Source organism: Aeromonas sp. S16(2024) (assembly GCF_041403065.1).
GTDB lineage: Bacteria > Pseudomonadota > Gammaproteobacteria > Enterobacterales > Aeromonadaceae > Aeromonas.
The window spans coordinates 1-48,086 of record NZ_JBGLQX010000029.1 but is presented as its reverse complement, the minus strand read 5'-3'; the positions used below and the strand labels follow the sequence as shown (position 1 = coordinate 48,086).

Here is a 48,086-nt window from a genome sequence, read left to right as displayed (position 1 = left end):
GCCTGTGGACTGGTCGTCAGACGCACCAGCACATCCTGACGCCCCAGCTTGCGCACCACCTCGTATTGCGTGCCCTTTTTGAGTGGCAGCAGCCAGTGCCGCTCGTTGCCGATGGTTTGCCATGCATGGAGCAGGCCAAGCGAGTAGAACCCCTTGTCGAACAGGGTCAACGAGTGGTCTGGCGTGCGCGCGATAAGCTGCTCGGCCAGCACCATCTCGTTGACGGCGCAGCTTTCCATGACCGCTTGAACAAGCAGGTGGCTGGTGAGTTCCATCTGGCAGAGCATACGTACCTGCGGATAGGCAGTCTCCCCATGCTGGGTGCCGGGTTTGGCAAACGCAGCGGCATTGTCCGGAGTATCGGGGGTTCGCCACATTACGCCATCGACGGCGAGCAGTTGCAGCCCGGCCCAGCCGGGGTGATTGGCCTGCTGGTGCCAGCGCGAGGCGGTCTCGTGAAACACCCGCTCGATGCTGTTGTCCCCCAGTTTTTGGCGGGCTTGCAGGAAGGCGCTGGGGGCGACAAAGGGGCGGTCACCGGGCAACAGGATATCGAGCTGATTGACCAGCTGGGTCATGGGGACATGGCGGAAGATGGCCATGCCGATGATGGCCCAGACCAGGCGCTCCATGGGCATGCGGCGACGGCGCAGGGTCACGACATCCTCTTCGGCGAGCAGAGTCGTGATGAGCTCGGGGGAAATGAGGTTGGAGAGTGACTCAAACTGAGCGGTATTGCTGGCGTGGAGGAAGTCGAGAGCCTGGTCGATACGCATAAAAAATCCGAAACCAATCAACAGGTTTCGGATTTTTACACATCAGGAGGATCGGTCAATGGATCCTTAACTGATCGGCATTACCGATGACAGGGGCCTTTTGTCATGGTTACTCATCACCCTCAGGGCAATACCACCCGGCTCTCGCCGCCGCCGAGGGCCTCGACCCGGATCTGCACGCCAATCCGCTCCACCAGGGTCTGCACATGGGAGATGACGCCAATCTGGCGGCCCGCCGCCTGCAGGGAGTCCAGGCTGGAGAGCGCCAGATCCAGGCTGTCCGGATCCAGGGTGCCGAATCCCTCATCAATGAAGAGTGATTCGACCTGGGTCTGGCGCGACGACAGGCTGGAGAGGGCCAGCGCCAGCGCCAACGACACCAGGAAACTCTCGCCGCCGGAGAGAGAGTCCACAGACCGCACCTCGTCCCCCATGTCCAGATCCACCACTTGCAGCGCCAGATCCGTGCCGGGCACCCGCTCCAGCCGATAGCGCGGCGACAGTTCGCCAAGCTGGGCGTTGGCCTCCAGCAATAGACGTTCGAGTGTGAGGCTCTGGGCGAAGGTGCGCAGCTTGGCGCCGCTGGCGGAGCCGATTAGATCGGACAGTTGCAGCCAGTGATCCGCCACCGCCTGCTGGGCGGCCAGCGCCTCCTGCAGGTTCCCCGCCTTCAGTGCCGCCGCCTCGGCCTGAGCCAGGGTGCTCTTGCACTGGAACAACTGCTCTTCCAGCTCGCCGCAGCGGGCCTCGCAGGCCCCCAGACGCTCGGCAAGGGCCTCGCCCGTGAGGGCGGCCAGCTCCCCATGATGCTCCCGATAGCGCGCCAGCTTGGCCTCCTCCTGAGCCAGCGCCCGCTGACGCTCGGTCAGCCGGGTGCGGGCCTCGGCCAGGGCATCGTCCAGACGCTGCAAGGCGGTGCGGCGAGCCCTGAGCTCCTCCGGCATGATGGCCAGCAGTCGACGCAGATCATATTCAGCGATGCCGAGGGTGCCGGCATGGGCCGCCCAGCGCCCCAGCACCTCGCGGCGACGACGGCTGCTCACCTGCCTGTCCTGCTCGAGATGGGTCAACCTGGCCTTGAGCTCGGTCTGCTTCTCCCGGGCGACCCGCAGCGCGGTCACCGCCTCCTCGAGCTGACTGGCCGCCAGTTGCAGCCGCTGCTGCCACTCCTGCTCGACCAGGGCGATGGCACGGCCTCCGAGGCAGGCCTCCCGGCTGGCGAGCAGCCCCTGACGCTGCTGCTCATGCTCCTTGTAGTCGCGCTCCAGCTTGTGCAGCAGCTCGTTCTGGCTCTGCACCCGCGCCTCCTGGGCGCTCAGGGCAGGGGTCAGAGTGGCCAGCTCGCCCCCTAGCTGCTCCCATTCGCTCTGTCCGCGCAGATACTCCTCGCAGGTCTGCTGCCACTCCTGCCATTGCCGGCTGCCAAGCCACTGGCGCCAGGGCTCGGCCCCCATCTGTTCATCGAGACGGGCCTCCCCCAGTGCAAGGCGTTGGCGCAGTGACACCTCCTGCTCGGCCAGCGCCTTCAGCTCGGCCTCCCACTCAATCTTCTGCCGCTCGGCGTCCTGCCACTGCTGCTCAAACTGCTGATGGCGGGCGGTCAGCTCGGTCAGCTGGCTGCGCAGCCCCAGCAGCCTCTGCTGCCCCTGCTGGGCCTGCTGCAGTCGTCGCTGCCCTGCCACGAGATCCGACTCCAGAGCCTCTCCCTGTGCCAGCAGGCGAGCCAGCAGCTCGGTCCACTGCGCCGGGCTTTGCCGCAAGGGCAGCCCCTGCCCCAGCAGGGCATCCCCTCCCAGTTGCAGCCAGCGCTGGACCATCTGCTCGGAGCGCGCCTCCAGCTCGGGTTGATGCTGCTGACGGGCGACCAGCTGGCGAGCCAGCTCGACCCGCTCGCTCTCCCCCTGAATATGCTGATGGTTGAGCTGCTCCCACTCCAGATCCAGCTGACTGACACGCTCGGACAGTTGCGCCAGTATGCCGGCCACCTGGGGCTGGCTCCGGGTGTAGGGATGCTCCTCGGCGCCGCAGAGCGGGCAGGGCGTGCCATCGCTCAACACGTGGCGATACTGCTCGAAGCTGGCCACGGCGCGGGCCTGCTCCAGGGCATGGCGCGCCTCGCCGCGCTGGGTGGCGAGCCGCGCCAGCGCCGGAGCCAGCTCCTCATGCTGGGCTCTCAGCCGGGCAAGATGCTGCTCCAGCAGCGCCATCTCCTGTAGCAACCGCTCCTGCTGCTCGCTGTGGTTGCGGCCCGCCTGGGCCAGCTCCAGCAGTTGGCGAACCCGGGCCAGTTGCTCGGTCTGGGCCTGACGCAGCTCCTGCGCCCTGGCGACCTCGGCGTCCCACTCCTGCGCCTGCAGCTCATCGTGCTGCTGTTGCAATCGGGTACGCTCCTGCTGCCAGTAGTCGCGCTCCTGCTGCCCCAGCGCCAGCCGGCTGGCGAGATCCCGCAGGGCATGGCCCTTGTGCTCGCGACTCTGCAGCACCCGCTGCAGCAACTCTCTGTCCGCCGCCCAGTCCTGAATGGCCGCCAGCAAGGGCTGCCACTGGCGTGCCAGCGGGGCCAGGGCCTTGCGCTCATCGAGCCAGAGACCCCACTGCTGACGACGCACCGTCAGGGCCTCGACCCGGCTCGCCTGCTGCTGCCACTCCTGCTGCAGCGCCAGTTGCAGGGCGCGTGCCTGGGTCCCCTGCTGCCGGGTCTCCTGCAACTGCTGGCTCTTCTCCTTGAGCCGGGTATCGAGCTCCTGCGCCCGCTTGAGCTCGGGTTGCAGGGCGCCCCACTCCCGCTCGGCGGTAATCTTGTCGGCCAGCAGTTGCTGCTCGCGCAGCGCGGCCTGCTGCAACACGGGTTCAACCTGCTCCAGCTGGGACGCAAGCTGGCCTATCTGCTGCTCCTGTTGCTGCACCTCCAGGGTGAGGCGGGCCAGTTCGTCGTGATCGGCGCGTGCCACCTGGACCTGCTCGGCGCGGGCAAACTCTTCCCGCCCGGGCGCCGCCTCGCCGTGGGCCGCCTCGGCGGCGGCCAGCGCCTCCTGCCCCTCCCGGCAGGCCTGCAACTGGGCGGCAATCCGTCCGTTGAGATCCCGCAAATCCTGCAACAGCTGACGCTGCTGCTGCTCGTGCTTGAGGCTGGTGGAGAGACCCAGCTGCCGGGCGACCCAGTGCTCGCGTGTCTCGTCATCCATCAGGGCCACGTCGCCGAGCCGCTGCTGTATGGTCGCCAGCGCCTGCTGCTCGGCCCGCGCCCGCTCATGGGTCTGGATGGAGATGGCAGAGTAGAGCTCGGTGCCCGTCATCCGCTCGAGCAGGGCGGAGCGCTCATCGGCGCTCGACTTGAGGAAGGCGGCGAACTCCCCTTGGGGCAAGATGACGGCGCGGCGGAACTGCTCCCAGGAGAGGCCCACCAGCTCGTCGATGCGATCCTGCAGCTCCCGCTTGCTACCACAGAAGACCTGCCCCGACTCGACGTCGGTCAGGCTGCGCTCCTGAGCCTGGAAGCGCCCCTCCGAGCGATTGCGGGCACGGCGCACCGCCCAGCGCGCCAGCCAGATGCGGCCGTCGCAGCCGCGGAACTTCACCTCGGCACAGCCACTGGCGTGGCCACGGCTCAAGATGCCGCGCACGTCGTTGGCCTTGAGCTTCTCCTCGTCATCCGCCCTGCCCACTTCGGCCACGTGCTTGCGATTGGCGATAAAGCGCGGCATCTCGTCGTACAGCGCCAGGCAGATGGCGTCGAGCAAGGTGCTCTTGCCCGCTCCTGTATTGCCGGTGATGGCAAACAGCCCGGCGGCGCCCAGCGCCCCCTTGGCAAAGTCGATGGTGAAAGCCCCGGTCAGGCTGGCCAGGTTTTCCCCTGCCAGAGACAAGATTTTCATGAATGGCACTCCTTCATCCGCATCTCTTTATGCTCGGGGCGGCTTGCTCGGGCCTGGCCCTCACTGGGGAGCAACAAGATTTTCATGAGTTGGACTCCTTCACCTGCTCCAGGATCTCTTCAAACGAGGCGACCAACTCGGCCGCCGGCTCCCCGTCAAACTGCCGCTGATAGCAGAGGCGAAACACCTCCGTGGGAGCGAGTTCATCCAGCCTGCGTCGTTCGCGTCCATCGGCCAGCCCTTCCCCCGAGCCCTGATACTGGGTGCTGATGCGGGCGAGGCGCACCGGCTTGCCCGCCATGGCAGCCAGAATGCGCTCACGGATGCGCGCCTCGGGTTTGGGCAGCAGCAGCCGCACCTCGAGGAAGGGCTGCGCCTCCTGGGGACAGTCAGGCAGGGAGAGCGCCTCTATGGCTTTCAGCGCCTCCTCGAGTGTGCTCTGGGGCAGGCGGATCATCTCCACCGCACGGGGCACAGGGATCCGCTCCAGCCCCGCCAGCTTGCCCCCCTCAAACCTGACCTCCAGCACCTGGTGGTTGTAGTTGGCCTCGGCGAGGGAGAGCGGCAGCGGCGAGCCGCTGTAGTGCACCCCCTCGGCCGGGCTCTGGGCCAGATGGAGGTGGCCAAGTGCCGTGTAGTCGGCAGCCGCGAAGATGTCGGCGGGCAGGGCGTGCTGATTGCCGCCGAGCACCCGCCGCTCTGAGAGCTCGGAGAGCTGACCCGCGGCCAGGTAGGCGTGGCCCATGGCGATCAGGGCCTGACCGGGCTCGCAGCGCGCGCGGCCTTGCGCCAGCACTTCCTGGTAGATCTGGCGAACCCCTTCGATCAGCCGATCCTGCCCCTCTTCGAGCGGCTCCACCCGCAGGTCGCTGCTGCGAAGAAAAGGCACGGCGGCGCACCAGGCGGCAACCTTGCCCTCCCTGTCTTGCAGCGGCACCAGCAGGCGATCGGTTTCGAGCTTGCCCTCCCCGTCCCGGCTGATGCTGCCCACCAGATGCAGGTCGAAGGCCCGCAGCAGCTCGTGGGGAGCGTCCAGCTTGGAGGGAGAGTCGTGGTTGCCACCGATCAGCACCATGTTGAGGCGGGGCATCTCGGCGCGCAGCCTGGCCAGGAAGCGATAGAGCTGTTGCCAGGCGCTGGCGGGAGGATTGGCGGTATCGAACAGATCCCCAGCTACCAGCAGGGCGTCGATCTGCCGCGTCTTGATGGTGTCGGTCAGCCAGTCGAGAAAGGCATCGTGTTCGAAGCGGCGCTCATGGCCATGGAGTTGATGGCCAAGGTGCCAGTCGGCTGTGTGCAGGATCTTCATGAAAAACGGCTCGAAAGATAAGAGGGGAGGTGCCAGTGGTACCCGATGAGGACAAGATGAGGATACGCCCCTCTTTTTTCAAGCAAAACAGGCCGCTGACGTCAGATTCAGACGGGCTGGCAATGCATCTCATACTGGGGATGGCCGGTCAGGGGATCCGAGACCTCACCCCCTATCCTGAACCCGTGGCGGCGATAGAAGCGCACCGCCGGCTCGTTTTCCACGAAGACCCGGGTATGGAGCGCCCCCCCTTGCTGCTTGGCCTCCTGCAGCAGGGCATGGCCGACCCCGCGCCCCTGGCGGTCGGGTCGCACGAAGAGAGCCGCCAGGTAATCATCCACCAGGGCCATGAAACCGAGCAGCTCTCCACGCTCTTCAAACACCCAGATGCGGGCGTGATCGAGGTAGCGGGTACGCAGCTCCTCCTGAGCCTGCCACCAGCAGGAAGCGTCAACGAAATCATGGGCCTGCAAGGATGCCAGCAGCCAGATCTCGACGATCTCTTCCATGTCTTCCGGCCGGCTCGCTCTCAACATATTCGCATCCTTGTTAACAATTTGAACACTCGCAGTCTAGGAGAGTTCGATGACAAGACGGGCGGTCAAGATGAGGCCATGTGAAGTCGATCGCCCTTTATTTAGCGAGAATGATTGGCTGATCACAAAGCGCCTCTCTAGTACAATGCCCGCCGGACAATCTATGAGACCGAGGACGCCATGTGGTTTAAAAACCTGCAGATTTATCGCTTTACCCGCCCCTTTGACCTGACCGTGGATCAGCTGGAAACCCAGCTCGAGGCCTGTGCCTTCACCCCGTGCGGCAGTCAGGACATCTCCCGGTTCGGGTGGGTCAAGCCCCTCGGTAAATTTGGCTCAACCCTGACTCACAGCACCTCTGGCCATATCCTGCTCTGCGCCCGCAAGGAAGAGAAAATGCTGCCGGGCACAGTGGTCAAGGAGATGCTGGCGGAGAAGGTGGAAGCGATCGAATTCGAGCAGGGCCGCGCCCTCAAGAAGAAGGAGAAGGAGGCGCTGAAGGAGGAGATCATGCATACCCTGCTGCCCCGCGCCTTCAGTCGCACCAGCCAGACCTTCGCCTGGATAAGTCCCGCCGACAACCTGATGGTGGTGGACGCCGGCTCCGCCAAGAAGGCGGACGATCTGCTGGCGCTGCTGCGCAAGAGCATAGGCACCCTGCCCGTGGTGCCGGTGGCCCTCAAGAACCCGCCCGAGATCACCATGACCGAGTGGCTCAGCGAGGGCAATCTGCCCGCCAGCTTCACCCTGGAAGACGAGGCCGAGCTGCGCAGTGCCATGGAGCACGGCGGCATCATCCGCTGCAAGCAGCAGGATCTGATGAGCGACGAGATCAAGAATCACCTGGCCAACGACAAGCTGGTGACCAAGCTGGCCCTGAACTGGGGCGAGACCCTGAGCTTCGTGCTGGGGGACGATCTCTCCATCAAGCGCCTCAAGTTCAGCGAAGAGCTGCGCGAGCAGAACGACGACGTGACCAGCGAGGATCCCGCCGCCCGCCTGGATGCAGACTTCGCCCTGGTGACCGCCGAGCTGGCCCAGTTCATCCCGGCGCTGTTTGCCGCCCTGGGTGGCGAAGAGCAGTCCCTCTGAGTTGTCCCTGCCTGTAAAAAAACCGCCTCGGCGGTTTTTTTTGATCCCGGGCGGCCCGCCGACGCGGCAGAAGCACCCGCCTCAGAACGCGCCGCGCTCCTGCAACAGCCGGTGCAGTCGCTCGGCCAGGGCGCCATATCCCTGCGCGTTCAAATGCACGGCGTCGGACTTGAGCCCGGGGGTGCGCAGCAGCTCGCCAAGGCTGTCGTTGTCCAGCACCAGCCGATACTGCTCTGCCAGCTCCCCGTAGAGGGGCGCACCATCGGCAAACAGGGACTTGCGGGGCACGGCCACCAGCAGCACCTGGGCACCGCTGCCCTGCACCGCCTCAATCATGGCGGCGAGATTGGCCTTGAGCGCCACCTCACCACTGCCGCGCAGCATGTCATTGCCTCCCTCCAGCAGTATGACCAGAGCGGGCCTGTGCTCGGCCAGCAACCCGGGCAGGCGGGCCCGCCCGGCCCGGCTCAACTCCCCAGACACCCCGCCATTGATGACGGGGTGGCCGCTCAGGCTCGCCAGTACGCTGGGGTAGCTCTGGGCCGGGTTGGCACCGCGCCCCTCGGTCAGGCTGTCTCCAAACGCCAATATGGTCTCCCCCGCCGCCAGGGGTCTGAACCCCGGCTCCCCGCAGGCGGCCAGCAGCAGGCAGAACAGCCCCGTCACGCAACGCCTCACCAGTCCCTCTCTGTGCATCCTGGCTCCTCCTTGATATTTTTGTAACCATATGAGTATAAAGACAATCTTTCAATCGGGCTCCAACTGTGCCACATTTCGATGGTTGTACAAGAAACCGACAAGGAGCCTGTCATGTCCCTCAACCCCCTCGCCCTGCTGGTCGCCTTCGGCCTGCTCACCGGCTGCGCCCCCCAGAGTGCCTTTCATTATGTCCCTCCTCCCCAGACCCTGACAGCCCCCGAGGCGGCCAGCGGCTGGACCGACAAGGCGGGCTGGCAGGGGCGCGACTTCATGGTGGCCGCGGCCAACCCGCTGGCGGTGGATGCGGGCTACCAGATCGTCAAGGCGGGTGGCAGCGCCGTCGATGCGGCCATCGCCGTCCAGCTGGTATTGACCCTGGTGGAGCCGCAATCTTCCGGGATCGGCGGTGGCTCCCTCATGCTGGTGTGGGATGGCAAGCAGGTGGCGGCCGTGGATGGCCGGGAGACGGCACCGGCAGCGGCCACGGATCAGCTGTTCATGAAGGATGGCAAACCCATGGCGTTCTACGACGGCGTGGTGGGCGGCCGCTCGGTCGGCGCCCCCGGCACGGTGCGCGCCCTGGCGCTGGCTCACGAGCGCTATGGCAAGCTGCCCTGGGCCAGCCTGTTCGAGCCCGCCATCACCCTGGCAGAGCAGGGCTTTGTGATAAGCCCACGCCTGGCCACCCTGCTCGCCAAGGATCCCTATCTGGCCAAGGACCCGGATGCCCGCGCCTACTTCTACCAGGCGGACGGCAGCCCCAGGGCGGCGGGCACCCGCCTCACCAACCCGGCACTGGCCGGGGTACTCAGGACGCTGGCACGGGACGGTGCCGATGCCTTCTATCGAGGGCCCATCGCCGAGGCCATGGTGGCCAAGGTGCACGCCCATCCCACCAACCCCGGGGTGCTGAGCGCCGCGGATCTGGCCAGCTACAGCGCCAGGCTGCGGGACGGCCTCTGCTTTGACTATCGCCAGAGCGAGGTGTGCGGCTTCCCGACCCCCTCCTCGGGCACCCTGGCCCTCGGCCAGATCTTCGGCATGCTGGAGAGCCGGGACATGGCAGCGCTCAAACCCGTGCCCGGGCCGGACGGCCGGCTGGCCGCCTCGAGCGAGGCAATCCACCTTTACAGCGAGGCGGCGCGGCTCGCCTTCGCCGATCGCAACCAGTACGTGGCCGACGGCGACTTCGTCACCGTGCCGGTGCGCGGCATGCTGGACAAGGGCTATCTCGCCGAGCGGGGTCGACTCATCGGCGCCAAGTCCATGGGCGTCGCCCAACCGGGCACCCCGCCGCAGGCACTGGCCCGTGGCCAGGATGCCACCCCCGAACTGCCCTCCACCAGCCACGTCTCCATCGTGGATGGAGACGGCATGGCGGTCTCCATGACCAGCTCCATCGAGGACGGCTTCGGCTCCCGGCTGATGGTCAATGGCTACCTGCTCAACAACCAGCTCACCGACTTCTCCTTCACCTCGGTGGATGCCGCCGGCCTGCCGGTAGCAAACCGGGTGGAGCCGGGCAAGCGCCCGCGCTCCTCCATGTCACCCCTGCTGGTGTTCGACAAACAGAGCAAGCAGTTGGAGATGAGCCTGGGCTCCCCGGGTGGCTCGGCCATCATCAACTACGTGGGCAAGACGCTGCTCGGCACCCAGGACTGGGGGCTGAACCTGCAGCAGGCCATCGACCTGCCCAACTTCGGCAGCCGCAACGGCCCCACCGAGCTGGAGCAGGGACGCACGCCCGAGTCCGTTATCCAGGGGCTCAAGGCCAGGGGACACGAGATAGTGCTCAGCGAGCAGACCTCGGGCTTGCAGGGAGTGCAACGCAATGCCGGCGGCTGGTTTGGCGCCGCAGACCCGAGGCGGGAGGGGGTTGCCAGGGGCGAGTGAACCTTAGCGCACATCAACGGGGCGGCGCGCCCTCTGTGCCAACTGGCAACGCCCCCCTGGCGGCCCCCTCAAGCACATCCACCGCCCGACCGGTATGCGCATATTTGCGCAAATAAAAACCCGGGCCTGTTACCCGGGGCTTGGCACTGAACGGCAGGGGACAAGAGCCGCCATGCACGCAATGACGGGGACTACAGCAGATCGTGCTTGTCCAGCAGCCGGTAGAGGGTGGCGCGCGAGATGTCGAGGGTGCGCGCCACCTCCTCTAGTTGGTCCGGGAAGCGGGCCAGCGTCCGTTGCAGCGCCTGGCGCTCTGCCGCCTCGCGCACGGCCTTGAGCGAGCCATCGAGCAACAGGGAGTCCATCTTGGTCAGCTCCATGTCATCGGCGTCGATGAAGGGGCCCGAGCACATGACGGCAGCCCGTTGTACCCGGTTGCGCAACTCCCTGACATTGCCGGGCCAGCCATAGGACTGCATGGCCTGACGCGCCTTGTGGGTAAAGCTCAGCATCCGCCCTCCCCGCACTTCTGCCAGGATGTCATCGGCAAGCAGCTGGATGTCATCGGCCCGTTCGCACAAGGCAGGGGTGCGCAGCCGCACCACGTTGAGCCGATAGTAGAGGTCCATGCGAAATCCGCCGCTGGCCACCGCCTGCTCCACGTCGATATTGGTGGCGGCGATGACCCTCACATCCACATTCCGTGACAGATGACTGCCCACAGCCTCTATGCATTGCTCCTGCAAAAAGCGCAGCAGGGTAGCCTGGTCTTCCAATGGCAACTCCCCGATCTCGTCGAGAAACAGGGTGCCACCATCGGCCGCCTCAATCTTGCCTATCTTGCGGCTCTGGGCACCGGTGAAGGCACCCTTGACGTGTCCGAACAGCTCGGACTGGATCAGCTGATGGGGCATGGCGCCACAGTTGACGGCCACAAAGGGACTGTTTTCGCCAAAGGTGCTGTAGTGCAGCTCACGAGCCACCAGCTCCTTGCCGGTTCCGCTGGGCCCTGTCACCAGCACGGGCAGGCGACAATGTTGCAGCCGCATGATCTGGTCTCGCAACTGACGAATGGAGGTACTCTCTCCCTGAATGAAACGCAGCTGAGCCGGCATCTTGGGGCGATGGCGCCGGATCAGCTGCGCCATACCCAGCGCATGACCCAGGCTGTGGGAGAGTCTTTGCTGATCGAGCGGGAAGGTATGAAAATCATGGAAACAGGCAGCAAGCAGGTTGCGCAGGGCCTCGCTGGCCAGGCAATCACGCTCGATCAAGCCAATCCACAGGCTGCTGGAATGTTGGCCAATCAGGGAATACAAGGCTTCATGCTGCTCCGGCTTGATGACCACCAGCACCAGGGGATAAGCCTTTTCCTGTAATTTCTGTTCTGCCACCGCCAAGGAGCTCGCCTGCTCCACTTGCCACTCGCCTTTTACCAGCAGGCTTTCCAGCACGGCACATGAATTGATGAGTAACAATGCCGTTTCTGTCATATGGAAAACTCCTTGTTAATAGCCTCTGCACGAGAGAGTCCGACCATGGCTCTTTGAGGCTCACTCTTTCATCCGAAAAGCGCATGACGAACATCAAATGACACCAACTCAAGGTAACCAGACGATGATAACTATAAACCATCCCGCATTTAGACTGATGACACCACAATAATGAGACAGCAAAACTAATGGTGAGAAACAATAAAGTCATTGATAAACAATATGTTGACGAATGATATAAAAGTTCATTATCAAAATTGAGACTTAAAAACAAAAAACTCAAACACAAACCAGATATATATCATGCACTTATGATTTGGCATGTTCATTGCTCTCTCTAATAAGCCCTCCTGGCATATGGAGACAGAGCATGAAAACACATATTGCACTGGCAATTATTTCCCTTTCCGCCTTCGCGCATCAGGCACAAGCAGAGAATCGTGTTGATCTCGGCTCCCAAGCACTCAGCAATATTCGTGGCGCCACGGGTGTCAATATGGTTGCCGGTAATAACAATCAGCAGGGCAACCTCGCCGCCATCGCACTATCAGGGCCGGCCATCATTCAGTTTAGCCAGCAGAATCAAGCCACTACCAATCTCAATGGCAACCAGAGCGTTGCCATTCTGGGCTCGGCGCTGAGCCAGAGCCAGGGGCTGGTCGGGATCAATCAGGGCGCAGGTGAAGCCAACCAACAGTTGAATGCCTTCGCACTCTCGCTCGATGACAGCGGCCTTGGCGTGGTGACCGACATCAATCTCAGCACCAGTGTTGCAAAGACACCTTCAGGCAAGGTGCCCACCAACACAACTACCAGTATCTATCTGGATGACAACGCCCTGACGGGCAGCAAAGGCGTCATTCAGGTGAACCAGGTCACGGGACAGGGAAACCAGGCAGTCAATATGGTTTCCCTGCCTCTGGCTGGCGCAGTAACGGCATCCCCATGATGCCGCAGGGATAGGAAGCCAAGCCCGGGGGTGTTGGATTAGCCGATGGGCAAATCTTCCACAGAAAGTTCAATGGAGAGACTCATTATGCGTGGACTTATTTATAGCTCATTAGCCGCCGCGGTTGTCATGGCCATGTCGGGCACCGCATCCGCCGATTACCGTGGTGACAAGGATGAGACAGGGGCAACCTTGACCAAGAAGGTCAAGGCAGAGGTCGATGTAGAATACGAAGGCAGAGTCAATGTCGGCGGCTACATCAATGTCAACAAACTCGGCATGGCGGTCGTGGACAACCAGCAATCCAGTTCCATGATTGGCACGACCAATACAAGAACGGAGAACACGAGCAAGATTGACGGCTCGTTCAAGGGGGCATCCGGTAACGTCGGCGCCAACGTAGCGGCCGGTGATTCCAACGTACAAGGCAACAGTGGAGCCTTGGCCGCCTATGATGAAGTCGATGCCGAATTTATCATGGGACGTGGCCAGCAGCATGGCATGCCTGGTGGTTCTTCGGATGCCGAGATCTTCTCCACCCAAAGCGCCAGCAATAACTTGACTGCCAACCACGGCCATCAGAACAAGGCCGGGATAGGCGACGGGGCGTTCAAGGATGCCGCAGGCAACATAGGTGCCAATGTGACCTCTGGATCGGGTAACGTACAGGCCAACAACATGGCGGCCTCCGTGTCCACCGGCAACATGGCGGTGGCCACAGTGGCAAACAGCCAGAGCGTGTCCAAGAACATGACCGAGAACAAGAGCCTGAGCGCCACCAAGACCGTGGACTACAACCCCATCTTCCTCAAACTCAAAGCAGAGGGTGAGTACGAAGGGACGAGCAAGCAGTCCAACAACGTCTATCCGGAAATCTGGAAAGATGGGGACCATCCCAATGGCGGCAGCCTCTGGGGCCACATCGACTATGACAACCAGGATAACAATGGCAACAAGGACTCCAAGTTCAAGTTCGAGGAAGAGGGTGATATCAAGCTCAGTGGCTATGCCACCGGCTTCATCCCCGTGGTCAATACCTATACCAGCCGCGAAACCTTCAACCGGGCAACCATCGATGGCGGCGCCTTCAACGGTGCCGTGGGCAATATCGGGGTGAACGTGTCGTCGGGCAGCAACAACCTGCAAGCGAACAATCTCTCGCTCGCCGCAGGTTTTGCCAAGTAATCCATCTGAGAGGGGGCCTTTGCGCCCCCTTTTTTTTCAGAATCAGGGGGTATCAATGCGCTGGCTACTGCTGTTGTTATTCTGCCCTGCTGCCTGGTCGGCCAATCTGCCATTGGGAGAGCATCTCCCGGCACTGGGGGAACTCAACAAACCGGTACAGAGCATTCTGGAGCGCCGTTATGCCAATATCGAGCGCCAACATACAGATTTCAGCTGTGGGGCCGCCGCAGTCGCTACCATACTGCGCTACTCCTACGGCCATGTGACCAATGAACGCTGGGTGATGGATGGCATGCTAGCCATGGCAGACCCGGAACAGGTCAAGAACTATGGCTTCTCCATGCTCGACATGAAGCAATATTTGCAAATGCTTGGCATGCGCGTCAGAGGGTATCGCCTGGGGGATGAAAAATTGCGCCAGGTAAGAGTGCCCACCATAGTGCTGCTCAATATTCGCGGCTATCAGCACTTTGCCGTGCTGCGTGCCATCGATCGCCACGACCGTGTCTATCTGGCAGATCCGGCCCTCGGAAATCGTGTCATTACGTTCCAGGAGTTCAAGGAGAGCTGGAACGGCATACTGCTCGCCGTTATTGGTACTGGTTATCGCCCGGATGCGCCTCTGGCCAATCCTTCTCCTCCACTATCTGCCAGAGGAAAAGATGGGCTGTTCGCCCCCGTCAATGAAACATCCTTGCTGGAATTTGGTTTTCAGCACAAAGAGCTAATGTGAGGTCATCATGAATACCCGACCCGCCATATGCCTCATCTGCAGTCTGGGTGGCTTTGCCTGCCCGCTGCTGGCCAATTCGGATCCTCTGGCGTTGTTGTCAGACCATTTTGCCCCTGAGCTGGCCGATGGAGAGCTGGCCCATTTACGCGGCCGCTATGTCAGTACCCACGGGATCAGCTATTTTGGCATCGAGTTCATTTCAACCCTGACGACGGCTCAGGCCCAGCAAACGGCCGCCATGAATCTGGCGCTGAGCGTGGTGCAAAACAAGCCCAAGCTGGATGTGCGCATCAAAGATGAGGTCACGACAGTGACAACGACACCCCAGAGTGCCCCCGTACAAGGTGCGGGTTTGGTGCAAGTCGTGCAGTTGGAGGGAAGCGGCAACAGCTCGGTGAACCAGGCCGGTATTACATTGACGCCCCCCGACATGACGGGACAGATCGTCTCCGCGGGCAATTATGAGCATCAGGGGAACCTTGGTACTGCCAGTTACCGTGTTTCAGGCAATTATGCGGGGCTGCAACTAAACTCGTCCGATGGACGAGTCCGATTGGAGCAGAGTCTGAGAGGAACCGATTTCAGCCGAGGTCTGCTGCAACTCAATAGAGTCAAGGGTGACGGTTTGCAGACACTCAATCAGACCAGGATCTGGTTTTCTCGCTGAGAACAGATGAATCCCGTGGACTGAACTATAAAAAGGATAATAAACAACAAGGACGTATCTAAATGAAACAGTCTACCATGCTGTTAATTGCGCTGACCCCTTTCGCCTGCTGGGGCGCGACCGCAGAGGAAGAGGCCCTACAACAACAGCTTGATCAGCTGCGTCAGCAATTGATCCAGCAAAATCAGGCACTCCATCAGTTACAGGCCCGTCTGGAGGCCGTCAAGGCGGCAGGCGCCACGACGGCAACCACAGGGGCCGCCAGCGGGGCCGCCGTCGCAGCCTCAGCCCAGCAAGATCCCGCACGGCGCACGCCGGAAGTCGGTCGCAGTACCGAAGACCTGATGATCGAGCAGCACAACGTGTTCGATCGTGCGCTGACCCTCGACTTCGGTCTCTCTTATCAGCACTACAATCGCAAGGATCTCGCCCTGCGCGGTTTTCTTGCGCTGGACGCCATCTTCCTTGGCGAAATCAATCTGGACAGAGTCCGCTCCGATCAATGGACGGCTGACCTGGTGACCCGTTACACCCTCAATGATCGCTGGCAGCTGGAACTTGCCGTGCCCTATATGTATCGCAACACCAACTACCAGAGCACCGGCAAGGAGAACTCCAGCCGCGACTTTGAAGAACAAAGTGTCAGCGATGGTGGGCTCGGCGATCTCAGTCTCGCCATCTACTACAGAGTCATGGCCGAGAGTGAGGATTGGCCGGATCTGGTGTGGAACCTGCGGGCCAAGGCACCGACCGGCAAGGATCCCTACGGGATAGAGATAACAACCTCGGAGTCTGGCAACCTGATGGTTCCCAACGAACTCGCCACCGGCAACGGGCTCTGGCAACTGTCCACCGGTTTCTCCCTGGTCAAGACCATGGATCCCGCCATCCTGTTCGCCAACCTCAACTATGGCCACAGCCTCAAGCAAGACTTTGACGATGTCTCCTACCAGCCCGGCGATCAGCCAGGCAGCATCCAACTGGGTGACTGGTATGAATATGGATTGGGAGTCGCGTTTGCACTGAACGAACGCTTCAGCCTCTCCTTCAACATCAACCAGCGTATCACCCTCGAATCCAGCCAGGGAGCCGAAGGCTTTGATATGGAGAAGGTCACCGGCTCCGATGCCAACGCCGCCAGTTTCGGCATGGGGTCAACCTGGGCCATTTCTGACAACCTGTCCATGGCAGTCAACTGGTCGGCAGGGCTCACCACGGATGCGCCTGACTACAGCATTGGGCTGCGCTTCCCCTATAGATTCTGAGACTGGCTAGTCGATGCAGCCTGAGCTGGCTAATGATGCACACCATTGAGGCTGGTTCAGGTTGTTCACCCAGAGCACAGAGGGAGGCATGATGCCTCCCTCTTTAGCTTCATCTGCCTCCAGGCTGCCAGCGCTCACCGGCTGGCAGCTTAGTCTCCCTGAGAGGAGTGTCAGGGGCGCACTCGCACTCAACGCAACTCAGCCCAAAAGGGGGTGGCTTCCCCCCTACTATTCGGCCGCCATATCACCAAAAGCGCAGGTCCCTCGCCATTCGGCAGTCATGACGCCATAGTGCGATCATCGTTTATGAACACCCCAAGTTTGCCCAGCAGAGTAGGCGGCCCCTCTGCGGTACAGGGAATGGCTTGCCACACCCCTTATGCGACAGCCGTATCACCAAAAGCGCAGGTCCCTCTCCATTCAGCAGTCATGACGCCATAACGCGGGGGCCGTTATGGGATCCCCCAGTTTGCCCAGCAGGGTAGGCAGTCTCCTGCGGTGCAGGAATGGCTTGCCACACCACCCTTATTCGGCCGCCGTATCACCAGAAGCTTATGCCCTTCACCACTCGGCAGTCATGACGCCATAGCGCGATGCATTATATGGGCGTCACACACCCAGCCTGTCTCGCAGGGTATACCAGGCGGCTCCGGCGGCGGTAAAGGGGATGCGCAGCAGACGGCCGCCTGGGAAGGGGTAGTGTGGCAGCCTGGCGAAGGCGTCGAAGCGCTCCGCCTGACCGCTCAGCACCTCGGAGAGCAGCTTGCCCGCCAGATGGGTACAGGTGACGCCGTGGCCGCTGTAGCCCTGCATGTAGTAGATGTTAGGGCCGATACGGCCAAACTGGGGCAGGCGCGACAGGGTCAAGAGGAAGTTGCCGGTCCAGGTGTACTCCACCTTGACGTCTTTGAGCTGGGGGAAGGTTTTTAGCATCTTGGGGATGATCAGCCGCTCTATGTCCGCCGGATCCCGCGCCCCATAGACAACGCCGCCACCGTAGATCAGCCGGTGATCCCCTGTGGTCCTGTAGTAGTCGAGCAGGTAGTTGCAGTCCTCCAGGCAGTAGTTCTGCGGCAGCAGGGCGCGGGCTCGCTCCTCCCCCAGCACCTCGGTGGCGATGACCTGGGTGCCGCAGGGCATGCTCTTGCTCGCCAGCTCGGGCACCAGATTGCCGAGATAGGCGTTGCCGGCCACCACCACGAAGCGCGCCTTCACCGCCCCCTTGGCGGTTTTGACCAGAGCCGGCTGACCGGGAGTGATGCTGGTGACGGCGGATTGCTCGAAGATGCGACCACCCAGGGTGCGGATGGCTTCCGCCTCCCCCAGCGCCAGGTTGAGAGGGTGAATATGGCCGCCGCGCTTGTCCAGCAGGGCGCCGACGTAGCGATCGCTTGCCACCACCTCACGCACCCCTTCGGCATCGAGCAGCTCCAGCTGATCGTTGCCCCACTTCTGCCAGCGGGCATGTTGTGCCTTGAGCTCGTGGAGCTGCTTCTCGGTCTCGGCGGCAAAGACACCGCCCTGCTGCAGATCGCACTGGATGTTGTAGCGCTGGATCCGCTCGCGGATGATGTCTCCCCCCTCAAACAACATGGAGCCGAGCAGCCTGGCCTGATCCGGCGGGCAGTTCGCTTCTATGGTGTCGATGTCGCGGCTGTAGGAGTTGACGATCTGGCCGCCGTTGCGGCCGCTGGCGCCGAAGCCGACTCGCGCGGCTTCCAACACCACCACCTTGTAGCCCTTCTCCACCAGATGCAGGGCACTGGAGAGGCCGGTATAACCCGCTCCTATGACGCAGACGTCGCACTCAAGCTGTTCGGTGAGCATCGGGTAGGGGGCGTGCGAGTTGGCACTGGCTGCGTAGTAACTCTTTACATGTTCGGTCATGATCCCTGTTTCCTTACCGGTTCGTTTCCAATGTTCGTGCTGTTGAATGTCAAAAGCTGGCGGGGGTGTGGGCGCTGACGATGCGGCAGACCTGCCCCGACGGATTGCTGAAGCTGTGGGGCTCGCCGGTGTCGATCACATAGCTGTCCCCGGCGCTGAGCTGATAGGTCTGCCCCGCCAGGCTCAGCACGACAGAGCCCTCCAGCACAGTGCCCACCTCCTCCCCCAGGTGCTTGACCTGGCCCCCGGTGTCCGTGCCGGGGGCATAGGTCTCCAGCATGAAGCCGAGTTGACGACGATTGTTGCCGTTGTGCACCAGCTTCATGGAGACCCCCTGGCTGCCCAGCTCGATCAGCTGCTCTGCCTTGATCACCACGCTCGGCGCCCGCGCCTCCTCCTCGGCGAAGAAGCGGGAGAGCGGCAGCTCGTAGACGCAGAGCAATTTTTGCAACGAGGCGACCGAGGGGCTCACCTTGTTCTGCTCTATCATGCAGATGGCGCCGTGGGTCAGACCGCTCAGCTCGGCGGCCCGGCGCTGGGAGAGCCCGAGACTACGGCGAAGGAGGGCGAGCCGCTCCCCCATGGTTTTATCCATCCCTTTGTCAGACAAGGGGTTATCCGTCATGGTCTGCCACTGGACCTCACCTTGTGGTTGCTGCATCCCCACCTCCTTGTATGGCCATTCGAATACCTTGTGGCGGCTGGTTAATATAATGCGTCAATCCCGGCACCCTGTTCGCTATCCTGCACAGTCGAGATCTGTTCATTATTTTGCACACCCAACACAATGGGAAACGCTAGAATCGTCCTGACAGCCCCATTTCTAGCATGCGCCGCCCCGTTCACTCAAATATATTTAACACTTGAAAAACATTTCGGCTCACTTTATGGTCGTTGCGTGCTTATTATTCTATACGGTGGCACCACGGGATGAGTTGGCCACCCAGACCCACAATCGAGGCTTCCTATCTATGTCAGCATCACAACCCGCTCTCTCCTTGATCAAGTCCCTTGCCTATATAGATGGCCGCTGGTGCGAGGCCCATGGCGGACAACGTTTCGAGGTCCTGAACCCGGCGACCGGCCAGCTCATCACCCAGGTACCCGACATGGGCGAGGCGGACACCCGGCTCGCCATAGCGGCGGCTCACAATGCCCAGCCCGCCTGGGCCGCACTCACCGCCAAGGAGCGCGGCAGCCGGCTCCACGCCTGGTTCGAACTCATCATGGCCAACCAGGATGAACTGGCCCGCATCATGACCTGCGAGCAGGGCAAACCGCTCGCCGAGGCCAAGGGCGAGGTGGCCTACGGTGCCAGTTTCATCCAGTGGTTCGCGGAAGAGGGCAAGCGCGCCTATGGCCGCACCATTCCCGGTTTCTCCGGCGACCGGCGCCTGGCCACCATCAAGCAGCCGGTGGGCGTGGTGGCCGCCATCACCCCCTGGAACTTCCCCATCGCCATGATCACCCGCAAGGCCGGGCCTGCACTCGCTGCCGGTTGCACCATCGTCATCAAGCCCGCCGCCGAGACGCCCCTGTGCGCGCTGGCGCTGGCGGCCCTGGCCGAGCAGGCGGGCATCCCCGCCGGGGTCATCAACATAGTCACCTCCCATCAGGCCTCGGTCGTGGGCAATGAGCTGTGCAGCAACAAGAGGGTGCGCAAGCTCTCCTTCACCGGCTCCACCCGCATCGGCAAGCTGCTGATGCGCCAGTGCGCCGATACCATGAAGCGGCTCTCCCTGGAGCTGGGTGGCAACGCCCCCTTCATCGTGTTTGACGATGCCGACCTCGACGCCGCCGTGGCCGGGGCACTCGCCTCCAAATACCGCAACGCCGGCCAGACCTGCGTCTGTGCCAACCGCATCCTGGTGCAGGCCAGCGTCCATGACGCCTTCGCCGAGAAGCTGGCCGCCGCGGTGCGTGGCTTCAAGGTGGGGGATGGCATGGGTGAAGGCAACCAGATCGGCCCCCTCATCAATGCCGCCGCCGCCGACAAGGTCGCCTCCCTGGTCAGCCAAGCCGAGGCCGCCGGGGCCAGCGTGCTGGTGGGGGGGCAAGTCCACCCCGCCGGCCCGCTCTTCTACCACCCCACCATCCTGACCGGCGTGACCCGGGACAACCCCATACTGCAGGAAGAGATCTTCGGCCCCGTCGCCCCCCTGGTGCGCTTCGAGACCGAGGCCGAGGCCATCGACATCGCCAACGACACCCCTTATGGCCTGGCCGCCTACTTCTATGGCCGGGACATTGCCCGGGTGTGGCGGGTGGCCGAGCAGCTGGAATACGGCATGGTGGGCATCAACGAGGGGATCATCTCGACCGAGCTGGCCCCCTTCGGCGGCATCAAGGAGTCGGGACTGGGTCGGGAAGGGGCGGCAGAGGGGCTGGAGGAGTACCTCGAGACCAAATACCTCTGCTTTGGCGGCATCCGTTGATGCCCATGGCCCGCAGAGGCATCGCTGAAAAAGATGTCTCTGACACCAGTCCATCGTTTTTATAGATAGACATGGGCGCCAGCTCGGCCTCACGAGAGCCTCGACGGCGCCCTGGGGTACGCCACCCGCGCCCCGCACCAGACATGCCGCCCTGCCAGATGGCAGTGCGCGGTTCAATCGATGAACAGATTGCACAGGAATATCAGGGGCCCATGCCCCTCAGGGAGGAAAGATGAGTCAGTCAGAACAGCACTCAAACCAGGCGTGGCAAGCGCGCCGCGAAGCGGCCGTGGTACAGGGCGTAGGTACCCTGCTGCCGGTCTTCATCGACCGGGCGCAAAACGCCGAGCTGTGGGATGTGGAGGGCAACCGCTACATCGACTTTGCCTCCGGCATCGCCGTGCTCAACACAGGCCACAACCACCCCAAGGTGGTCGCCGCCGTGCGCGAGCAGCTCGAGAAGTTCAGCCACACCTGCTTCCAGGTCACCCCCTACCCGGGCTATATCAGGCTTGCCGAGAAGCTCAACGCCCTGGTGCCGGGCCCGACCCCCAAGCGCACCCTCTTCCTCTCCACCGGCGCCGAGGCGGTGGAGAACGCCATCAAGATAGCCCGCGCCCACACCGGTCGCAGCGGCACCATCGCCTTCAAGGGGGGCTTTCACGGCCGCACCATGATGGGGATGGCGCTCACCGGCAAGGTGGTGCCCTACAAGACCGGCTTCGGCCCCTTCCCGGGGGAGGTCTATCACCTGCCCTTCCCGGCCGACTACCTGGGGGTGAGCGAGGCCGATGCCCTTGCGGCGCTGGATCTCTGCTTCAGCGCCGACATCGAGCCGGCCCGGGTGGCCGCCATCATCATAGAGCCGGTGCAGGGTGAGGGGGGCTTCTATGTCGCCTCCCCAAGCTTCCTGCAAGCCCTGCGCAAGATCTGCGATCAGCACGGCATCCTGCTCATCTGCGACGAGATCCAGAGCGGTTTCTGTCGCACCGGCAAGACCTTCGCCACCGAATACAGCGGCGTCGAGCCAGACATCATGACGCTGGCCAAGAGCCTGGCGGGCGGCTTCCCGCTCTCCGCCGTGGTGGGCAAGAGCGAGGTGATGAACGCCGCCAAGCCCGGTGGCTTGGGGGGCACCTATGCGGGCTCTCCCATCGCCTGCGCCGCCGCCCTGGCGGTGCTGGAGGTGATCGAGGAAGAGCAGCTCAACCAACGGGCCCAGGCTCAGGGCGAGCAGATCAAGGGGCGCCTGCACCAGCTGGCGGAGCGGTTTGACAGCATAGGCAACATCCGCGGCCCCGGCGCCATGGTAGCCATGGAGCTGGTCAAGGGGCGCGATGCCACCCAACCGGACCCGGATCTCACCAGGCGGCTGGTGGCAGAGGCCGGCAAGCGCGGCCTGGTGCTGCTGGCCTGCGGCGTACGTGCCAACGTCATCCGCTTCCTCGCCCCCCTCACCGCCTCCCCGGCGCTGATCGACGAGGGACTCGACCTGCTGGAGCAGGCGCTGACCGCCGCCAGTCAGGGTTAGTGCCTGCGTTTCTCGCTGGCACGAACAATATCGTCAGATAACGACAGGCCATCCATCGCGGATGGCCTGCTTATACGGTATCATCTCGCCCCCAAAAATGATGGCAGGAGCACTTGGCTCCCTCAGTGACTCGTCACCCTGTCATGGGGCCCTGTCCCTGCTCGGCAGGCGGGCCCTTCACCACTGCATTCTTAGGAGACAGGCCCCATGGCCCCACGCCCCGCGCGACTGAAACAAACCCTGACCCTGTGGCAAGTGGTCGTGATGGGCCTGGCCTACATGACCCCCATGGTGGTGTTCGATACCTTCGGCATCGTCACCGACATCACCCAGGGTCATGTCACCACCGCCTACCTGCTGGCCCTGGTCGGGGTGCTGTTCACCGCCTCCAGCTACAGCAAGATGGTGCGTCACTACCCGATCGCGGGCTCGGCCTACACCTATGCCCAGCGGGAGTTCTCCCCCGTGGTGGGCTTCATGGTGGGCTGGTCCTCCCTGCTCGACTACATCTTCCTGCCGATGATCAACATGCTGCTGGCCAAGATCTATCTGAGCGCCCTCTTCCCCGGCGTCGAGCCCTGGATCTTCATCCTCGGCATGACGATGCTGATGACCGCCATCAACCTGCGCGGCATCGACCTGGTGGCTAACCTCAACGGCCTCATCATCTTCATCCAGGTGGCCATCATGCTGGTCTTCCTCGGCCTGATCGCTCATGGGGTCTATCAGGGGGAAGGGGTCGGCACCCTCAGCCTGCAGCCCATCTACAGCGACAACACAGAGATCTTGCCGCTACTGACCGGGGCCACCATCCTCTGCTTCTCCTTCCTCGGCTTCGACAGCCTGAGTGCGCTGTCCGAGGAGACCCCGGAGGCCGGCAAGGTGATCCCCAGAGCCATCATCCTGACCGCCCTGCTTGGCGGCCTCATCTTCGTGGTGGTGGCCTATGCCCTGCAGCTCTACTTCCCGGACGCCTCCCGCTTCAAGGCGCCGGATGCCGTGCTGCCGGAGATCGCCCTCTACGTCGGCGGCAAGCTGTTCCAGAGCGTGGTGCTGGTCTGTGCCTGCGTGGCGGTGCTGGCCTCGGGGCTCTCCTCCCACGCCGGAGTCTCCCGCATCCTCTACGTGATGGGGCGGGACAAGGTGCTGCCCCAGCGCACCTTCGGCTACATCCATCCCAAGTGGCGCACCCCGGTGTTCAACATACTGCTGGTGGGTCTGCTGGCCCTGTCGGCCATCAGCTTCGATCTGGAGATAGCCCTGGCGCTGATCAACTTCGGCGCCCTGGTGGCCTTCACCGTGGTCAATCTGTCGGTGATCTCCTGCTACTACGTGCGCCTGGGGCGCAACAAAACCTGGCAGGATCGCCTGCAATACCTGGTGCTGCCCCTGCTCGGCGCCGGGACTGTGGCCATACTCTGGCTCAACCTGGAGCAGACCTCCCTGGTGCTGGGGCTGATCTGGGCCGCCATCGGCGGGATTTACCTGTTTTTGCGCACTACGCTCTGGCGGGTCTCGCTGCCGAGCCAACAGGCGGCAAGCCTTGCCAGCAGCGGGCTGGCACCCCTGTCATCGACCCCGGAATAGCCGTGGTTTATTGATGTAAACCCTGTCCTTGCGCATTCTCTTGCCGGGAATGCCGATCCTGGCTTGTCATCCCCCCCCATCTGGGGCAAAATGCGCGCCGATTTGAATAACCGATGTGATCCTCACATCGGTTATTTTTCATTTTGAAAACAAGTGTCTACTTCGAGGCCGGAACCATTCCGGAAATGATATCTAGGTTCAGATGGACCTAATGCCGCAATGAGGAAAAACATGGGGCTCTTATTGGCTTTGTCTCCGGTTGTCACCGGAACCTGCTTTGGTCGCCACGCGACCAACGTCTGTGGTTTGCATAGCGATGCGATGCGTATGCGAGAAACCAGTCCCATGGCCTCACGCCATTTCACCTCCTGCCTGCCGTGCAAGGAGGAAGCCTGAATGAGCCAGCAACCCGTTCGTCTGATAAAAACCCTCAGCATGTGGCAAGTGGTGGTGATGGGCCTGGCCTATCTGACCCCCATGGCCGTGTTCGACACCTTCGCCATCGTCGGTGACATCACCGAGGGCCGGGTCGCCACCGCCTACCTGCTGGCGCTGGGCGGCATCCTGCTGACCGCCTTCAGCTACGGCCACCTGGTGCGCCGCTTCCCCTCGGCGGGCTCCGCCTACACCTATGCCCAGAAGGTGTTCCACCCCTATGTGGGCTTCATGGTGGGCTGGTCCTCCCTGCTCGACTACATGTTCATGCCGATGATCAACATCCTGCTGGCCAAGATCTATCTGACCGCCATGTTCCCCGGCGTCGAGCCCTGGATCTTCATCTTCGGCCTGGTGACGGTCATGACCTTCCTGAACCTGCGCGGCATCAAGCTGGTGGCCAACCTCAACGGCTTCATTGTGTTTATCCAGGTCGCCATCATCCTCACCTTCCTCGGCCTCATCGCCTGGGGACTGCTGCACGGCGAAGGGACAGGCACCCTGCTGAGCAGCCGCCCCTTCCACGTTGAGTCCGCCAGCATGCTGCCGCTGTTCACCGGCGCCACCATTCTCTGCTTCTCCTTCCTCGGCTTCGACGGCCTGAGTTCGCTGTCGGAAGAGACCCCGAACGCCGGCAAGGTGATCCCCCGCGCCATCGTGCTGACGGCCCTCATCGGCGGCATCATCTTCGTCACCGTCTCCTACAGCCTGCAGCTCTTCTTCCCGGATCTGGCCCGCTTCAAGGAGCCGGACGCCGTGCTGCCGGAGATCGCCCTCTACGTCGGCGGCACCCTGTTCCAGAGCGTGGTACTGGTGTGCACCACGGCGGCCGTGCTCGCCTCCGGCATGGCGGCCCATGCCGGCGTGTCGCGCATCCTCTACGTGATGGGGCGCGATCGCATGATCCCGGAGCGGGTGTTCGGCTACATCCACCCCACCTGGCGCACCCCGGCCATCAACGTGCTGCTGGTGGGAGCCCTGGCCCTCTCCGCGGTGTCGTTCGATCTGGACATGGCGCTGGCGCTGGTGAACTTCGGCGCCCTGGTGGCCTTCACCTTCGTCAACCTGTCGGTCATCGGCCAGTTCTGGGTGCGCGAGAAGCGCAACAAGAGCCTCAAGGAGCACCTGCTGTTCCTGGTGCTGCCGCTGCTGGGGGCCGCCACCATAGGCGCGCTCTGGATCAACCTGGAGCAGAGCTCCCTGGAACTTGGCCTCATCTGGGCGGGGATCGGGGTCACCTACCTCTTCCTGCGCCTGGCGGTGTTCCGCATCCCCTTCCGTCAGTACGAGGAAGCGGCCGACGGCCAGTAAGCCCGGCCGGACGACAGCCAAACAGAAGGGGAGCCCATGGCTCCCCTTCTTGCATTCAGACGTCCGGCGCGCGGACCATCACCCCTGGTTGAGCACCGCGGTGGCGGCCGCCTTGACCGGATCCCTGGCCACGGCGTTGACATCCTTGCGGGTCTGGTTGAGCTGCTGCCCGGCCTCGTTGACCTTGTGCTGGGTCGCCTTCACATCGCTCTTGCCCTCTTTGAGGCCAGCGGTCTTCTTGTCCAGCACGTCAGTGGTGTTCTTCTTCACTTCCGCCTTGGCCTTCTCTTTCTGCTGACGCACCAGCTTGTCCGCATCGCAGTTGCCCTTGACCCCCAGGGTCGCATTCATCGCCTCGTTTCTGGCCGCCTTGTCGAGGTTGCACCCGGACGTGAGCACGTTGGCCTGCGCACCGGCAGACAGCAGACCCAGAGAGAGACACAAAACCCATGCACGCATCATCACTTCCTCAGTTTGAAGACAGGAAAGCCCGGCAGCATATAACCCAGGGATCTCGGTGCAAGGACGGGGGCCGGTTATGAGCCGGATGGCGCCATATCGGCGTTTGCTCCGACACCTTTTGTCTGCGACTTGTCTGCGGCGCCCCCTGCCGCCCCGTCATCAAAGCATCATAAAAGTGTCACTTTGTCATATTTCTGTCATGGAGCGCTGCTGTAATGCGCCCGTCCATTTCAACGCAGAACGACCCCAAGAGGCCATATGCACAGCACCGCATCTTCCGCACTCCAGCAGACCCGCCGTCCCGGCCCCCTGTTCAACTGGCTCGCGGTGATCACGCTGATCTACCTGATCCTGGTCGCCGTTGGCGCCGTCTCCCACGGCTTCAAGGGCTTCTCCGGCGGCGCCGAGGGCGCGGCCCAGATCTTCGCTTTCGCCAACAACCCCTTCGTCGCCCTGCTGCTCGGCATCCTGGCCACCGCCCTGGTGCAATCCTCCAGCACAGTCACCTCGGTGATCGTCGGCCTGGTGGCCGGTGGCCTGCCCATGGAGATGGCGGTTCCCATGATCATGGGAGCCAACCTCGGCACCACCATCACCAACACCATAGTCTCCCTCGGCCACATCCGGGACAGAGGCGAGTTTCGCCGCGCCTTCGCCGCCGCCACGGTACACGACTTCTTCAACCTGCTGGCTGTCTTCATCTTCCTGCCGCTGGAGCTGATGTTCGGCCTGCTGCAGCAGAGCGCTGAGTGGATCTCCGGTCTGCTGATGGGCTCAGCCGACATGTCGATGAAGGGGATGGACTTCATGAAGCCCCTCATCTCGCCGTCGCTGGATCTCATCGATGGAGCCGTCGCCTTCCTGCCAGGCAAGGGCCCAGCCATCGCCACCATAGTCATCGGCATACTGCTGATCCTGGGTTGCGTCACCAGCCTCGGCAAGGTGCTGCAGCAGGTCATGGTGGGCCGCGCCAAGGAGCTGCTGCACAAGGCGCTGGGCCGTGGCCCGCTCACCGGCATCGCCTCCGGCACCCTGGTGACCGTCATGGTGCAGTCCTCCTCCACCACCACCAGCCTGATGATCCCCCTGGCCGGCGGCGGCGTCTTCACCACCCGTCAGCTCTACCCCTTCACCCTGGGGGCCAACATAGGCACCACCATCACAGCCCTGCTGGCCGCCACCGCCATCAGCGGTGCCGGTGCCCAGCTGGCGCTGACCATAGCCCTGGTCCACGTGCTGTTCAACCTGTTTGCCGTGGTGCTGATATACGGGGTCCCCGTCCTGCGGGAGCTGCCCATCAAGGCCGCCGAGACCCTGGCCCGGGTCGGCAGCGAGAACAAGCTGCTGGCGCTGGGTTACGTGGGTGGGCTCTTCTTCGCCCTGCCCGCCCTGATGATGGTGGCGGTGAAGTAATCCGCTCTCATGAGACGAGGGGTCAGATCCTGGCCCCTCGTCCTCTGTCTGTCCCGTCACATCCTCCTGCGTCCCGACTCGCCCTCCCCCTCCGACTGGGATAAGATGCCGCTCTCATTGCACTCTTTGTCTTTGCATTTCTAGGAATAGGAAAACCTGATGAAATTCATTCTGATCGCCTTGCTCGTCGCCGGGGTGGCCTACTACTTCTACTCCAGCAGCAACAACAAGAAACTGGCCGAAGAGAACGTGCGCAAGGGCGCAGAGTTCCTCGCCAGCAACAAGGAGAAGCCCCTGGTGACCACCACGGCCTCCGGCCTGCAGTACGAAGTGCTGACCCAGGGCAGCGGCACGGTTCACCCCACCGCCACCAGCAAGGTGAAGGTGCACTACGAAGGCAAGCTGCTGGATGGCACCGTATTCGACAGCTCGGTCGCCCGCGGCGAGCCCATCGAGTTTGGCCTCAATCAGGTGATTGCAGGCTGGACCGAAGGGGTGCAGCTGATGGTGGAAGGGGAGAAGACCCGCTTCTACATCCCCGCCGATCTGGCCTACGGCGACCGCGCCGCTGGTAAAATTCCACCTGGCTCGGTGCTGATCTTCGACGTGGAGCTGCTGGGCATTCAGTAAGACTTCTGGCTCGACCACCAGGCGAGAACCCGCCGGGCATCCAGTAATACCCGGCAGATGAAGAACAACGGGGCCAGCATGGCGATGCTGGCCCCGTTGTTTTAGGGCCATCTCCCGTCTTCATCTATCAACTCATAGTGAACAGTGCTTATACATATGGCCACATTGTTAACTTCCTATCGGGGGCAGATAATGACCCCATCGTCAGTGGCCCCTTGCCCTGACCCGGCTCCCCCTGCGTGCCGGCCTCATTGATAGGAGTCTCCCTATGGCTATCGCCCCCGTCTGGTTTATCTCTCACGGCGCCCCGGATCTGGTGCTGCGGGATCAGCCTGCCACCCGGTTCCTGAAACAGCTGCGCCTTGAGGGCGTCAGGGGGCTGGTGGTTCTCTCGGCCCACTGGTTCAGCCGCAGCGAGCTGCAGCTCAACGTCGAGCCGAGCCCGGCCCTGATGTACGACTTCTACGGCTTCCCCGAACCCCTCTATCAAATCCGCTGGCCGGCCAAGAGCCCCCAGTGGCTGCAGGAGGCGGTGGGCGATCAGCTGCTGCTGGCGGGCCTGCCCGCCACTGCGGTACACCGCGAGCTGGATCACGGGGTCTGGTCGCCCCTCTCCCTGATGGATCCCCAGAGCGAACTCCCCCTGGTGCAGCTCTCCATCCCGGCCGGCTTCACCCCGGTCCAGCTGTGGCAACTGGGGGAGGCGCTGCAGGGCCTGCGCGCCCAGGGCATAGGCATCCTCGCCTCCGGCGCCATCACCCACAACCTGAGGGCGCTCGGGCCGGACGACAGCCCGGTGCCACGCTGGGCAAGCGCCTTCGTGCACTGGCTGGAGCAGACCATGGATGAGGGTGACAGGGCGGCGCTGGAAGATTATCGGGCCCGGGCCCCTGGCGCCGTGGAGTCCCATCCCCATGACGATCACCTGCGCCCGCTGTTCGTGGCGCTCGGGGCGGCGGGAAGCGACAGGCCGACCAGGCTGCACCAGAGCTGGGACTATGGCAGCCTCTACATGGGCGCCTACCGGTTCGGCTGATCCCGACCACGCCTGGGCATGGATGACTGCCTGTTCAAACCCATAGGTCTCGCCCGCATGCGCGCGGCGCTGACCGACCCCGGCCAGGAGGCATGACGGGGTGCTACCTGGGGCAATCGCGGGTGTGGAGAGGGGAAGAGAGAGGTTCTGGATAGGGGCCAAGGCGGGTGCCTGCCCGACAGCAAGCCCGGGGCTGGCTCCTCAGCCAGGCAGGAAAGAGGCCCATGCCGGGTTGCCGGCCATAAAAAAAGACAGCCTGGGCTGTCTTTTTCACTGTGGGCAGGGGATCAGTAGAAGATCCGCTCACCCCGTTCGCTCATCTTGAGCCACACCGGCTTGGTGCTGGTCTTGTTCCAGATCCGATGCAGGTAGCTGTAGAAGCGGGCGCGATCGCGGCGAAACAGCATCACCGGGAAGGCGATCAGACCCACCATCAATACCAAGATGCGGCGAAGGATTATCTGAGTCAGGGAGAAGGGATGAAACATGATAGCACTCCTTACTGGTAAGACCACTGAGCAAAGATTACTCCACAATCTGTAGGATTACTACACCAACAAGCCCGTTTTTTTATAAAAAAACCGCCTAAAAACCAAAAAGTGAAACCGGGTTACATTATTTAACCAAAGAGTAACAAGGCTGGCAAAAACCACGCCTTGAACAAGAGTTAATGCATGGGCAGGTAAATGGGGGGAGAAGCGAATGAAACTGGCAGAAATCGCAGTCCTGAGCGTGCTGGGTCTGCTCGCCTGGACACAGTGGCAGGAGTGGCGGCTCAATCGGAATGACGCCATCACGCTGGCGTACCAGGGGGTCCCTGTCGTCAGTCTGTGGCAATGCGGCCTGCTGAAGCAGAAGATGGCCGATCTGACCGACCACGCCGCCGAATTGCAACTTCAGTACCGGGGACAATCTCTCGACGAGATAAGTCACTATCTGCAAAGAGAGTGGCGCCATCAGGGCTGCGAGCTGTTGCTGACCCAGCAAGGATATTGAACGCAAGGGGATATGCCGAAAGACGTTTCTGGGATGAAACAGGGCATGAAACAAGAATGAAAAACAGTAAGAAGATGGAGGCACGTTCCGGAGTCGAACCGGACTAAACGGATTTGCAATCCGCTGCATAACCGCTTTGCTAACGCGCCATGCTGACAAGACTGATTGTCTTGAAAGTGATATCCATGATTGGTGCCATGGAAAATTGGAGCGGGAAACGAGACTCGAACTCGCGACCCCGACCTTGGCAAGGTCGTGCTCTACCAACTGAGCTATTCCCGCCTGACTGCCGTGTGCCAGTTGCCTGACAACGAGGCGCATTATACGTACCCCGAGCCCGGGCACAACCCTTTTTTCTCACTTTGCGCGCTTTTCCGGACCGTTTGCTCAGGCTTTAAACGCCTTGGTCGAAATTCCCGCCATTCCCTGTGACCCGACGGGCGAATTTAAGATAAAGCCATTGAAATAGTTAGTCTTTAATCAGAAACTCACTCCGCTTAGTAACTGGATTCTCAATTGAAAATCACACCATGAAATGGATCTTTAGGCCTCGTGGGCTCAGACCACAGCTGATGCTGGCTTTCTTCATGTTGGGCCTGGTGCCCTTCCTGGTGGTCACCCTGTTTTTCCTCTATAGCCACGGCAAGGATCTCACCACCCAGACTTCCAACCATCTGGTATCGGTGCGCAACATCAAGAAGAGCCAGCTGGAAGACTACTTCGGCAACCTCAAGGAGCAGATCATCAACTTCTCCCAACAGGACTTTGCCGGCAACAGTATCGGTCGCTTCTACGGTTTCACCGGGGCCTTCGAAAAACTCGGCACCACGCCCCAGGAGGCTCGCGCCCGCGCCCAGGCCCGCTATGTGGCCGGCTCCTGGGACAAGCTGCAACAGCCGGACAGCCAGGTGGAGATCGAGCCCTCCATCAGCGCCCTGATCCTGGCAGACGAGATGTATGGCCGGGTGCATCAGCGCTTTCACCGCGGCTACGCCGACATTGTGCGCAAGTCCAACTTCAGCGACATCTTCCTGGTGGACCTCAACGGTGACGTTGTCTATTCGGTCACCAAGCACCCCAACTTCGCCACCAACCTGCTCTCCGGCCCCTATCAGGCCAGCGGCCTTGGCAACACCTTCGCCAAGATCAAGCGTCGCCTCGACGGCGGCCAGAAACCCCAGCAGATCTTCGAGTTCACCGACTTTGGCCGCAACGAGCTGACCGGCCAGGTGGTCGCCTATCTGGCCGCCCCCGTGATGCAGTACGACTATGTGCGCGGCGTGGTGATCTTCGAGCTGCTGCCGGACAAGCTCAACCAGATCATGGCGGAGCGGGAGGGGCTCGGCGAGACCGGCGAGACCATCCTCATCGGCCCGGACAAGCGGATGCGCGCCAACGCCTGGCTGGCCCCCGAATTCAGCGTGGAGAACAGCTTCAGCCCCGACTTCCGGCCGCTGCAGACGCCGCTCGTCATCAAGGCCCTCTCCGGCGAGCAGGGGGTCGGCCCCTTCCTCTCCTACCACGATGACGAGGTGCTGGCCGCCTACACCCAGGTCAAGGTGTTCGACACCGAGTGGGCCTTCATCGCCGAGATCTCCACCAGCGAGGCCTATGCCCCCATACGCCAGCTGGAGACCCTGGTGATCCTGCTGGGGGCGGGCTCATTGCTGCTGCTGATCCTCTTCTCCCGCTGGCTCTCCCACTCCATCACGGCGCCGCTGCGCTCCCTCACCGCCGCCGCCGAGCAGGTGGCCGACGGCGCCCTGGAGCACCCCATCACCATACCCCGCACCGACGACGACATAGACCGGCTGGCTCAGGCGTTCCGCCACATGCAGCGCTCGGTGAAAGACAAGATTGAGCTCATCGAGCGCCAGACCCAGGAGCTGCAACAGCAGGTCAAGCTGACCCACAAGCAGAACCTCAGCCTGCAGCAGGCGGACAAGCTCAAGGACGAACTCCTGGCCAACACCTCCCACGAGCTGCGCACCCCCATCCACGGCATCAAGGGGATGGCGGAGTCCATGCTTGCCAGCCAGCAGGATCTGACCGAGGGGCAGCAGAAGCAGCTCGGCCTCATCATCAAGAGCGCCGACGGCCTGGCTCGTCTCGTGGACGATCTGCTCGACTACCACCAGATGCGCTACGGCCAGCTGGAGATCCATCCCCAGCCGGTCTCCTCCAAGGGAGTCATACGGCTGGTGCTGGATCTCTGCCAGCACCTGGTGCAGGCCAAGCCCCTCACCCTGGTGGACATCAGCCCGGCGGAGCTGCCGCCGGTACTGGCGGACGAGCAGCGCCTCGAACAGGTGCTCTACAACCTGGTGGGCAACGCCATCAAGTACACCCCCCAGGGCAAGGTGGTGCTGAGCGCCCTGGTGGAGGGCAACTTCCTGCGCATCAGGGTGACAGACACCGGCATCGGCATCGCCAAAGATCATCTGGAACACATCTTCGAACCCCTGGTGCAGATGAGCCCGGAAGTGAGCAAGCAGGGGGCTGGGCTCGGGCTTTCCATCACCCGCCAGCTGGTACACCTGATGGGGGGCGAGCTGTTCGTGGAGAGCGAGCCGAGCGTCGGCTCCACCTTTGCCTTCACCTTGCCGCTCGCCAGCGGCAAGGTGGGCAGCCTGACCCTCGACAGCCGCCAGATAGAGCATCAGCTGGTGCGCCAGCAACCCCTCATCTTGCCGGACTGGGAGAGCGACGATCTGCCCCCGCCCCCACCAGACGCGCCCCTCATCCTGGTGGTGGATGACGAGCCCATCAACCTGCATATCCTGCGCCACCTGCTGCAGCCCTGCGGCTACCGCATACTGCCGAGCAGCGACGGCCACGACGCCCTGGCCAAGCTGGCCCAGGAGCCGGTGGATCTCATTCTGCTGGACGTGATGATGCCAACCCTGTCGGGCTTCGACGTCTGTCGCCGGCTTCGCCAGCAGCATCCCAAGGAGAAGCTGCCGGTGCTGCTGCTCACCGCCCTCAACCAGCCCAAGGACATCGAGGAGGGCTTCAACGCCGGGGCCAACGACTATCTGGTGAAACCCTTCTGCAAGGAGGAGCTGTTTGCCCGGGTCAGGGCCCTGCTGGAGGCCAGCGCCGGCCGCGCCTCCCTGGTGGAAAATCACCTGCTCAAGCAGGAGATAGAGCACCGCCTGCGCCTGCAGGCTCAGCTGCATCAGGATCAGGAGCGGCTGCTGGCGCTGCTCGGGGAGGGGGCAGACCCCATGGTCTTCATCGACGAGCAGGGGGTGGTGCTGTTTGCCTCCCGGGCCCTGGCCCGCTTGCTGGGCCAGGAGCCGGAAGCCATGGAAGGGCTGCCGCTGGACGAGTGGCTGGCGACCCCGCTGGCGAGCCAGTGGCCCGACATGACGGCGCACCCGGAGCAGGATCTGATCTTCCTGGTGGCGGGCCAGAAGGACGGGCTCAATGCCCGGGCCCTGCCCATCAGCCTGGGGGGCCAACACGCCTTCGCCCTCACCCTCAGCACCGAGCAGCGCCAGGATGACAACAGGGTGATGGCCCTGGAGAACGCCCTCAAGAGCCTGTCGCGCCAGGCCATCATCGAAGACGGCCAGTTGCTGGGTGAGCTGAGCCGGCTGGGGGGCGAGTTTAGATCGCTCGCGGACAACCTCATTCGCCAGCAGGATGACGAGCCCCTGCGCCGGGCCCTGGTGGACACCATGCGCCTCACCCTGGAGACCTGGCAGCAGAGCACTGGCAAGGGCAAGATAGTGCTGGCGGAGAAGAGCAAGCTGTGGCGCGTCTACATGGACAGATCCAGCCCCCAGACCCGCACCCTCGACAAATATCTGAGCCTGGACACCCTGCCCAAGGTCCCGCGCTGGAAGACGGTGGTGGCCAGCGCCGAATACGTGCTCAAGCAGTGCCCCTTGAGCGAGGTGCAGCAGCAGAGCCTGCACCAGAGCACCCAGCTGCTGCGTCAGCTCGCCAGCCGCAAGGGCTGAGCCCCGTCCTGCCCCACGCCATGGGGCCTCGCACAGGGCGGCAGGCTCGCCGGCCTGTCGCCGCCACAGGCAGAAACGGCCATCCTTCGGCGTCTGCCTTCAGAGTTTCAGCGTGTCGATGAGGGCTATCAGGGCGGGTGATACGTTGCGATGAGGATAGTAAAGATACATACCTTCCAGACGGTGGCTAAACCGCGGTAACACCCGGATCAAGGTTCCGCGTTCCAGTTCATCGGTGACCAGCTCCTCAGGCACATAGGCCAACCCCAACCCCATTCTTGCTGCCGCCGCCTCCATGTAGCTGTCGGAGAAGACCCACTGTCCCTGCGGTCGATGCTTGACGAGTTTGCCCTCCTGCCACAGTTCCCACTGATAGAGACTGCCATCGGCAAACTGGTAGGCAATGCAGGGGTGGACCGCCAGCTCGGCCGGCGTCTGCGGAAAGCCGTATTGCAGAAAATGATCCGGCGTCGCCACCATCACCATCTCCATATCAGGGGTAATGCGCACGGCCACCATCCCCTCGTCCACCTCGCCGCCCAGTCGCACACCGGCATCGAAGCGCTCGTCGATGATGTTCACGAAGCGGCTTTCGCTGATGAGCTCCAGTCGAATGTCAGGGTAACGCTGTCTGAAGATGGCCAGCTTGGGCAGCAGCACCTTGTCGATGGCGTGCTGACTGGCGTTGATCCTCACAGTGCCGGAAGGGGTGTCGCGAAAATGGGCTAGCGTAGCCAGCCCAGCATCCAGGGACTGAAAGCCGCTCAGTGCCGTGCGGTACAACTGCTCGCCAGCCTGGGTCAGTGACAGACTGCGGGTGGTGCGCACCAGCAGTTGCACCCCAAGCCTGGCCTCGAGCTCCCGGATGGTGCGACTGATCCCGGACTGGGCCAGTCCCAGTCTGGCTGCCGCCCGGGTAAAGCTGCCTTCCCGGGCAACCAGCATGAAGACGTGGAGATCGTTGTAATTCTCGCGGCTTGTCATCTTGTTCCACCCATCTATTTTCAGCCAACCATGGCCTGTTCAACGCCCATTGAACGCCACATTAAGAACTATTTCGCATTAATGTTATCAAAAAAGCCCGCCTAATCATCACCAGCAGTTCTAACTAGAATGCAGTGCCTGGGTCACAACACCATCAAGCCCTCCTCAGGACCACGAATCAGAAATCCGAATTCAAGGAGCTTTACCATGAATGTTCTCCCCAAGAAGCTGACAGCTGTCGCGTCTGCCCTGCTGCTGGGCGCCGCATTAACCGGAGTCTCCACCATGAGCCATGCCCAAACGGCCAATCCCACAGAACCTGTCTCCATGCTGACCCAATGGGACAAGACCTTTGCCCAGAGCGACAAGGTCGAGCATCGCAAGGTGAGCTTCAAGAACCGCTACGGCCTGACCCTGGTCGCCGACCTCTATCTGCCGAAAAATCGGGGGGCTGCCAAGCTCGCCGCGATTGCCTTGGGCGGTCCATTTGGTGCCGTAAAAGAGCAGTCGAGCGGTCTCTATGCCCAAACCCTGGCCGAGCGCGGCTTTGCCACGCTGGCGTTTGATCCCTCCTACACCGGCGAGAGCGGCGGCCAACCGCGCAATGTGGCCTCGCCCGACATCAACACCGAAGACTTCAGTGCCGCCGTCGATTTCCTCGGCCTGCAAAAAGAAGTAGACCCTCACCGCATTGGCATCATAGGTATCTGTGGTTGGGGCGGCATGGCCCTCAATGCGACCGCTGTGGATAAGCGGGTCAGAGCCGTGGTCGCCAGTACCATGTACGACATGACCCGCGTCATGTCCAGGGGCTACAACGACAGCATGACCCTTGATCAACGAACCAAGGTACTGGAGCAATTGAGTCAACAGCGTTGGCAGGATGCCGAAAAAGGTGCGCCAGCCTACCAACCCGCCTACAACACCCTTAAGGGTGGCGAGGCGCAATTTCTGGTGGACTACCACGACTACTACATGACCAAGCGCGGCTACCACCCGAGGGCGGTCAACTCAGGTAACGCATGGACCCAGACCACACCGATCTCGTTTATGAATATGCCGATATTGAGTTATATCAAGGAGATATCGCCACGTCCGCTGCTGCTGGTTCACGGTGAAAAAGCCCATTCACGCTACTTTAGCGAGACAGCTTACGCGGCAGCCAATGAGCCTAAGGAGTTGTACATCGTCAAAGGCGCCAACCACGTCGATCTGTACGATCAGGTGGACAAGATCCCGTTTGACAAGATTGAACTGTTCTTCCAGACCAACCTGAAGTAAGTGTCGAAAACGCGGCGGACCCTTAGCCGCGTTTTTCTCATCTGACTGATCCGCGCCCATGTAGGGAGACGAATGATGATCAGAGGCGTGTTCGCCTGTGCGATAACCCTGCTCCTGGTGGTGACCTGCGCGTCAGCCGCCACCCGAACAGCAAATCAGAACCCAAGAGAGACCATGAATATCAAGATGACGATCGCCGGCCAGATCATCACGGCCAGGTTGGAAGATAATCACAGCGCCCGGGACTTTTTCGCCATGCTCCCCCTGACGCTGCCGATCGAGGATTACGCCGAGACCGAAAAGATTGCCTATCTGCCGCGCCAATTGACCACGCTGGGCGCCCCAAAGGGCATAGACCCGGGCGTGGGGGATCTCACCTATTACGCCCCCTGGGGAAATCTCGCGATCTTCTATCGGGACTTTGGCTATTCAACCGGACTTATCAAGCTGGGGCGCATTACATCGGGTCTGGATGCCTTGACCGCCCAACCCTCAGGCACTCTTACTATTGAAGCCGTCAAATGACGCACCACCATTCCTTCAATATCAGGTCGTGAAATGAAGACTCATCATGCCGCTGTCGGATCCGCCCCCGTGGTACAAGAGCATTGGGGGGCCGTGGGGGCCATGTCCCTCTGCGTGGCCCTGCTGATCGCCGCAGAGTTTATGCCGGTCAGCCTGCTGACCCCGATCGCCCGCGATCTCGGTGTCAGTGATGGTCAGGCGGGCCTTGCCATCTCCATCTCGGGTCTCTTCGCCGTCATCGCCAGCCTGCTGGTCACCCGGGTCTGCGCCCACCATGAGCGGCGCCATGTGCTGATGGTATTGACACTGGTGATGCTGCTATCCCTCATCCTGATCGCACTGAGCCCCAACTTTGCACTGCTGATGCTGGCCCGGGCCCTGCTAGGGATAGTCATCGGCGGATTCTGGGCACTGGCCACCGCCACCCTCATGAGGCTGGTGGCCTCCGACTCGGTGCCCAGAGCCCTCGGTCTGATGTACACCGGCAATGCCGTCGCGACCGCCTTTGCCGCTCCGCTCGGCAGTTATCTGGGTGGCATCATCGGCTGGCGGGGCGTGTTCTGGCTGCTAACCCCGCTGGTGGTGCTGAACCTGCTGTGGATGGCGGCCAGCCTGCCCTCGATGCGAAGCGAACGCCGCGTGACACAAGCGTTGGGACTGCTTAAGCGGCCCAATGTGGCGATGGCCATGCTCGGCGTCATGCTCACCTTTGCTGGCGCCTTCTGTGGGTTTACCTACTTCCGGCCGTTTCTGGAGACGCGTACACAAACAAGCCTGCCGGAGCTCTCCTCCCTGCTGCTGGCACTGGGAATGGCCGGTTTCGTTGGCACCACAGTGGCCAGCGCCACCCTGCATCGCCACCTCTATCGGCTGCTGCGATGGCTGCCCCTGATACTTGGTCTCATCACCCTTGGCCTGCTCGCCATGCAGCACTCCTTCTGGGGCGTCGCGCTGATGCTGACCCTGTGGGGCGCCATCAATGCCGCCATTCCAGTGGCCTGGTCCGCCTGGATAGCCCGGGGGATCCACGACGCCCCCGAGAGTGGTGGCGGCCTCATCGTTGCCGCCATCCAGCTCTCCATCATGCTGGGGGCTGGCATCGGAGGCTGGCTGCTCGATCACTACACCATAGACGCCACCTTGACTGGCAGCGCCGTGCTGCTGATGGTGGCCACGCTGGTGGTAGGCAGCGGCAAGCGGCTGCAACCAGCCCAGATGAACGGATAACGGGAAGGACGGATGAGGATCCGCTCCCAGACCCGGCCCGCTCAGGTGCCGCACCTGGCCGCTCGAGCGATGTGAGCGAATGCCTACGGACTGGTCACGAACGATGACTCGCTTTTTCAGCCGCCTTGCGGCTGTTTTTTGTCTTGGACAGATGGCGGAGGGGAGCCCCGGGCGGGGCCTGTGCAGGCGACGATCACGGACAAGCTCAGCTCGCCAGGCAAAGGGGCGGCCCTGGATCCATGCCATGCGGGAGGACCGCACCACGACAGGCGTATAAACAAAAAACCCAACCTGTTGAACAGATTGGGTTCGATAAATGGCGGAGAGACAGGGATTCGAACCCTGGGTGGCATTGCTGCCACAATTGATTTCGAGTCAATCCCGTTCGGCCACTCCGGCATCTCTCCGCGGGCCCTCATATTGACCCAACCCGAGTCGGGAAATCAACGTAAATCTCGTTGTAGATCAGACGACTGGCTATTAAACCGTCAGCCTGTGGCGGATCACGCCCCTCCCCTTGCTGGTTGCTGCGCCCAGGCTGGCTGAGGCAGCTAGCCGCTCCCTCTGTGTCAGTAGTGGTCTCTTGGCCTATTCCCCCGCCACCGGCGCAGGATTATCCGCCTTTCCCTGAAAAACAGGGGGATGAGGGCCGAAAATCCCCCTCAGCATGCCTCAATCCGGCCCGTGAGGGCGCGGTCTGGCGCTGGTAATCCCCGGGCGATTGGTTGACAATCTCTGCTCATTTTTTGGGAGGGAAGCGCTTCCCTCGAGAACTGCCGATAGGAAAAACCATGCGCAATACCCGTATCGTCTCACTGCTGCTGGCCGCTGCCAGCCTCTGGACCGCGCCAGCCTGGTCAATAACCTATCCGCTTCCGCCGGCGGACAGCCGTCTCATCGGTGAGCTGGAAGACTACATAGTCCAACCTGGCGATCATCTGGAGCTGGTCGGCAAACATACCCAGATTGGCTTTTTGGCGCTGCTCGAGGCAAATCCCGGGGTAGACCCCTATTTGCCCACACCCGGCACCCGGCTGACCCTGCCGACCCAGATGCTGCTGCCCGATGTGCCGCGGGAGGGCATCGTCATCAACCTGCCGGAGCTGCGCCTCTATTACTTCCCCAAGGACAAGGCTGAGGTGATGGTGCTGCCCATCGGCATAGGTGACATAGGCCGCGAGACGCCCGAGATGACCACCACGGTCATCGCGAAGAATCCGAACCCGACCTGGGTACCCGGCCCCATGGTGCGCAAGTCCTGGCTGGAGCAAAAGGGCATAGACCTGCCGGCCGTGGTGCCCCCGGGCCCGGATAATCCCCTCGGCAAGTTCGCCATGCGCCTGGGCTATGGCAACAAGGACTACCTCATACACGGCACCAACAAGGAGTTCGGGGTCGGTCTGCGGGTCAGCGCGGGCTGTATCCGGCTGCGCCCGGATGACATAGAGACCTTGTTCAGCCTGGTGCCTGTCGGTACCCGGGTGCAGGTGATCAACCAGCCGGTCAAGATGGCGGTGGAGCCCGATGGCCGTCGCTGGCTGGAAGTGCACTCCCCCCTCTCCCGTACCGAGGAGGAGATGTCCGAGGGGGCGCCCCTGGTGCTCTCCCCCGAGGTCGAGCAGTTCATCGCGGCCCCCGAGATAGATGGCGCCCGGGTGACTGCCCTGCTCGACGACAAGAACGGGCTGCCCCGCCCCATCAGCGGCTAAGGCCCTCCCGGTGATCATCATGACGAGATGCGGCCTTCCCCTGCTGGCGCTCCTGTTGACCCTGCTGCCCGGCTCAGCCGCGATGGCGGACATACTGTGGATGCAGAACGGCGATCGCCTGACCGGCACCATAGAAGAGATCACGGACGAGCAGATCCGCATCAAGCCATCCTACAGCGAAGTCCTGACTGTCCAGCGCCATGCCATCAAGCGCTGGCGCCTGGACAAACAGGAGAAACTCAAGCCGCTGACCAAGACAGGGATACCCTTGCTGGACTCCCCTGACGAAGTCAATGCCTGGCTCCTGACCGGCACCGGCGATCTCAACATCAAGCTCAAGGAAAACACCAAGAGGACCAACAACGTCAACCTCAAGGTCTCCACCGAGCTGGCCAATCTGGACTGGCGCTACAGCCTGGATGGCGAGTACATCTATGAGACGGCGAACAACATCACCGACAGCCACGAATACAAGCTCAAGCCCAAGCTCGACTTCTTCTTTGACGAGAACTGGTTCCTGAGCTCCTCCGTCGACATCGACTACAACCTGATCGATGCCGGATATCTTGAAATAGACTATGCCTCTGGCCCCGGCTACCGCTTCTGGAATGACAAGAAACGCCGGCTTGAGCTCATCACCCAGCTCGGTCTGGAGCGGGCCTATTTCAGGCCGGAGGTGTGGAGCAACTCGGGTCTGTTCAACGAGCGGATCATCAACTACCCCTTCCTCAGCCTGGGGTGGGACTACCGTCAGCCCCTCGATCTGTGGCAAGAGAAGTTTGAACTCTTCAGCAAGGGGAGTTACGAGAAGTTCATCGACCAGCCCTCACCCTATCTGACCAGAAAGCAGTCCATCAGCGGCGGCCTGGGGCTTCGTTACTATTTCAACGATCACCTGCGCCTCTCCTGGTCGAGCGAGCTGGATTGGGACGATGCCTGGCTCGACTATCAGGACTCACAGACGAGCCTGAGCGAGAAGGAGTGGCGCCATATCATCACCCTGGGCGCCAGCTTCTAGGGACCCGGAAACGACACAGGCCCACCGAAGTGGGCCTGTGTTCATCGCCGGGAGGGACGGGGGTCAGAAATAGATCCGGGTGACCGACTCGATGACGCAACCGGGGCGACGGATCCCCTCGATCTCTATCTTGATCTCCTTGAGCAGCTCGAGCCCGCCCTTGATAGGGGTGACGCGCGACAGCCTGGTACGGGCACGGATGTTGCTGTCCACCTTGATGGGGTACGGGAAGCGGACCTGCTCCAGACCGAAGTTCACCACCATGCGGGCGCTCGGGAATTCCGGCGTCGCCTCGTCCACCGAGCCGGTGAGTTGGGGCAGCAGGGCCAGGGTCAGGAAACCGTGGGCAATAGTGGTCTTGAACGGCGACTCGGCCGCCGCACGCTCGGGGTCGGTGTGGATCCACTGATGATCCCCGGTCACCGCCGCGAACTGATCGATCAACCCCTGGCTTATCTGCAACCACTCACCCACATGGGTCTCTTCCCCGATCCGGGCCTGCAGCTCGGCGTAGAGGGTGGCGGCTTCACCACTCAGCTCCACCGGGTTCTCTTCGATCAGGGTCGGCTGGCTGTTGACCGCCTGAGCCTGGGATGCGCGCTGCTGCCGCACCAGCGACTGGTCGGCCTGCAGATCCAGCACTCGCCCCAGCAAAGGGTGAAGGTGTGCCTTTTGCTGAAACTCACGCCAGTAGTCACGGATCGCCGGAGAGAGCCAATCCTTGAGCTCAAAGGGGTGTTGCGCCAGGATTTCGCGCTTGTGCTTCAGAAAATCGACAACTTTCATGTACCGATCCCTATTCGATTCAAAGCCTGTAAAGAGGTCTAACCAGTCCCATTTTATGAAAGTTTCACAGGTAAGTACAAAAAAATCTCGGCGTACAACTGTACCGGGGATGAAAGTGGTCACTAACACGCAGGGAAAAACGGACAGGTATAAAGCGGAAAAACGATTGCCGTGACGGCTACTGGCCGGAAACCGTCAAGGCAGGAAAAGGAGGCTGTCTGGGGTATTTTTGCTCTCAACACCCCCTTTTTCCTCAGCGGCCGGGAGCAGACCACCAGGCGGTTCGGCTCGCTTCGTCCAGGAAGCTCCAGGCCAGGATCCGGCTCACCTTGTTGCCCTGCGCCATGTCGATCACCCTGACATCCTGAGCCCCCACCCGAGCCAGCGCCTTTCGTGCGGCAGGCAGATTCTCCTTTTTCGACACCAGCGAGCTGAACCAGAGGCACTGGCCTGAAAACTCCTTGCTCTGCTCTATCATGCCGGCCAGAAACGCCGCCTCGCCACCCTCGCACCAGAGCTCCGCCTTCTGTCCGCCGAAGTTGAGCACGGGAGTCCCTGTCAGCGCCTTGCCGAGGTTGCGCAGCTTGCGCTCAGTCCCCTTGCTCGCCTCCGCCAGAGAGGCGTGGAACGGCGGGTTGCACAGGGTCAGGGCGAAGCGCTCCTTCGGCCCCAGGACGCCGCGAAAGATCTGCTTGGGGTTGTCATGATGGCGGCACGCTATCTGACTGCCCAGACCATTGCTCGCCGCCAGCAGGGTCGCCGCCTTGACCGACACGGGATCGATGTCCGACCCCACGAAGCGCCAGCCATACTCACGGGCCCCCAGCAGGGGATAGATGCAATTCGCCCCGACGCCTATGTCCAGCACCCGCACCCCCTTGCCCTTTGGCACCTCCCCCGCACTCTCGGCCAGCAGATCCGCCACCCGATGCAGGTAATCGACCCGGCCCGGGATGGGAGGACAGAGGTAGCCCGGCGGCAGATCCCAGTGCTGGATGCCGTAGTGCAGCGCCAGCAGGGCCCGGTTGAGCGCCTTGACGGCGGCCGGATCGGCGAAATCCAGGGTCCGGGTGCCATGTTCGTTGACGAACAAGAAAGGCAGCAGCTCGGGAGTACGCTGACAGAGAGCATCAAAATCGTAAGGGGTCTGATGGCGATTGCGCGGGTGCAATCCGGATTTGTGCTGGGTCTTCATGCTGGGCCTGCCGAGGATCGAAGGGGGCCACACTATAGAGAGTCGGCCAGGGAAAGTCTAAACGAGGGCCATAAAAAAACCGGGCTTCGAGGAGCCCGGTTTAAGTGAGGTTGGAAAAACAGTCCGTACTGCGAGCCGTTTGTCCAGCCTGACTCAGATATCGATCCGGCGTGCCTGCCAGAACTTGCTGCGCCAATAGGCGTTGTCTAGCTTGGAGCGGGTCACCCCGGCGCGGGTGGAGGCGTGGATGAACTCACCGTTGCCGACATAGATGCCCACATGATTGAGGCGGCGGTTGATCTTGAAGAAGACCAGATCCCCTTCCACCAGATCCTGCTTGGAAACGCGGGTGCCTTCATGAACCTGGGAACGGGTATCGCGGGGCAATTCGATGCCGACGGCATTGCGGAACACTTCACGGGCGAAGGCGGAGCAATCTATGCCTCGCTGGCTGCTGCCCCCCATGCGGTAAGGGACGCCACGCCACTCTTTGTATACGGTCAGGATTTCGTTGACATCTGGTGTGGGTGAAACTTCGGGTTCAATCACGGGTTCCATCATGGAAACCTCGATCTTGCTCGCGACCTCGGTCTGGGGTGCAGAAGCACAACCCACCATTCCGAGCACGACCAGCAGTAGCATCAGGTGGCGCAATCCTTTATCCCCGCAAATAGAGTGAAACTTGTTAAAATGCAGCCCGACAGGGCAATTTATAAGGCAACAGCACCCGACTATATCCAAGAATTCTATCGAGGCAAGCGAAAATCCCTATCGACCTCACATTTTTGCAAGGAAATGCACTGTTTTGCATGATTAATGTGATCATGGCCAAACAATATACAATCGCAAAAGTAGCGGTTTTGCCCTGTCAAAACGGATCGTTATCGCTGTTTCGACCTCATTTTAAAGTGAAATATTATGCTCTATGCGGATCTCTATTTGTTAAAACCGGCGCTTATCGACGCCGAGCAGTTGATCGGGCTGCAATCAGAGCTCTCGCCGGACGAATTTCCCCATTGGCATGAGATCCGCCAGCCTGGCCGCCAGCGAGAGTACCTGCTCGGCCGGATACTGCTGCGCCGCCTGCTGGCCGAGCGGCTTGGCTGTCCGCCCGATGCGCTGGTGTTTCGCACCAGCGAGCACGGCAAGCCCACCCTGATCAGCCATGACTGGCAGTTCAATCTCAGCCACAGCGGGGACTGGCTGGTGCTCGCCCTCTGCCAGCAAGGTCCCCTCGGCGTGGATGTGGAGATGGGCTTGCGCCAGCGCCCCGTCCTGCCATTGGCCCAACGTTTCTATGCTCCTGAGGAATATCAGTGGCTGCTTGCCCTGCCATCCCGGGAGCAGGCCTCGGCCTTCTATCGGCTCTGGTCACGCAAGGAGGCGGTGCTGAAAGCCCAGGGGGCCGGCATCGCTGCGGGGCTCGACAAGGTGCGCTTTGTACCGGAAGAGGGGTGGCGGCTGGATAACCGGCTCGATACCCGGAGCTATCAGGTGCTGGACTGGCGTTTTGGCAGCGGCTGGCTGAGCCTCGCCGCCCCGACTCGCCAGATCAATGGCTACCTGCTGGACGAGCGCTTGAAATCCACGCCCCTGGACCCCATGTTGATCCACACCATTTTCCGAGAGTCAGCCTCATGATCGTCGACATCAATCCCCAGAACTTCCACGCCGAACTGATCGATGCGTCCATGAAAAAGCCGGTCGTCATCTATTTCCACGCCCCGCAGATGCCAGAATGCCAGGGCATGACCCCGCTGGTGGAGACCCTGGTCGGCCCGGCCAATCCCGCGGTCACCCTGGCCAAGGTCGACATGAACGATCCCCAGTTGCAACCCCTGGCCAGCCAGCTGGGTCTGCGCGCGCTGCCGGCGCTGGTGCTGTTCCATCAGGGGCGCCCGGACGAGCAGGCCATCCTGGAAGGCCCGCAGGATGAGGCCACCCTGCGCCAGTACTTCGCCGCCTTCGCCCCCAAGGAAGAGGAGCTGCTGCTCGAGAAGGGTCAGCAAGCCCTGGCTGAGGGTCAGGCAGATGTGGCCCATGCCCATCTCACCCAGGCCCACCGACTGGCCCCCGAGCGTCATGACATCAGCCTCTGGCTGGTGCAGGCTGCGCTGGATCTGGCTCTGCTGGATGAGGCGCAGGCCCTGCTCGCGGCCATCCCCATGGTGGCACAGGATGATCACTATCAGACCCTGAGTTCCCGCCTGGCCCTGGCGCTGCAAGCCAGCGACAGCCCGGAGCTGCGCGCCCTGGAGCAGCGTCATGCCGAGACACCGGACGACGACGCCCTCACCCAGGAGCTGGCGGTGCAATACAATCAGGTTGGCCGCCAGGAAGAAGCCCTGGCATTGCTGTTCAACATTCTCAAGCGTGACATGGCGTTTGGCGATGCCAAGAAGATCTATCTCGATATCCTGACCACCATGGGTGCACACCCGGCGGCGCAGAGTTATCGCCGCAAGCTTTATAGCCTGCTTTATTAATCGATGAAGAAATCAGGGGATGCCGAGCAATCGGCATTGCCTTGTTCAGGCAGGCAGTGCAGTAATAAGGGAAATGACGAATTTCAGGCAAAAAAAATGGCGCATTAAAATGCGCCATTTTTTCGCATGGATTACTTCTTGTAGGAAGTAGCCATGTTGTCGATGCGCTGGTTAGCACGAGCTGCTTCTTGGTTAGCAGTTGCGATATCAGCAGCCATCTTGGATTGATCAGCACGAACTGCGCTAACATCTTGAGCCAGTTGGTCAACTTTGTTAGACAGATTCTGAACGGAAGTTTCCAGTTCGCTGGTGTTTGCACAACCGCCCAGCAGGGCAGACAGACCAACAACACCTACCAACAACATTTTCTTCATTTTTAAAGCTCCCTTTAACTCGCCAGACGTTTAGCAAGCGGCGTGATTATGGCACAAATAAATACGAGTTTGGATAGGCCCCATCACAGATAAATGCATTAAAACCCTCATTTTTTTTTAAACGCACACTTTTTGTGCAAATTTAAGTCAAAAACGAGTGCACTGGATGAGGTTCGCACCAAGCGTAACCAAAAAATGCCCTTAATACAATTTCGTATGAAGCTTAAGCTGAACGTTCAGACAGCATTTGACGATATTGCACCAGATCTTCGATGGTCAGCACCGGCATCCGGTGCAGGCGACCGAAGGTCACCAGATCCGGCAACCTGGCCATGGAGCCATCGGCCTTGGTCAGCTCGCACAACACCCCGTAAGGCTTGAGACCGGCCAGCTGCATCAGGTCCACCGTGGCTTCGGTATGACCGCGCCGGGTCAGCACGCCGCCGGTGCGGGCACGCAGCGGGAAGACATGGCCCGGGCGATGCAGATCAGAGGGTCGGGCGCCGTCGGCGATGGCGGCCTGGATGGTGGTGATGCGGTCGGCAGCGGAGACACCCGTGGTGACGCCCTGGGCCGCTTCTATGGTCACGGTGAAGGCGGTCTGATAATGGCTGGAGTTGGCCTCCACCATCATGGGCAGCTCGAGCTGGCGAACTCGCTCGTCGGTCAGGCAGAGGCAGACGATGCCGGAGCATTCGCGGATCATCATGGCCATCTGTTCATTGGTCATGGACTCGGCGGCGAAGATGAGGTCACCCTCGTTCTCCCGATCTTCATCATCGGCCACCAGCACCCCTTGACCGGCACGCAATGCGGCCAGCGCGGCTTCGACACGGGCAATGGGATCACCAAATTCACTGAGTAGAGACTGATTCATGGTAAGACTCCTAAATAAGACAAGGACCAGAATCAGGGCATGGAAAGGCAGACAGAGATAGGTATGCAGCAGCCGGCCTGCGGGGAGCCATGACTGCAATATCTGTCTTATCCTCTTTCATCCGGACTGTGACCGTCGGCTCCGGCATCTCACCGGATCTGCTGACCCCGACCCCGGTTTGAAACCGGGGTCGGGCGCTCGCGGGCTCCCCGAGTCAGATCGGGATACCGCCGGTGGGGAATTTCACCCCGCCCTGAGAATAAGCGCAGACAGCCTAAAGAAAAAAAACCCAGGATACCAGCCCAAAACCCATCAAAGATGAATAGGATGCAGCACACCGCCCCCCACTGGCGACTTGCCACTCAGGTGCACGGCGCGCTGTCCTTTCTGATTTTGTTTATGGCATAGTGCCAGCAAAAACGTGCAGCCCGCGCAGACTCGGGCGCCAACACCACAAACGGAATCATGACAGAGATGGAAAAGAAAATACTGCTGACCGATTGCCCCGACGCCAAGGGACTCATCGCCAAGATCACCAACATCTGCTACAAGCACCAGCTCAACATCAACAAGAACGACGAGTTCGTGGATCACGAAAACGGCCGCTTCTTCATGCGTACCGAGCTGGAGGGTCGCTTCAATGACGAGACCCTGCTGGCGGATCTCGACGACGCCCTGCCGGCGGGCGCCCAGCGCCGTCTGGTCAAGGCGGGCAAGAAGCGCATCGTCATCCTGGTCACCAAGGAGACCCACTGCCTCGGCGACATCCTGATGAAGAACTACGCCGGCGCGCTGGACATGGACATAGTGGCGGTGATCGGCAACTACGACACGCTCGCCGAGCTGACCGGCAAGTTCGACATCCCCTTCCATGCCGTGAGCCATGAAGATCTCAGCCGCACCGAGCATGAAGAGCAGGTACGCGCCCTCATCGACGGCTACCAGCCGGATTACGTGATCCTGGCCAAGTACATGCGGGTGCTGACCCCGAGCTTCGTGGAGGCCTATCCGCGCAAGCTCATCAACATCCATCACTCCTTCCTGCCCGCCTTCATCGGTGCCCGCCCCTATCGCCAGGCCTTCGATCGCGGGGTCAAGCTGATCGGTGCCACCGCCCACTTCGTCACCGACGATCTGGATGAAGGCCCCATCATAGAGCAGGACGTGATCCACGTGGGCCATACCTTCAGCGCCGACGACATGGCCAAGGCGGGACGGGATGTGGAGAAATCCGTGCTGAGCCGTGCCCTGGAGCTGGTGCTGAACGAGCGGGTCTTCGTCTACGGCAACAAGACGGTGGTGTTCAAGTAACCCTGCCCGTCGTTCGACGCCCAGCAAAAAGGCTCCCGAGGGCTGTCTCTTATACAAAAATCCCCAAGCATCGCTTGGGGATTTTTTTGAACTTATCTCCCATTGCGTGATCTGAACCTTTCATCACTCTCCCTCTGGTTCTAACATGCC

The 48,086-nt window shown here is 61.8% G+C and carries 40 protein-coding genes, 3 tRNA genes and 1 riboswitch; of the genes, 24 read left to right on the top strand and 19 right to left on the bottom strand.

Translation table 11 applies throughout. From position 1 onward, the window contains the following. The 4 genes from ACB030_RS17925 to ACB030_RS17910 all read right to left on the bottom strand — a co-directional run. Positions 1-776 (bottom strand): IS4 family transposase (locus tag ACB030_RS17925; RefSeq protein WP_371161688.1); only part of this gene is annotated, 776 nt, incomplete at its 3' end. Between the two features lie 122 nt (positions 777-898). Beyond that, a complete protein-coding gene (locus ACB030_RS17920) occupies positions 899-4,651 on the bottom strand; it encodes an AAA family ATPase (RefSeq protein ID WP_371161686.1) in 3,753 nt (1,250 codons plus the stop codon). A gap of 82 nt (positions 4,652-4,733) precedes the next feature. Then, positions 4,734-5,960, bottom strand: coding sequence for an exonuclease SbcCD subunit D C-terminal domain-containing protein (locus ACB030_RS17915; RefSeq protein WP_371161684.1), 1,227 nt, complete (start codon positions 5,958-5,960; stop codon positions 4,734-4,736). 107 nt (positions 5,961-6,067) lie between these two features. Further along, complete coding sequence (locus tag ACB030_RS17910; protein WP_371161682.1) at positions 6,068-6,496, bottom strand: GNAT family N-acetyltransferase; 429 nt, start codon at positions 6,494-6,496, stop codon at positions 6,068-6,070. Between the two features lie 180 nt (positions 6,497-6,676). Here ACB030_RS17910 and rdgC point away from each other — a divergent pair, with 180 nt between their 5' ends. Next, a complete protein-coding gene (gene rdgC, locus ACB030_RS17905) occupies positions 6,677-7,588 on the top strand; it encodes a recombination-associated protein RdgC (RefSeq protein ID WP_371161680.1) in 912 nt (303 codons plus the stop codon). Positions 7,589-7,669: 81 nt separating this feature from the next. Here rdgC and ACB030_RS17900 read toward each other — a convergent pair whose 3' ends face one another. Further along, entirely contained in the window at positions 7,670-8,284 is a 615-nt protein-coding gene (locus ACB030_RS17900; RefSeq protein WP_371161678.1) for a GDSL-type esterase/lipase family protein, read from the bottom strand. 114 nt (positions 8,285-8,398) lie between these two features. Between ACB030_RS17900 and ggt the strand changes: the two genes are divergently transcribed. Beyond that, positions 8,399-10,180 (top strand): gamma-glutamyltransferase, encoded by a 1,782-nt coding sequence (gene ggt, locus ACB030_RS17895; RefSeq protein ID WP_371161676.1) that lies wholly within the window; start codon positions 8,399-8,401, stop codon positions 10,178-10,180. Between the two features lie 191 nt (positions 10,181-10,371). Here ggt and ACB030_RS17890 read toward each other — a convergent pair whose 3' ends face one another. Then, positions 10,372-11,673 carry a sigma-54-dependent transcriptional regulator gene (locus ACB030_RS17890; protein WP_371161674.1) on the bottom strand — a complete coding sequence of 434 codons (1,302 nt, stop codon included), beginning with the start codon at positions 11,671-11,673 and terminating at the stop codon, positions 10,372-10,374. A 370-nt stretch (positions 11,674-12,043) separates the two neighbouring features. Between ACB030_RS17890 and ACB030_RS17885 the strand changes: the two genes are divergently transcribed. The 5 genes from ACB030_RS17885 to ACB030_RS17865 all read left to right on the top strand — a co-directional run bounded on the left by ACB030_RS17885 (position 12,044) and on the right by ACB030_RS17865 (position 16,472). Beyond that, positions 12,044-12,622, top strand: coding sequence for a hypothetical protein (locus tag ACB030_RS17885; RefSeq protein WP_371161672.1), 579 nt, complete (start codon positions 12,044-12,046; stop codon positions 12,620-12,622). Positions 12,623-12,709: 87 nt separating this feature from the next. After that, on the top strand, positions 12,710-13,807 hold the full coding sequence (locus ACB030_RS17880; RefSeq protein ID WP_371161670.1) for a hypothetical protein: 1,098 nt from the start codon (positions 12,710-12,712) through the stop codon (positions 13,805-13,807). Positions 13,808-13,862: 55 nt separating this feature from the next. Next, a complete protein-coding gene (locus tag ACB030_RS17875; RefSeq protein WP_371161668.1) occupies positions 13,863-14,540 on the top strand; it encodes a C39 family peptidase in 678 nt (225 codons plus the stop codon). Positions 14,541-14,547: 7 nt separating this feature from the next. Then, positions 14,548-15,207, top strand: a complete 660-nt coding sequence (locus ACB030_RS17870) for a hypothetical protein (RefSeq protein WP_371161666.1) — start codon at positions 14,548-14,550, stop codon at positions 15,205-15,207. 62 nt (positions 15,208-15,269) lie between these two features. Next, positions 15,270-16,472 carry a transporter gene (locus ACB030_RS17865; RefSeq protein ID WP_371161665.1) on the top strand — a complete coding sequence of 401 codons (1,203 nt, stop codon included), beginning with the start codon at positions 15,270-15,272 and terminating at the stop codon, positions 16,470-16,472. Between the two features lie 609 nt (positions 16,473-17,081). Here the strand turns inward: ACB030_RS17865 and ACB030_RS17860 are convergent. Next, positions 17,082-18,359, bottom strand: a complete 1,278-nt coding sequence (locus ACB030_RS17860) for an NAD(P)/FAD-dependent oxidoreductase (protein ID WP_371161663.1) — start codon at positions 18,357-18,359, stop codon at positions 17,082-17,084. Positions 18,360-18,408: 49 nt separating this feature from the next. After that, the gene (puuR, locus tag ACB030_RS17855) at positions 18,409-19,020 is read right to left on the bottom strand and encodes an HTH-type transcriptional regulator PuuR (protein WP_005331862.1); all 612 of its coding nucleotides are present in this window, start codon (positions 19,018-19,020) and stop codon (positions 18,409-18,411) included. A gap of 310 nt (positions 19,021-19,330) precedes the next feature. Here puuR and ACB030_RS17850 point away from each other — a divergent pair, with 310 nt between their 5' ends. The 4 genes from ACB030_RS17850 to ACB030_RS17835 all read left to right on the top strand — a co-directional run bounded on the left by ACB030_RS17850 (position 19,331) and on the right by ACB030_RS17835 (position 25,658). Further along, positions 19,331-20,794, top strand: coding sequence for an NAD-dependent succinate-semialdehyde dehydrogenase (locus tag ACB030_RS17850; protein ID WP_371161660.1), 1,464 nt, complete (start codon positions 19,331-19,333; stop codon positions 20,792-20,794). Between the two features lie 232 nt (positions 20,795-21,026). Then, complete coding sequence (gabT, locus tag ACB030_RS17845) at positions 21,027-22,325, top strand: 4-aminobutyrate--2-oxoglutarate transaminase (protein WP_371161658.1); 1,299 nt, start codon at positions 21,027-21,029, stop codon at positions 22,323-22,325. Positions 22,326-22,532: 207 nt separating this feature from the next. Then, positions 22,533-23,912 carry an APC family permease gene (locus tag ACB030_RS17840; RefSeq protein WP_371161656.1) on the top strand — a complete coding sequence of 460 codons (1,380 nt, stop codon included), beginning with the start codon at positions 22,533-22,535 and terminating at the stop codon, positions 23,910-23,912. A 396-nt stretch (positions 23,913-24,308) separates the two neighbouring features. After that, entirely contained in the window at positions 24,309-25,658 is a 1,350-nt protein-coding gene (locus tag ACB030_RS17835; protein ID WP_371161654.1) for an APC family permease, read from the top strand. A 78-nt stretch (positions 25,659-25,736) separates the two neighbouring features. On the opposite strand, the gene ACB030_RS17830 is transcribed toward ACB030_RS17835, so the two are convergent. After that, positions 25,737-26,117: a hypothetical protein gene (locus ACB030_RS17830; protein WP_371161652.1), complete on the bottom strand. Its 381-nt coding sequence runs from the start codon at positions 26,115-26,117 to the stop codon at positions 25,737-25,739. Positions 26,118-26,378: 261 nt separating this feature from the next. On the opposite strand from ACB030_RS17830, the gene ACB030_RS17825 reads away from it, so the two are divergent. The 3 genes from ACB030_RS17825 (at position 26,379) to ACB030_RS17815 (ending at position 29,199) form a co-directional block, all read left to right on the top strand. Further along, a complete protein-coding gene (locus tag ACB030_RS17825; RefSeq protein WP_371161650.1) occupies positions 26,379-27,533 on the top strand; it encodes a Na/Pi cotransporter family protein in 1,155 nt (384 codons plus the stop codon). A gap of 159 nt (positions 27,534-27,692) precedes the next feature. Then, complete coding sequence (locus ACB030_RS17820) at positions 27,693-28,163, top strand: FKBP-type peptidyl-prolyl cis-trans isomerase (RefSeq protein ID WP_371161648.1); 471 nt, start codon at positions 27,693-27,695, stop codon at positions 28,161-28,163. A gap of 268 nt (positions 28,164-28,431) precedes the next feature. Continuing rightward, positions 28,432-29,199: a class III extradiol ring-cleavage dioxygenase gene (locus tag ACB030_RS17815; RefSeq protein ID WP_371161646.1), complete on the top strand. Its 768-nt coding sequence runs from the start codon at positions 28,432-28,434 to the stop codon at positions 29,197-29,199. A 287-nt stretch (positions 29,200-29,486) separates the two neighbouring features. Here ACB030_RS17815 and ACB030_RS17810 read toward each other — a convergent pair whose 3' ends face one another. Beyond that, complete coding sequence (locus ACB030_RS17810; protein WP_205641307.1) at positions 29,487-29,687, bottom strand: YbfA family protein; 201 nt, start codon at positions 29,685-29,687, stop codon at positions 29,487-29,489. A 214-nt stretch (positions 29,688-29,901) separates the two neighbouring features. Here ACB030_RS17810 and ACB030_RS17805 point away from each other — a divergent pair, with 214 nt between their 5' ends. Further along, positions 29,902-30,195, top strand: coding sequence for a hypothetical protein (locus ACB030_RS17805; RefSeq protein ID WP_371161644.1), 294 nt, complete (start codon positions 29,902-29,904; stop codon positions 30,193-30,195). A 75-nt stretch (positions 30,196-30,270) separates the two neighbouring features. On the opposite strand, the gene ACB030_RS17800 is transcribed toward ACB030_RS17805, so the two are convergent. Together ACB030_RS17800 and ACB030_RS17795 are read right to left on the bottom strand one after the other, a co-directional pair. Beyond that, a tRNA-Cys gene (locus ACB030_RS17800) sits at positions 30,271-30,344 on the bottom strand. A gap of 57 nt (positions 30,345-30,401) precedes the next feature. Further along, positions 30,402-30,477 (bottom strand) — tRNA-Gly (locus tag ACB030_RS17795). A 248-nt stretch (positions 30,478-30,725) separates the two neighbouring features. Between ACB030_RS17795 and ACB030_RS17790 the strand changes: the two genes are divergently transcribed. Then, positions 30,726-34,163, top strand: a complete 3,438-nt coding sequence (locus ACB030_RS17790; protein ID WP_371161642.1) for an ATP-binding protein — start codon at positions 30,726-30,728, stop codon at positions 34,161-34,163. Positions 34,164-34,262: 99 nt separating this feature from the next. Here the strand turns inward: ACB030_RS17790 and ACB030_RS17785 are convergent, their stop codons facing one another. Further along, positions 34,263-35,147 carry a LysR family transcriptional regulator gene (locus ACB030_RS17785; RefSeq protein WP_371161640.1) on the bottom strand — a complete coding sequence of 295 codons (885 nt, stop codon included), beginning with the start codon at positions 35,145-35,147 and terminating at the stop codon, positions 34,263-34,265. A gap of 207 nt (positions 35,148-35,354) precedes the next feature. Here ACB030_RS17785 and ACB030_RS17780 point away from each other — a divergent pair, with 207 nt between their 5' ends. The 3 genes from ACB030_RS17780 to ACB030_RS17770 all read left to right on the top strand — a co-directional run bounded on the left by ACB030_RS17780 (position 35,355) and on the right by ACB030_RS17770 (position 38,180). Continuing rightward, positions 35,355-36,428: an alpha/beta hydrolase gene (locus tag ACB030_RS17780; protein WP_371161638.1), complete on the top strand. Its 1,074-nt coding sequence runs from the start codon at positions 35,355-35,357 to the stop codon at positions 36,426-36,428. A gap of 72 nt (positions 36,429-36,500) precedes the next feature. Continuing rightward, on the top strand, positions 36,501-36,953 hold the full coding sequence (locus ACB030_RS17775) for a cyclophilin-like fold protein (RefSeq protein ID WP_371161636.1): 453 nt from the start codon (positions 36,501-36,503) through the stop codon (positions 36,951-36,953). A 33-nt stretch (positions 36,954-36,986) separates the two neighbouring features. Then, on the top strand, positions 36,987-38,180 hold the full coding sequence (locus ACB030_RS17770) for an MFS transporter (protein ID WP_371161634.1): 1,194 nt from the start codon (positions 36,987-36,989) through the stop codon (positions 38,178-38,180). Positions 38,181-38,497: 317 nt separating this feature from the next. Here the strand turns inward: ACB030_RS17770 and ACB030_RS17765 are convergent. Next, positions 38,498-38,587 (bottom strand) — tRNA-Ser (locus ACB030_RS17765). Between the two features lie 384 nt (positions 38,588-38,971). Between ACB030_RS17765 and ACB030_RS17760 the strand changes: the two genes are divergently transcribed. Further along, positions 38,972-39,889: a L,D-transpeptidase family protein gene (locus ACB030_RS17760; protein ID WP_371161632.1), complete on the top strand. Its 918-nt coding sequence runs from the start codon at positions 38,972-38,974 to the stop codon at positions 39,887-39,889. A gap of 19 nt (positions 39,890-39,908) precedes the next feature. Further along, positions 39,909-40,907, top strand: coding sequence for a DUF481 domain-containing protein (locus ACB030_RS17755; protein WP_371161630.1), 999 nt, complete (start codon positions 39,909-39,911; stop codon positions 40,905-40,907). A gap of 63 nt (positions 40,908-40,970) precedes the next feature. On the opposite strand, the gene ACB030_RS17750 is transcribed toward ACB030_RS17755, so the two are convergent. The 3 genes from ACB030_RS17750 to ACB030_RS17740 form a co-directional block, all read right to left on the bottom strand. Further along, positions 40,971-41,693, bottom strand: coding sequence for a MaoC family dehydratase (locus ACB030_RS17750; RefSeq protein ID WP_371161628.1), 723 nt, complete (start codon positions 41,691-41,693; stop codon positions 40,971-40,973). 253 nt (positions 41,694-41,946) lie between these two features. Continuing rightward, positions 41,947-42,888, bottom strand: coding sequence for a 23S rRNA (adenine(1618)-N(6))-methyltransferase RlmF (gene rlmF, locus ACB030_RS17745; protein ID WP_371161626.1), 942 nt, complete (start codon positions 42,886-42,888; stop codon positions 41,947-41,949). 153 nt (positions 42,889-43,041) lie between these two features. After that, positions 43,042-43,530 carry a C40 family peptidase gene (locus ACB030_RS17740; RefSeq protein WP_371161625.1) on the bottom strand — a complete coding sequence of 163 codons (489 nt, stop codon included), beginning with the start codon at positions 43,528-43,530 and terminating at the stop codon, positions 43,042-43,044. Between the two features lie 276 nt (positions 43,531-43,806). Between ACB030_RS17740 and ACB030_RS17735 the strand changes: the two genes are divergently transcribed. Together ACB030_RS17735 and ACB030_RS17730 are read left to right on the top strand one after the other, a co-directional pair. Further along, on the top strand, positions 43,807-44,529 hold the full coding sequence (locus tag ACB030_RS17735; RefSeq protein ID WP_371161623.1) for a 4'-phosphopantetheinyl transferase superfamily protein: 723 nt from the start codon (positions 43,807-43,809) through the stop codon (positions 44,527-44,529). Next, positions 44,526-45,374, top strand: coding sequence for a tetratricopeptide repeat protein (locus tag ACB030_RS17730; protein WP_371161621.1), 849 nt, complete (start codon positions 44,526-44,528; stop codon positions 45,372-45,374). Before ACB030_RS17735 ends, ACB030_RS17730 begins: the two co-directional genes overlap by 4 nt. 131 nt (positions 45,375-45,505) lie before the next feature. Here the strand turns inward: ACB030_RS17730 and ACB030_RS17725 are convergent, their stop codons facing one another. Further along, positions 45,506-45,748 carry an Lpp/OprI family alanine-zipper lipoprotein gene (locus ACB030_RS17725; RefSeq protein ID WP_025327798.1) on the bottom strand — a complete coding sequence of 81 codons (243 nt, stop codon included), beginning with the start codon at positions 45,746-45,748 and terminating at the stop codon, positions 45,506-45,508. A 223-nt stretch (positions 45,749-45,971) separates the two neighbouring features. Next, complete coding sequence (ribB, locus tag ACB030_RS17720; protein WP_139438249.1) at positions 45,972-46,625, bottom strand: 3,4-dihydroxy-2-butanone-4-phosphate synthase; 654 nt, start codon at positions 46,623-46,625, stop codon at positions 45,972-45,974. A gap of 105 nt (positions 46,626-46,730) precedes the next feature. Then, positions 46,731-46,890, bottom strand: a riboswitch (FMN riboswitch). A 209-nt stretch (positions 46,891-47,099) separates the two neighbouring features. Here ribB and purU point away from each other — a divergent pair. Then, positions 47,100-47,936, top strand: a complete 837-nt coding sequence (gene purU, locus ACB030_RS17715) for a formyltetrahydrofolate deformylase (RefSeq protein WP_043131177.1) — start codon at positions 47,100-47,102, stop codon at positions 47,934-47,936. Positions 47,937-48,086: the final 150 nt, after the last annotated feature.

Excerpts from the sequence above, each read along its gene's own strand:
- ACB030_RS17920 (WP_371161686.1), bottom strand. The coding sequence starts at position 4,651 with ATGAAAATCTTGTCTCTGGCAGGGGAAAACCTGGCCAGCCTGACCGGG.
- ACB030_RS17915 (WP_371161684.1), bottom strand. The coding sequence starts at position 5,960 with ATGAAGATCCTGCACACAGCCGACTGGCACCTTGGCCATCAACTCCAT.
- ACB030_RS17910 (WP_371161682.1), bottom strand. The coding sequence starts at position 6,496 with ATGTTGAGAGCGAGCCGGCCGGAAGACATGGAAGAGATCGTCGAGATC.
- rdgC (WP_371161680.1), top strand. The coding sequence starts at position 6,677 with ATGTGGTTTAAAAACCTGCAGATTTATCGCTTTACCCGCCCCTTTGAC.
- ACB030_RS17900 (WP_371161678.1), bottom strand. The coding sequence starts at position 8,284 with ATGCACAGAGAGGGACTGGTGAGGCGTTGCGTGACGGGGCTGTTCTGC.
- ggt (WP_371161676.1), top strand. The coding sequence starts at position 8,399 with ATGTCCCTCAACCCCCTCGCCCTGCTGGTCGCCTTCGGCCTGCTCACC.
- ACB030_RS17890 (WP_371161674.1), bottom strand. The coding sequence starts at position 11,673 with ATGACAGAAACGGCATTGTTACTCATCAATTCATGTGCCGTGCTGGAA.
- ACB030_RS17885 (WP_371161672.1), top strand. The coding sequence starts at position 12,044 with ATGAAAACACATATTGCACTGGCAATTATTTCCCTTTCCGCCTTCGCG.
- ACB030_RS17880 (WP_371161670.1), top strand. The coding sequence starts at position 12,710 with ATGCGTGGACTTATTTATAGCTCATTAGCCGCCGCGGTTGTCATGGCC.
- ACB030_RS17875 (WP_371161668.1), top strand. The coding sequence starts at position 13,863 with ATGCGCTGGCTACTGCTGTTGTTATTCTGCCCTGCTGCCTGGTCGGCC.
- ACB030_RS17870 (WP_371161666.1), top strand. The coding sequence starts at position 14,548 with ATGAATACCCGACCCGCCATATGCCTCATCTGCAGTCTGGGTGGCTTT.
- ACB030_RS17865 (WP_371161665.1), top strand. The coding sequence starts at position 15,270 with ATGAAACAGTCTACCATGCTGTTAATTGCGCTGACCCCTTTCGCCTGC.
- ACB030_RS17860 (WP_371161663.1), bottom strand. The coding sequence starts at position 18,359 with ATGACCGAACATGTAAAGAGTTACTACGCAGCCAGTGCCAACTCGCAC.
- puuR (WP_005331862.1), bottom strand. The coding sequence starts at position 19,020 with ATGCAGCAACCACAAGGTGAGGTCCAGTGGCAGACCATGACGGATAAC.
- ACB030_RS17850 (WP_371161660.1), top strand. The coding sequence starts at position 19,331 with ATGTCAGCATCACAACCCGCTCTCTCCTTGATCAAGTCCCTTGCCTAT.
- gabT (WP_371161658.1), top strand. The coding sequence starts at position 21,027 with ATGAGTCAGTCAGAACAGCACTCAAACCAGGCGTGGCAAGCGCGCCGC.
- ACB030_RS17840 (WP_371161656.1), top strand. The coding sequence starts at position 22,533 with ATGGCCCCACGCCCCGCGCGACTGAAACAAACCCTGACCCTGTGGCAA.
- ACB030_RS17835 (WP_371161654.1), top strand. The coding sequence starts at position 24,309 with ATGAGCCAGCAACCCGTTCGTCTGATAAAAACCCTCAGCATGTGGCAA.
- ACB030_RS17830 (WP_371161652.1), bottom strand. The coding sequence starts at position 26,117 with ATGCGTGCATGGGTTTTGTGTCTCTCTCTGGGTCTGCTGTCTGCCGGT.
- ACB030_RS17825 (WP_371161650.1), top strand. The coding sequence starts at position 26,379 with ATGCACAGCACCGCATCTTCCGCACTCCAGCAGACCCGCCGTCCCGGC.
- ACB030_RS17820 (WP_371161648.1), top strand. The coding sequence starts at position 27,693 with ATGAAATTCATTCTGATCGCCTTGCTCGTCGCCGGGGTGGCCTACTAC.
- ACB030_RS17815 (WP_371161646.1), top strand. The coding sequence starts at position 28,432 with ATGGCTATCGCCCCCGTCTGGTTTATCTCTCACGGCGCCCCGGATCTG.
- ACB030_RS17810 (WP_205641307.1), bottom strand. The coding sequence starts at position 29,687 with ATGTTTCATCCCTTCTCCCTGACTCAGATAATCCTTCGCCGCATCTTG.
- ACB030_RS17805 (WP_371161644.1), top strand. The coding sequence starts at position 29,902 with ATGAAACTGGCAGAAATCGCAGTCCTGAGCGTGCTGGGTCTGCTCGCC.
- ACB030_RS17790 (WP_371161642.1), top strand. The coding sequence starts at position 30,726 with ATGAAATGGATCTTTAGGCCTCGTGGGCTCAGACCACAGCTGATGCTG.
- ACB030_RS17785 (WP_371161640.1), bottom strand. The coding sequence starts at position 35,147 with ATGACAAGCCGCGAGAATTACAACGATCTCCACGTCTTCATGCTGGTT.
- ACB030_RS17780 (WP_371161638.1), top strand. The coding sequence starts at position 35,355 with ATGAATGTTCTCCCCAAGAAGCTGACAGCTGTCGCGTCTGCCCTGCTG.
- ACB030_RS17775 (WP_371161636.1), top strand. The coding sequence starts at position 36,501 with ATGATGATCAGAGGCGTGTTCGCCTGTGCGATAACCCTGCTCCTGGTG.
- ACB030_RS17770 (WP_371161634.1), top strand. The coding sequence starts at position 36,987 with ATGAAGACTCATCATGCCGCTGTCGGATCCGCCCCCGTGGTACAAGAG.
- ACB030_RS17760 (WP_371161632.1), top strand. The coding sequence starts at position 38,972 with ATGCGCAATACCCGTATCGTCTCACTGCTGCTGGCCGCTGCCAGCCTC.
- ACB030_RS17755 (WP_371161630.1), top strand. The coding sequence starts at position 39,909 with ATGACGAGATGCGGCCTTCCCCTGCTGGCGCTCCTGTTGACCCTGCTG.
- ACB030_RS17750 (WP_371161628.1), bottom strand. The coding sequence starts at position 41,693 with ATGAAAGTTGTCGATTTTCTGAAGCACAAGCGCGAAATCCTGGCGCAA.
- rlmF (WP_371161626.1), bottom strand. The coding sequence starts at position 42,888 with ATGAAGACCCAGCACAAATCCGGATTGCACCCGCGCAATCGCCATCAG.
- ACB030_RS17740 (WP_371161625.1), bottom strand. The coding sequence starts at position 43,530 with ATGCTACTGCTGGTCGTGCTCGGAATGGTGGGTTGTGCTTCTGCACCC.
- ACB030_RS17735 (WP_371161623.1), top strand. The coding sequence starts at position 43,807 with ATGCTCTATGCGGATCTCTATTTGTTAAAACCGGCGCTTATCGACGCC.
- ACB030_RS17730 (WP_371161621.1), top strand. The coding sequence starts at position 44,526 with ATGATCGTCGACATCAATCCCCAGAACTTCCACGCCGAACTGATCGAT.
- ACB030_RS17725 (WP_025327798.1), bottom strand. The coding sequence starts at position 45,748 with ATGAAGAAAATGTTGTTGGTAGGTGTTGTTGGTCTGTCTGCCCTGCTG.
- ribB (WP_139438249.1), bottom strand. The coding sequence starts at position 46,625 with ATGAATCAGTCTCTACTCAGTGAATTTGGTGATCCCATTGCCCGTGTC.
- purU (WP_043131177.1), top strand. The coding sequence starts at position 47,100 with ATGGAAAAGAAAATACTGCTGACCGATTGCCCCGACGCCAAGGGACTC.